Source organism: Asticcacaulis benevestitus DSM 16100 = ATCC BAA-896, assembly GCF_000376105.1.
Taxonomy (GTDB): domain Bacteria; phylum Pseudomonadota; class Alphaproteobacteria; order Caulobacterales; family Caulobacteraceae; genus Asticcacaulis; species Asticcacaulis benevestitus.
This window is the reverse complement of the sequence record NZ_AQWM01000028.1, coordinates 1-49,567: the sequence shown is the minus strand read 5'-3', so window position 1 is coordinate 49,567 and position 49,567 is coordinate 1. Positions and strand designations below refer to the sequence as shown.

36 protein-coding genes and 1 tRNA gene are annotated in these 49,567 nt (G+C 55.1%); 28 read left to right on the top strand and 9 right to left on the bottom strand.

The window, feature by feature from the left end; all coding sequences use genetic code 11:
* The first annotated feature begins 199 nt into the window (after positions 1–199).
* The 4 genes from B060_RS0118645 (at position 200) to B060_RS0118625 (ending at position 5,851) form a co-directional block, all read left to right on the top strand.
* A tRNA-Met gene (locus B060_RS0118645) sits at positions 200–276 on the top strand.
* 155 nt (positions 277–431) lie between these two features.
* Positions 432–1,718, top strand: a complete 1,287-nt coding sequence (locus B060_RS0118640) for a tyrosine-type recombinase/integrase (RefSeq protein ID WP_018083322.1) — start codon at positions 432–434, stop codon at positions 1,716–1,718.
* Positions 1,719–1,993: 275 nt separating this feature from the next.
* Positions 1,994–4,552: an ATP-binding protein gene (locus B060_RS0118630; RefSeq protein ID WP_018083320.1), complete on the top strand. Its 2,559-nt coding sequence runs from the start codon at positions 1,994–1,996 to the stop codon at positions 4,550–4,552.
* A 123-nt stretch (positions 4,553–4,675) separates the two neighbouring features.
* Complete coding sequence (locus B060_RS0118625; RefSeq protein WP_026172970.1) at positions 4,676–5,851, top strand: TRM11 family methyltransferase; 1,176 nt, start codon at positions 4,676–4,678, stop codon at positions 5,849–5,851.
* A gap of 1 nt (position 5,852) precedes the next feature.
* Here the strand turns inward: B060_RS0118625 and B060_RS25195 are convergent, their stop codons facing one another.
* Positions 5,853–6,302 (bottom strand): hypothetical protein, encoded by a 450-nt coding sequence (locus tag B060_RS25195; RefSeq protein ID WP_018083318.1) that lies wholly within the window; start codon positions 6,300–6,302, stop codon positions 5,853–5,855.
* Positions 6,292–8,142: a Z1 domain-containing protein gene (locus tag B060_RS0118620; RefSeq protein ID WP_018083317.1), complete on the bottom strand. Its 1,851-nt coding sequence runs from the start codon at positions 8,140–8,142 to the stop codon at positions 6,292–6,294. The genes B060_RS25195 and B060_RS0118620 overlap by 11 nt, the downstream gene beginning before the upstream one ends.
* Positions 8,143–8,627: 485 nt before the next feature.
* Here B060_RS0118620 and B060_RS25190 point away from each other — a divergent pair, with 485 nt between their 5' ends.
* The 4 genes from B060_RS25190 to B060_RS27345 all read left to right on the top strand — a co-directional run bounded on the left by B060_RS25190 (position 8,628) and on the right by B060_RS27345 (position 11,374).
* Entirely contained in the window at positions 8,628–8,933 is a 306-nt protein-coding gene (locus B060_RS25190; protein WP_018083315.1) for a helix-turn-helix domain-containing protein, read from the top strand.
* Entirely contained in the window at positions 8,930–9,970 is a 1,041-nt protein-coding gene (locus B060_RS0118605) for a hypothetical protein (protein ID WP_018083314.1), read from the top strand. Before B060_RS25190 ends, B060_RS0118605 begins: the two co-directional genes overlap by 4 nt.
* On the top strand, positions 9,954–10,943 hold the full coding sequence (locus B060_RS0118600) for a sigma factor-like helix-turn-helix DNA-binding protein (protein WP_018083313.1): 990 nt from the start codon (positions 9,954–9,956) through the stop codon (positions 10,941–10,943). Before B060_RS0118605 ends, B060_RS0118600 begins: the two co-directional genes overlap by 17 nt.
* A gap of 185 nt (positions 10,944–11,128) precedes the next feature.
* The gene (locus B060_RS27345) at positions 11,129–11,374 is read left to right on the top strand and encodes a sigma factor-like helix-turn-helix DNA-binding protein (RefSeq protein ID WP_155847765.1); all 246 of its coding nucleotides are present in this window, start codon (positions 11,129–11,131) and stop codon (positions 11,372–11,374) included.
* Between the two features lie 42 nt (positions 11,375–11,416).
* Here the strand turns inward: B060_RS27345 and B060_RS26265 are convergent, their stop codons facing one another.
* Genes B060_RS26265 through B060_RS0118575 form a run of 4 tightly spaced genes read right to left on the bottom strand, consistent with a single transcriptional unit; the run spans position 11,417 to position 14,200 of the window.
* Positions 11,417–11,968: a hypothetical protein gene (locus tag B060_RS26265; RefSeq protein WP_155847766.1), complete on the bottom strand. Its 552-nt coding sequence runs from the start codon at positions 11,966–11,968 to the stop codon at positions 11,417–11,419.
* A 59-nt stretch (positions 11,969–12,027) separates the two neighbouring features.
* Positions 12,028–13,704 carry a type IV secretory system conjugative DNA transfer family protein gene (locus B060_RS0118585; protein ID WP_018083310.1) on the bottom strand — a complete coding sequence of 559 codons (1,677 nt, stop codon included), beginning with the start codon at positions 13,702–13,704 and terminating at the stop codon, positions 12,028–12,030.
* Positions 13,701–13,931 carry a hypothetical protein gene (locus tag B060_RS0118580; RefSeq protein WP_018083309.1) on the bottom strand — a complete coding sequence of 77 codons (231 nt, stop codon included), beginning with the start codon at positions 13,929–13,931 and terminating at the stop codon, positions 13,701–13,703. Before B060_RS0118580 ends, B060_RS0118585 begins: the two co-directional genes overlap by 4 nt.
* On the bottom strand, positions 13,928–14,200 hold the full coding sequence (locus B060_RS0118575; RefSeq protein WP_018083308.1) for a hypothetical protein: 273 nt from the start codon (positions 14,198–14,200) through the stop codon (positions 13,928–13,930). The genes B060_RS0118580 and B060_RS0118575 overlap by 4 nt, the downstream gene beginning before the upstream one ends.
* 463 nt (positions 14,201–14,663) lie before the next feature.
* Here B060_RS0118575 and B060_RS0118570 point away from each other — a divergent pair, with 463 nt between their 5' ends.
* Positions 14,664–16,877: a TonB-dependent receptor gene (locus tag B060_RS0118570; protein ID WP_162149130.1), complete on the top strand. Its 2,214-nt coding sequence runs from the start codon at positions 14,664–14,666 to the stop codon at positions 16,875–16,877.
* 182 nt (positions 16,878–17,059) lie between these two features.
* Here B060_RS0118570 and B060_RS25180 read toward each other — a convergent pair whose 3' ends face one another.
* Positions 17,060–17,281 (bottom strand): hypothetical protein, encoded by a 222-nt coding sequence (locus B060_RS25180; RefSeq protein ID WP_018083306.1) that lies wholly within the window; start codon positions 17,279–17,281, stop codon positions 17,060–17,062.
* A gap of 228 nt (positions 17,282–17,509) precedes the next feature.
* Here B060_RS25180 and traA point away from each other — a divergent pair, with 228 nt between their 5' ends.
* From traA to B060_RS0118475, 17 genes are all read left to right on the top strand, one after another.
* Positions 17,510–20,653, top strand: coding sequence for a Ti-type conjugative transfer relaxase TraA (gene traA, locus B060_RS0118560; RefSeq protein ID WP_018083305.1), 3,144 nt, complete (start codon positions 17,510–17,512; stop codon positions 20,651–20,653).
* Positions 20,654–20,664: 11 nt separating this feature from the next.
* The gene (locus B060_RS0118555; protein ID WP_018083304.1) at positions 20,665–21,387 is read left to right on the top strand and encodes a DUF6118 family protein; all 723 of its coding nucleotides are present in this window, start codon (positions 20,665–20,667) and stop codon (positions 21,385–21,387) included.
* Positions 21,388–21,475: 88 nt separating this feature from the next.
* On the top strand, positions 21,476–22,882 hold the full coding sequence (locus B060_RS25175) for a recombinase family protein (RefSeq protein WP_018083303.1): 1,407 nt from the start codon (positions 21,476–21,478) through the stop codon (positions 22,880–22,882).
* A 14-nt stretch (positions 22,883–22,896) separates the two neighbouring features.
* The gene (locus tag B060_RS25170; RefSeq protein WP_162149131.1) at positions 22,897–24,297 is read left to right on the top strand and encodes a recombinase family protein; all 1,401 of its coding nucleotides are present in this window, start codon (positions 22,897–22,899) and stop codon (positions 24,295–24,297) included.
* Positions 24,298–24,503: 206 nt separating this feature from the next.
* Positions 24,504–25,259 (top strand): helix-turn-helix domain-containing protein, encoded by a 756-nt coding sequence (locus B060_RS0118540; RefSeq protein ID WP_018083301.1) that lies wholly within the window; start codon positions 24,504–24,506, stop codon positions 25,257–25,259.
* A 98-nt stretch (positions 25,260–25,357) separates the two neighbouring features.
* Entirely contained in the window at positions 25,358–26,869 is a 1,512-nt protein-coding gene (locus B060_RS0118535) for a S41 family peptidase (RefSeq protein WP_018083300.1), read from the top strand.
* 272 nt (positions 26,870–27,141) lie between these two features.
* Positions 27,142–28,647 carry a hypothetical protein gene (locus B060_RS0118530; protein WP_236621616.1) on the top strand — a complete coding sequence of 502 codons (1,506 nt, stop codon included), beginning with the start codon at positions 27,142–27,144 and terminating at the stop codon, positions 28,645–28,647.
* A 265-nt stretch (positions 28,648–28,912) separates the two neighbouring features.
* On the top strand, positions 28,913–29,104 hold the full coding sequence (locus B060_RS0118525; protein WP_018083298.1) for a hypothetical protein: 192 nt from the start codon (positions 28,913–28,915) through the stop codon (positions 29,102–29,104).
* A gap of 128 nt (positions 29,105–29,232) precedes the next feature.
* Positions 29,233–32,967, top strand: a complete 3,735-nt coding sequence (locus B060_RS0118520; RefSeq protein WP_157405673.1) for a hypothetical protein — start codon at positions 29,233–29,235, stop codon at positions 32,965–32,967.
* 249 nt (positions 32,968–33,216) lie between these two features.
* Positions 33,217–35,055 carry an ATP-dependent nuclease gene (locus B060_RS0118515; protein WP_018083296.1) on the top strand — a complete coding sequence of 613 codons (1,839 nt, stop codon included), beginning with the start codon at positions 33,217–33,219 and terminating at the stop codon, positions 35,053–35,055.
* Positions 35,056–36,480 carry a UvrD-helicase domain-containing protein gene (locus B060_RS0118510; RefSeq protein ID WP_018083295.1) on the top strand — a complete coding sequence of 475 codons (1,425 nt, stop codon included), beginning with the start codon at positions 35,056–35,058 and terminating at the stop codon, positions 36,478–36,480.
* A 103-nt stretch (positions 36,481–36,583) separates the two neighbouring features.
* Positions 36,584–37,249 (top strand): Shedu anti-phage system protein SduA domain-containing protein, encoded by a 666-nt coding sequence (locus B060_RS0118505; protein WP_018083294.1) that lies wholly within the window; start codon positions 36,584–36,586, stop codon positions 37,247–37,249.
* A gap of 171 nt (positions 37,250–37,420) precedes the next feature.
* Positions 37,421–38,263: a hypothetical protein gene (locus B060_RS26260; RefSeq protein ID WP_035423388.1), complete on the top strand. Its 843-nt coding sequence runs from the start codon at positions 37,421–37,423 to the stop codon at positions 38,261–38,263.
* 1,515 nt (positions 38,264–39,778) lie between these two features.
* Positions 39,779–41,092 (top strand): TROVE domain-containing protein, encoded by a 1,314-nt coding sequence (locus tag B060_RS0118490; RefSeq protein ID WP_018083291.1) that lies wholly within the window; start codon positions 39,779–39,781, stop codon positions 41,090–41,092.
* Between the two features lie 3 nt (positions 41,093–41,095).
* Positions 41,096–41,326, top strand: coding sequence for a hypothetical protein (locus B060_RS0118485; RefSeq protein WP_018083290.1), 231 nt, complete (start codon positions 41,096–41,098; stop codon positions 41,324–41,326).
* Between the two features lie 48 nt (positions 41,327–41,374).
* Complete coding sequence (locus tag B060_RS0118480; protein ID WP_081606928.1) at positions 41,375–43,594, top strand: RNA ligase; 2,220 nt, start codon at positions 41,375–41,377, stop codon at positions 43,592–43,594.
* A 383-nt stretch (positions 43,595–43,977) separates the two neighbouring features.
* Positions 43,978–46,002 carry an AAA family ATPase gene (locus B060_RS0118475; protein WP_018083288.1) on the top strand — a complete coding sequence of 675 codons (2,025 nt, stop codon included), beginning with the start codon at positions 43,978–43,980 and terminating at the stop codon, positions 46,000–46,002.
* A 73-nt stretch (positions 46,003–46,075) separates the two neighbouring features.
* Here B060_RS0118475 and B060_RS0118470 read toward each other — a convergent pair whose 3' ends face one another.
* Positions 46,076–46,975: a HEPN domain-containing protein gene (locus B060_RS0118470; RefSeq protein WP_018083287.1), complete on the bottom strand. Its 900-nt coding sequence runs from the start codon at positions 46,973–46,975 to the stop codon at positions 46,076–46,078.
* A gap of 269 nt (positions 46,976–47,244) precedes the next feature.
* On the opposite strand from B060_RS0118470, the gene B060_RS0118465 reads away from it, so the two are divergent.
* Complete coding sequence (locus tag B060_RS0118465; RefSeq protein ID WP_018083286.1) at positions 47,245–47,556, top strand: DUF736 domain-containing protein; 312 nt, start codon at positions 47,245–47,247, stop codon at positions 47,554–47,556.
* 378 nt (positions 47,557–47,934) lie between these two features.
* Here the strand turns inward: B060_RS0118465 and B060_RS0118460 are convergent, their stop codons facing one another.
* The gene (locus B060_RS0118460) at positions 47,935–48,207 is read right to left on the bottom strand and encodes a hypothetical protein (RefSeq protein WP_018083285.1); all 273 of its coding nucleotides are present in this window, start codon (positions 48,205–48,207) and stop codon (positions 47,935–47,937) included.
* A 227-nt stretch (positions 48,208–48,434) separates the two neighbouring features.
* Here B060_RS0118460 and mobQ point away from each other — a divergent pair.
* Positions 48,435–49,567 (top strand): MobQ family relaxase (mobQ, locus tag B060_RS0118455; protein WP_018083284.1); only part of this gene is annotated, 1,133 nt, incomplete at its 3' end.

The following is a 49,567-nucleotide window of genomic DNA, read 5'->3' as shown; positions in this document are numbered from 1 at the left end:
TAAGTCACGGGAGAGTAGGTCGTCGCCAGGTCTACAGATTACAGAGGTTTATAGTAGCGAAAGCTACAGCCCTTCATTACAAATACACACTCGACCGTCAGGCCATTCGCTTGGCGGTCGTTTGTGTTTCTTACACATGGATCCACTTCAAAGTTCCCGAAGGCTAAGCCTGAGGAAAACCTGCAAGTGATGTTGGTGACGCGGGGTGGAGCAGCCCGGTAGCTCGTCAGGCTCATAACCTGAAGGTCGTCAGTTCAAATCTGGCCCCCGCAACCAAAAAATACATTAAAACAGTCAGTTAGAAGCCCGCTTGCGCGGGCTTTTCTGCGTTTAGGGCTCTGAATCGCCTAACACCAACCTAGCACAAAATTTGTCATTTTACCGCTTAGGTGGTAACATCGTCTTTGACACGTTTTTCTAGGGGAATGACGATGGCAAACCACGAGATTTTAAGCGGCAAGGTGCAGCTCTACCGCCGCACAAATAAGACATGGCATTGTTCCGCCAGCATCGATGGCGTCCAGCATCGATCGAGCACCAAGGAAGAAGATCTGGCCCTGGCGCGCATCGCGGCCGAGGACTGGTATCTCAACCTGCGCGGCCTGTCGCGCGTCGGCCTGATCAAGAAGAAGGAGATCACCTTCGCCAAGGTCGCCGACCAGTTCGAGCTCGAATACGAGACCATCACCGAGGGCCAGAGGAGCCCGCGTTGGGTTGAGGGGCACAAGCATCGTCTTCGTTTGCACCTGAAGCCGTTCTTCGGCGCGCTTGGAATCTCCGAGGTCACCGCTGGCAAGGTGCAGGCCTATCGTGTTCACCGCGCCGGCCAGACAGGGCGCAAGCCTAGACCCCCGAAAGAAGGAGAAGAGGCGTTGGCGGCCAAGCCGCCCTCGCGTTCCACCATCCATGATGAGATCGTAACGCTGCGACAGGTGCTGAAGACCGCCCAGCGCCACGCCTGGCTGACCCACCTGCCGGACCTGTCGCCGCCTTACGGGACGCGCGGCAAGATCAGTCATCGGCCGTGGTTCAGTCCGGTCGAATACAAGGCGCTGTACACCGCCACGAGGGACTACGCGAAAACGGTACACGAGCGTCATCGCTGGAATGCCGAGCAGGTGCATGACTTTGTCCTGTTCATGGGCAATACCGGCTTGCGGCCGGACGAGGCGAAGAACCTCCAGCATCGTGACATTGCCATTGTGAAGGATGAAGACACCGGCCAGCGTATCCTGGAGATCGAAGTGCGCGGTAAGATCGGTGTTGGTTACTGCAAGTCGATGCCCGGCGCGGTTGTCGTCTATGAGCGCTTGTTAAAGCGGGCGAAGCCCACCGCTCGTAGCAAGCTGACGGCCAAGCAGAAGCGGGCAGGGGATATCATCATGCCGGCTAGCGCTTATCCCGAACCGAAAGACCCGGTCTTCCCTGGCAACCATATCAAGTTGTTCAACAACCTGCTGGAGCGCAATGGCCTGAAGGAGGATCGTGACGGCCAGTTGCGCACGGCCTATTCCTTACGTCACACCTATATCTGTCTGCGTCTGATGGAAGGCGCTGACATCTATCAGATCGCCAAGAACTGCCGCACCTCGGTCGAGATGATAGAGAAATACTACGCCGCCCACATCAAAAACACCCTCGACACCTCCGCCATCAACCGCCGCCGGCCACGGCGCAAAGGTGAGGTGCAGGCGCCAGACCTGCATACCGATGAGTGAAGCGCGCTCTTACAAGACGGAACCGGCTCCGCGCGAAACCCACCAGACCGGCACCGGTCTGGGTTTGCCCGGCGAACGCCGATCAGGCAAACAGGCCGAACGGCCTAAACTAGATAAGCATGTTAAACGTGAGTGGAATATGCCAAATCATTTGTAATCAACGAAGTGCGCTCACTGCGACTTGCAGGAAATCATCCGGAAAGCGCAAGCAGTGATTGAATGTTCTCGCGACCTAATGCTAATGAGGCATTGATTGCGCGGGAGAAGGGGCTATCATGATAGACAAGAAAATTAAGACTGCTGGTAGCGAAGTTGACTCTGTTAACGTGCAAATCGGTCCGCAGTTCTTAAATCTATTTAGCCAACAGCTATATTCCTCTCCGAATAAGGCATTTGAGGAGCTAATTAGTAACTCATGGGATGCGGACGCAGAAAATGTTTACGTGGGCATACCTGAAAAGCTAAACAGCCCCGATTCGCAAATTTGGATTCTTGACGACGGCATATCCATGGATATTGGAGGTTTCAAAGACCTCTGGTCAGTTGCAAAATCAAAAAAACGGAATCCCGACTATCAGGCAAAACGCAAGCCGATCGGGAAATTTGGCGTCGGAAAACTTGCTACATATTTGTTGGCGAACGAGTTGACGTACGTATGTAAAGCACCGGATGGAAAAATTCGCGCTATTACTATGGACTATCGCGACATCGACAGAGAAGAAAATCGCGAGAAACTTCATATCGAGGCTTTGCCACTTGCGGTTCGCGAGGTGACCTTGGCAGATGTTAAGGAAATGCTTTCTCCAGATGAAGGTCGTGACGCAGTTATCGAGCTATTATCAAAAGATGTACCTGCAATTGTTAAGGCCGATTACTTTGACGAGTTTGGGGGTGCAAAAAACGAGCCGTCCAAAAGAGAAAAGACCTGGACCCTGGCAATTTTGTCCGATCTCAAAGCCGCAGGACAGGATATCAAATCTGGTTGGATAAAGCGCCTTCTAAGAACATCGTTACCTTTAGGCGATTCTATTCGAATTTCCGTAAATGATGAGGTAATCGTTCCCAAAAAAGTGGACACCAGAGTCCTTGAGGAATGGATTATTGGCAAAGACTATGACTTTGAAAGCATTCAGGTAAATGGCGAGCCCGTTGCGGTCACGCATCATAAAACGCCATATCCGCATATAAAGATCGAGGGTATCGGTGAGCTTACAGGTACTGTGCGCCTTTTCGGGGACAAGATTTCAGGCGGTAAAAGCGATGATTTGGAGAGCTCTAATGGCTTTATCGTCAATGTGTTGGGAAGAAATATCCTTCCGGAAGACCCTTATTTCGGTCTGACCAATTTAAATCACTCAACATGGGCTTCGTTTCGTGCCGCCGTAAAAGCTAATTATCTGGACGGAAAAATCTCTGTCGATCGCGAAGGCGTGGCCACTAGCCGAGAACTGGCCGTAACACGCGAAATTTTGATGAGATTCTTTAATACCGCGCGTAACGCAGCAAAGAAGTCTGTTGAAGACAGTTGGCCATCCCAAGGCGACGCGATCGCGGGGAAGATGGGGGAACGTATGCCGTTTCAACCTCTAGAGCGGCTAGTTGATGACTATCTTGCCTCTAGTGATCAAATTCCGGATTTTATCGACACTGGAAACATTGGAGACGCGGCGACATTTCGAAAGATGTGGCGCGAACAGATTATAGGTTCACCCGAAAAGCTTGTCCGCAATACCGTTATGTCAGAAATGGGACCATCCGAGAAGCTGGTCCGTTACGATGTTGCTCGCCAAGAGATCGTTATCAATAAGAGTCATCCATTTAGCATTGAATACTCTGACAGCCCAGAGCAATTGCGTATGCTTCAAGACTCTGCTTTAGTTGAGTTCCTGACAGATACATACATGCTCGACAGCGGCCTCCCCGAAGACCGCTTAGCAGAAATAAGCGATTATCGTGACAGAATGCTTCGGCTTGTAGCGACGCTCCGCCGGCGGACTGCTCCTCAAATAGTGAAGTTGCTTAGCGAAGTAACTGACCACGTCAAAGGTTTTGAGGTGATAGTAGGCGATGCGCTCGACTATCTCGGTTTTGTAGTTGAGCGTCTGGGGCAAACCGGGAAGCCAGAAGGTGTGGCAAGTGCCATCGTGTCGCGGGAAAACGACCAAGAGAAGCAAGATTACAAGCTAACCTATGATGCAAAATCGTCAGTTCATGGAAAGGCGTCGGCAGGAAATGTAGGAGTGTCTGGTCTTGCAAGGCATAAGAAAGATTATGATGCAGACTTTGCGCTGGTAGTGGCTCCATCCTTTGCAACTGGCGCCTTAGAGAAAGAGTGTCTCACTAGCAAAGTGACGCCGATGACAGCGGAGACTTTGGGACGGCTGGTTTCATTGACGCTTCGTCAAGGGCCTTTGGATTTGCGAAAAATTAAGCCGCTTTTTGAGTTGTATTCCCCTCAGGAAACTTCGGATTGGGTGTCTACATTTGAACAGACTCTCAGCCAAGGCACCCTCCTAACAATTGGCGTCATACTTGAGGCGCTTGATAGAGTGGTGTCTACAAATCCAAAGCTCCCTGACATTATCCACGCTTCGCAAATTGCAGAACGTTGTCGAGAAATTTTGAAGAACGATGAGTTTCCTCATAAAAGGAACATTGTAGCTGCTATGCAGGGCTTACAGTTGATAGTCCCTAGCGTGATTTCTGCGAACACGAACGGTGACGTTTATCTCCTCACGACGCCGAAAAAAATTGCCGAGGCGCTCCAGATCCAACTAGATGCCATACCAGCAAAATATCAAAAGGGGCCTCTAACACTTGCGCTTGGCAAATAGTCATTTCGCAAGTGAAGAACGGCCGGGCCGTTATTTGACAACCCGGCCGACACGCCTCACCATACGTTCGAACTGCCCTCATTGGGCTAATTTTCCACCACAATTCCCCGGATTGCCAGTTAAGTGATCAAGCCTGTCCATCCTTTCCCTGCCCGAATGGCACCAGAACTCGCCTTAAAGGCATTAGGCGCTTTAAAAACTGGGGCAGTTGTATTGGACCCAATGACGGGGTCTGGCACAGTGCTCAGGCAAGCTGTGGAATTTGGACATACCGCATTTGGCTTCGACGTTGACCCGCTGGCGGTCCTGATGAGCAATGTCTGGAGTTCAAATGTCAATGCACGAGATGCACGCATTGAATTGTGGGATATCATTGAACGTGTGAAAGTCACGTCCGAGGAGCAAGTTGATCTGCCGTGGCAAGAAAACGACGATGAAACTATAAAATTTATCGAATTTTGGTTTGCATCTAGTCAACGAGCGGCATTGCGTAAGTTGGCCTATATCCTCCACAACACGATCGATATCCCACAGTCAATATTGAACGTTTTTAAGCTTGCCCTCAGCAGGATAATTGTTACCAAAGAACAAGCAGCCTCTTTGGCACGCGATACCTCACACAGTCGTCCCCACCGTGTCGCGTTGGAAAATCAGTTTGATGTACTCGCGGGGTTTGAGAGAAGCGCACTTCAAATTATTGGACGTCTTTCCGATAACAAGTTCTCCGGTAGCGCTTTTGCCGGACTTGGAGATGCACGCGTTCTGAAGGAAGTGGAAGATGGTTCAGTCGATGCCATTGTTACTTCACCGCCTTACCTCAATGCGATCGACTACATGCGCGGCCATAAACTTGCATTAGTATGGCTTGGCTATAATGTGAAGGACCTACGGGCGATACGTACCGAAAGTATTGGTGCTGAGAAAGGTTTGTCCGGTACTAAGGATGAAGATAAATACAAGATTATAATGAAATCAATGGGCGACCTTGATGTACTTCCCGCTCGTAGTCGTGCAATGATTGAGCGTTATACTCATGATATGTGCAGCGCCATGTCTGAATCCAAGAGAGTGCTAACACGGGGAGGTTTAGCTACATATGTTGTGGGTAATTCTTGCCTCAAGGGCGTTTATATCAAAAATTCAGAGGCGGTAAGAATAGCGGGTGAGACTGTCGGCTTAACGCTAACCGACGAATATGAACGCGAAATACCCAATTCGAGCCGATATTTGCCTGTGACGGGACACCAGCTGGCAAAACGCATGCGAACTGAGACGATCCTGTGTTTCAAGGCTGCTTGAATTAGGTCAAGGAATCGATAATTTGAACGATACCGCTTGGCCGTTTTATAGCATCTTCTCCAGAGCTACCGGTAACCTCAAACCATTTTCCTGGCCGGCGAGTTATGCGTATCCAAGCCTGATCGGACTGCCCAGAAGTCAGCAAGTTTAGGGTTGATTCAATATCAAGCGTGACTATACCAGCATCATTGCAAACAAAGCAGACGAAAACCCGCTTTCGAAATTTACGGCTTAATTGAACAAGCTCTTCCCAATTCGAAGAAGTGAAAGAAAAGCTCCATGGGGACAATCGTGCCGATGAGTGCTTAATCTGAAGGCCCACCTTGCCATTGAGCGTGTAGGATGTTAGCCGCCCGTCCTCTTTCAATTCGTCAATAGTTATAGGCGCCGTACTAATATCTATTAAATCACATAATACAGCGCCATGAAAGAATTTGTATTCAGGAACCATTTTTTAGATTCTTTATAAATTGAATTGATCCTTCATATTTGTAGAACAGTCGAGCTTTTTTACTAGAGTTCTTAAATATTTTAAAATGATGGATAGCATCCGGGTATTTTGATTTTTGAAGTTCAGACTTACCCATTAGCCCCTTGTCCCGCTCAATCAGTTCTTGGTTCGTATCTTCTTTACGATTCGAAATTGAAGAAGTCGGGTGTATCGCAATTGAGTGGCCACTTTTTGGGAGCACCTGTAATACATATTTTGCGAGATATTCTGGGAAAGCGCCTGGCCCCAGAATGTCTCCAAGCTTCGTCATTTTGTCAAAAATGCCGGCTTTCGATTCTATAAGATCATCGATAGCGTCATCGTAGTCGAATAACTGGAACGACATTTCCCCGCGCTGCATATCAACTGTTGAAGTGTTAATGCTCGATGTCGCTACGGCCGCGATCCTTGAATCGCTCAACCATACAAGTGAGCCCATTTTCTGTCGGATCGCTTCTAACGCCAGTCTATGGAATACAAAACACCGATGCCAATCGACATAAAGTGAATTCGGGATTGTAAGCTCAAAAAACTTCAAGTATCCGCTGCGACTACCAAACATACGAGCACGCTGGATATAGGTATCCTGCTGCATTTTGTGCTTAACATCGCGAGTAAAGAACATTGAAAGCAAGTTATCTAAAGTTACGCCACGTGAAACAATATTCCCGCCGATAATTATAGTGAATAGGCTGCTCGGATTTGTGGCAGAGGGGCCTTTTTGCGCAAAGTCTGTCTCGCTATTCAACACGATAAGCGAATTTCTAGAAATGTTTTGCACAATATATTGTGTCAATTTATCTGTGTCCGCATCGGTATAGCGGGTAGCTGCGAGTGACCATATTTGCCTTACATATGACTCAAAATTTTTGGACCCCGAAGTCATCAGCTCTTGGAGGGTAGCGTTGATAGTGCCCCAATCGCCCTTATGATCGACCTTCTTCCCACTCGTATGAATGAGGAGCGAATAGTTTTCTTCAATTGTGTTGACGTATAAATTTAAGTATGCCGCGTTAACGAGAAAACTAAAAAATGCATTTCTTGGGTATTTAGGGTTGTCGCCTGCGTCGGGGAGAAGCTGAAGAGAATATTCTATCTTTTTATCGATCGGAAAAAAGATGTCTTGGCCCGTGTAGGCATTGTGGGGAGGAAAATTGACCCACAAATGGCTGTCGTTTTGAAATGTGTTATTTAAATTTAGCCGCGCCGGTGTAGCAGTCACGCCAATATAAATGCCCGTTTTTCCCTTGAGCGTTTCTATCAGCTCGTTAATAACGGTCTTTTCGCCAATATTGATCTTTGCATTTGGCGAAGCGTAGTCTGCCTCGTCGTCTATTATGATTATATTCTTTACAGTGCCAATTTTATCGATCAGTTTTCTAAGATCGTTCCCATTTTTCTTGCAGAAAATAACATGTTTGCCCGTTTTTAGATTGAAGGCCGGATCGAGGACTTCGGAAAAATTCCTCGAAGCTGGCGCAAGGCCAGATTTTTTAAATCTGCCTAGATTTTGCCCTAGAAGGTCCACACTATCGTTCAGCAAATGCAAAATGAACGTATATCCCTCGTCTAGCAACTTCGCAGTCAGGCAGACCATCATTTCTGTCTTACCGCTTTGAGGCTCCCCATAGATTACAAAGGAATTGCAGTCTCCTTTTTGTAAGTTCTCTAAGGCGCCTCTGACGGCGCTTTCAATACAGTCTACTTGTTTTCCAGCATTCTTGAGGCGCGAAAGTTGACCTTCATATTGGTTAGCAACTTTCGCATTGACGAAATTGCTAATATCGAAACTCTTTTCCATGATCGCCCCTCATTCCTTAGGCTACTTTCAATCATTCATAGAGAATCGTCAATCTCGAAGACCTAGGGATGTGACGCATCGACGGTGCATCTGCCGCATAATTAACCCGCCAGCCAACGGCCCATGCGTCGTCTTCTTAATTTCATTCGCCGAAAAGGTCTGGACGCTATCTTCTAATAAGTATTGCTTCTAACACTCCCCGGAATTGATTTTTCTCCGGTTCTATGTCACCTTCACGTTGCAACCGCCACATGCGGTTGTGGGGCCGTAGTAAGCCTCCTCGATAAGTGGTTTGATGCCGGCCATCTCCGGTGCGATCTCCTTTGACCCTATATGGTCGGGGAGCCTATGGCGTATGCAATAGGCTCGTCCGAAGGCCATAGGGACCGTCTTATCGCGGTTTACTAACTCCCCGATCACCAGGACTCGAAGCTCACCAAGCGAATAACCCGCTTGGCGTCTTCGACTTGCAGAAGGGGTTAGACATGCGTGTGCGTAAAGTTGTGCATCGGACAGCCGGTGCTTGTGTAACGATTGCCGGGCGTAATCCGGTAGATATCCGCCTTGGCGAGCTGATGAGGCAACGCCGCAAGCATCTGGGTCTCACCAAGAGCGGGCTGGCCGCTCAACTGGCGCTGACCAAGGACGACATCCGCAAATACGAGCGCGGCGAAATCCCGTTCCGCGCGGATATGTTGGCGGTGCTTCCGATTGCGCTCAGGGTCCGCGTTCCGTTCTTTATCGACCCGATTTCCGGCATGGTCCGGAAGGGTGGGGTGGTGCGGCCATGAACGCCATTTCACATCCCCTGCCGGCCGGATACATGACTGGTCAATTTGACGTTGCTGGCCATATTCTGGCGTCGTCACCTTCACCGGAGCGACTGTTGGACCTGTTGCTGCTGGCGGACCAGCACGAGGCCGAGAAAGAAGGCCACGCCGCGCCGAGACCCGGACACTGGGACCAGCTTCGCGATGAGGCTGGCGCCGAACTGATGCAATTGCTGGACGGCAATGTCGAAGCCGACCATCTGGGCTGGCGAGACCCCGACACGGACTGGCAACCAAAGATGTTCCGCCACGCCCTCAACTCCATCCCCAAAATGGATAATGCCGGTCTTCTGACCCTATTCATCCAGGCATCGGAAACCGCCTATTTACGCGAAGCCGAACCGATGCAAGCTAGGTGGGATCGGGTTGCCGTCCAGTGCCGCGAAGAAATCCTGCGTCGGGTTGCAGCGCCCAAACCACCATTGTCCTTTAAGGGTGCACCGGAAGCCAGCGACGAGGACGACGAGGACGACGAAGCCGAGGATGCTTATACCGATGATTACGTCTCTCTGCGCGATGTTTTGCGCGTCGCCGAAGACGCCTTCGAATCTGAATTGTCGGATGCCAAACTGCTCGATCTCTACATCCTCGTAGACAATTGTGGTGCCGGCCCTGACGATGAGATTTTTGACGATATCCTCGATCCCATAACCGAGATGCTGCAAAAGCGGATAGAGCAGGGCAGCCCGGACCTGGCGCTCATTCCGCCTGTTGAAGGGTTCGACTATCCGGACCACCACGCCCACGCGCTTGCGGCTGTCCTTACGGGTAAGCTTTCCAACAAGAACCTCCTGACGATCTATCGCATGGCCTGGGATTGCGAGCCGGAATCGCCTTGGATGGCTATTGCAGATATGTGCCGGGCGCAGATTTTACGCCGCATGAAGCCACCACCTCTGCGAAGAGACGAGGGATACCGGGAAGATTGGAAGCGCGCGGAACTGGTGCGGCGTTTAACAGCGCATAGTCAAGGAGGTCGCGATGAAACGGAAGCCTGACAAGCGACTGGTGGACGAATTGCCAGATGTCGACGTTCCGCCAGGTGGATTTGGCCAGCGTGAACTGGCCGTCATCGAAAAGCTGTTCCGCCCCGATATGCCCGATGGGGAACTGATAAATCTATATTTCCTGATCCACGACTGGACAATGGATAGCAAGTGGGTGTTCGGGGCGCGGTTCAAGCAGATCGAGGATGTGCTTATCGCTCGAATGTGCGGGCGCGAGCCTGAGGCCGGGGAGGTTCGAGACCTTCCCGGCTTCGACCCGGAGGACTATCGCGAAGCCACCGAGTTCGTTTGTAGCGGCGAGTTCACAGACTGGCAGATACTGGAACTCTATGCGATCGCCCAAACCAACCTGACGGATGATGAGATCGGCCATAGGTGGCAAGCCATTCTCGATCTGTGCCGGGCGCAAATTCTTCGCCGCATCAAAGCTACCCGTGCGGCCGCGACCCGTCGAGCTGACGATGAAACGGCATCCCGTGCCGGTCGAACGCCTGCCGAAATCGAAGCCCGACATGCTGCCAATGAGAACTACGGCGAACGTATCAGGGCCTGGAGGGGAAAAATTGGCATGTACGAGCGGGGGCTGGGCGCGGCGCTGTGTCTGACAGAAAAGGACATCATGGAGGCCGAGGCGGGAAACCCGGTAATCGATCCTCGGATGATGCTCCTGCCTTTGATATTCGCGGACGATTATTGCCAGACGTATGAGGATGCGCATCGTTCTACTGCGGCGACGTATGTGACGCAGTTCTATGAAGCGACCAGGCGAATGACGCCAAAGGTGCGGGAGATATGGCTTCTGCACCATGTCGATGGTCTGACGGTTGCCGAGATTGCCGAGTGGCAGGGTATCAGCACATCCATGGTCACCCAGCGCCTGCGGGAGGCTGAGCGTGACGTGGCGCGGTATGGTCCCCAGCCGCCCAAGCCGACAGGACGAAAGCTTCGTGGGCCAAGGCTATGAAGCCGGCAAGCCCGGACTACGTTGGGTCAATCAGACGATACCGCCATCGGTTCCTTGAAGACGTGCTTTGCGGCTGGTGCGTCTTCAGGTTCACGCTCTTCAGGGAAGGCCGGCCTCGCTTTCATCCCTCCATTCCAAAGGCCTATGAGGTGAGGCGTCTTCACCGTGCGATCCAACAGGCCCAGATGGATGAGACAACACGCGCCGAAAAGCTACGCTGGATTTCCATCATCGCCAAGCTGCCGATTACGCTGCGCGCCGTCCTATTCTTCCGCAGATGGGACAATTTAAATTACGCGGAAATTGAGGCGAGAACGGGCATTCCGGACTTCCTCGCGCAACGCCTTATCGTGCGCGCGTATGTGCTATTGGTGTATTATGAAATGGCCTCCGAACAATATCGATGCGATGTTCATCTCCGGGTAGCTTGAAATTTGAAGTCGGTATTTTGACCATCCGGTCACAGGGCGTGGCTATTTGACGCCGCGTTTGGTCCAGGCGTTATCTTCCGGCTTGGCGAGCACAACATCCTTGCCGTCCATAACGGTCAGGAACGGCTTTTCATACACGCCCATGGTAACGGAGCCGGTTCCGTCCCATTGGCGGAAGAAGGCACCGCCCCCCGGCTCAGCCAACAGTAGCATGACCTGTTTGCCTTGTTCTTCCGGGCCTGAATCCAGCGAGAGCATGGCGTTAGCATAACCGTTCATGGTGCCGTAGCCGCCACGTTCCGTGCCCGACCCGTCGTAGATCAGCATCCCCCCCATCTCGCGGGGTTTGAAATTCCTCGGCTTGCCGTTGAGCGTCACCTGCGGCAGGTTGCCGGCCAGGACGACGCGGTCAACTCCCTTGTCGTCGTAAACCCTGATCTCCTTGACGCGGAGTGTTTTTGCCGTCTCCAGCCCATGCAGTCTGTAAGCCTGATAACTCGCCACGCCAATAAGCCCGACAACGACCAAAGATAGCAGGGCCGTCGTGACGCCATGGCGCTTCTCAAGCTTCGATATTCTCTCATCTACTGTCATGACGTTCCTCCAGCTATGTAACGAATTACGGGTATTGAATACCGGGTATGTCAAAGAACTTAGACCGGATCAAACCGGCCTGTGAACTCAGAATCGGCGTAGTACTTGAGTTTGTACGCGATGTGCGGCGCTTGCCCGGCCAGGAACAACAATTCCGATTCCGGTGGCAGGCGTCGCACCTCGTCCGGGGTCAATAACGGCCTGCCGGTATGCTGTTCACCATAGCTGATGCCGGAGTCTTGGGAATCGAGGTTGCGGCTCATGTTCTGGAACACGATCGTGCTTTGACCCAACAGATCAGAAATCAGTCGCGCGCTCTCATGATCATTGACGCCGAAGACCTGGAGGACGCCGGCATTGGACAGGAAGGTGCCCGCCCTCTGACCATAGGTGGCCTTTAGCTGGTGGATGTCCTGAAGGATTGGCCAGAGTTGCACGCCGTAACCGGCCAGCAGGCTCATGGCGCGCTCCACCGCCGCCAGGTGGCCCAGGCTGGCGAATTCATCCAAGAGGTACAGAACGGGGGAGGTGAGACGTTCCGGCGCGCGAACCATGTCCGTCAGGCTCTGTGTTGCCAATAGCCTGAGCCAGCGCGCATAGGTGTCCAGCCGATCGGGTGGCAGGACCAGAAAGACGGTCGTGACACCGCGCTTCAGATCACCAAAGCTGAAATCCGACCGGCGCAGGACGTCCGCCATCCGGGGGCTGTCGAGAAAATGGGTGTGGCGTTGCGCGGCCGACAGAACGCCGGCAGCCTCACGATCTGACTTCGACTTATGGCGATTGGCGGCTCTGCGGATCAGGCCGTGACAGGCAGGGGTTGCCTGCATTCTTGTCAGCAGATCGGCAAACTCGTGCGTATCCAATGTCAGGCAGTCACGGAGCACAGCCAGGTTGCGGTGAACCCCAATTTCCTCTGAAACGATGTAGAGTATGATGCCGGTGATGAGCGCCTTGGCCTCCTCGTTCCAGTGGGCTTCACCGGCGGCACCAGGCGGATCGACGACCAGGGCGTCAGCCAGAAGGGCGGCGTCCTCGGCAATATCGGGGCTATCAGGATCGAGGGCGGCGAGCGGATTATAGGCGGCAGAAGGTTGGTCTGTGACGCCGAACGGATCTAAGATATGGACCGGCCCGAATGCAGATCTCGCCCGTGCCGTAATGCGGGCATTCTCGCCCTTGGGATCGATACAGACGATCGAGCGGTTCTGCGTTAGCAGGTTTGGAATGATCGTACCCACACCCTTGCCGGAGCGCGTAGGGGCCATGGTCAGCAAATGCGCCGGCCCATCATAACGCATCAGCTTGCCGCCAGGACCTTCGCGACCGATCAGCAAGCCAACACGTAAACTCGTTATGCCGTCCATGTCTTTCCGGGTGGCGAACCGCGCCGAGCCATGCGTGTTCGCGCCGTCACCGTAGTCGAAGTGGAGAAGCAATGGCGCGGCAATCACACGCAGAAAGACCGCCGCCATGACGACGAGAAGGACAATCCCGAACGCGATATCGAGCACTTTATTCCGGGTCCCATGCGGCACAATCAGGGAATAAATCCAGAGCAGAAACAGGTCGAGTACGATGGCAGACAGAATGACAATGACGAGCGTGCCGAGGACATGTTTCCACATCCGAAATGGCGCCATCACAATGCACATGAACGCCCACAGTGGGTCACGCGCGGCGGCGGCCAGCATGTTGCCCAGGGCGCGGAAAACACGGAAGAACCAGTTGATCATTCTGAGTCATCTTTGGGATAGTTGCGGCGTATCTGTCGCAGTCTCGCCACCTGCACCGGAGCGAGCCGGGAGATCGCCGCGCTGAGTAAGCCCATCGCCACCACCACGCCGGCCGAATTCGCGAGTGCCGGACGCGACAGAGCGATGAATACGAGGGCGATCAGCCACGGAATGGCGCGCAATGCAGCGACGACGGAATCTTTTAAGTTCGAAGGGCCTTGCGTCATTTTGAATCTCCAGCCGGCTTCAAAATGTCATCGAACAAAGCCTTGTCGGCGTCGCGCGTGAGAAACCCCGGAAGTTCGCGTTTAATGAAGTCGCGCAGGTAGTCGGCGCTTGCCGCGTTGCCGTCTTCGATACGGTGAAGAACCAGCGCACCCAGCAGCACCTTGCGGCGTGTGTCCCTGGCCCGTTCGTCCCTGGTCAGCCTGGCCTGCAAGGTCTTGCGCTGGGCGTCCAGTTGCGCCAGCCGTTCTTCGATGGATTTACGCGCCATTGTGCCACCCCTGTAACAACCCCACGATGCTTTAGTTTGTCAAACGCGACTCATGATTGCAAGTGTTTTTATGGTACTCTGAGACCGTATGTGTTGTGTGTCTCGCGCTTGTCACATGTGCAGCACACCTGAGCAATCGTAGCGTAGCGGAGATTTTGAAGGGTGCACTTACCCGTTAGCGCTATGTGCTCAGAAAGCTCTTGCCGATTTCAAGATTTATGCATACCTTGCATCACAAGATAATTGGCGCTGAAAGGCTTTGAATTTATTCTCCTAGGCTTCTCAACAGATGCCAGTATTCAAGGATTTGAGATTATACCAGTCAAACATCGGCCTTCGGCGGATTAGCAACCTCTATGCCGTTTAGCAATATCGCAGAGGCTGTCAGATCACGATAGCAGCGGGCATTGAGATACCAAGTTGGTTGATGTGGAACACAACGTTTCATATGGAGTTGAATGACATGCGTAAATTTCTTTCGCGGGTCCTTTGTGTGGTTGCACTTGGAATTACACTGGCCGCACCTTCCGCAAATGCCGTTGACGCTGCTACCTCGCTCCGCGTGCTTTCACAAGGGGAAGGCACCCTACACCGCTCCGATCCTACCGAACAGTTCGTAGTCCATTCTGAGCGGGCCCTGCACGCGCAGGATGTGGCGCCAGCAGCACCAGAGCAGCCAGCGGCCGGAATCGACAAGGCTGAGGATGGCCCCGCCATCGTGGTCACTGTACGCAAACCATCGATAACTAACAAAATCGATCGGCGCGTTTACGATGTCTCCGCCCGCGACGATGCGTTTTCCAATGCTAACGACGTGCTGTCAAGGATACCTTCGGTGACTGTCGATCCCCGTGGTCGCATCGCGCTACGCGGCAATAGGCAGGTCAAGGTGCTGATTGATGGCGTAGAGGGCCGGCCCGAAGTTGTTAGCAACCTCAGAGCGTCGGAAATCGATCGTATCGAGGTTATGACGAATCCCTCCGGCCAGTTTGCTTCGGACGGTAGCGGTGGCATCATCAATATCATTTTGAAAAAGAAGCGGAAGCAAGGGATAAACGGCGACGTAAGTCTCGGCGCTGACGGTGACGAACGCTACAATTTTAGCGGCAATGTCAGCTATAAAACCGGACGTTGGACGGCCTCAGCGGGTGCAGGCTCGAACCACATCCGGGATCTGCGGACCTTAAATGGACTTCAACAGTGGTCGACCCCGTCGGGCATCGAAACCACTACAAGCGCCAATCTTACCAGCTTCTCACGCCGGTTTGGTTTTGAAACAGCGCGGCTGGTCTATGATGCCTCTATCAATGACAGGCTAGAACTCGGCTTCGGAAACTACCACTGGCGCGGCTCTGTGGATGATAGCGGGATCGTTCAGATTACCGGGCCATCAGGCGCAGTTGTCGAAGACCAAAAAGAAACCATCTTTACCGCCGACAACGGTTTCAGCGCTGTATGGACGTTCAGTTATGTGCACAAGGGCAAGGTTGATGGAGAACGTTTTAGTCTCAAACTTAACCGTGTCGATGGAAGAACTGCCGATATCGCGGATCATCACCTGAGCAGGACGGTACCGTCACCGGAGGACGAGAATTATTCCTATTCCAACCTATCTCCCACCAGCAGCACATCGTTAGGCGGTGACTACGAACGACCTTTTGGGACTTCGCGCCTGACCGCTGGTTTCTGGGTCGAGACGAGCGACAACGACGTCCGGAGCCGTTCGGAGAATATCGCTGCCATTGTCCCATCAGAAAGCGATTTTGATACAACTTTCCTTTATGACCGACGCACACTCGCAGGCTACGGCACTTGGCAGACACCGCTTGCCCGCTGGGTGGTAATGCCAGGGTTACGCATTGAGTCTGAACAGTGGAATGCTGGCGCGTCATCGCGCGACGAACTGCGGCTCCTGCCGTCGCTCAGCCTAAACCGTCCGCTGTCAGACACAATGCGCCTCGTGGCGAGCTACAGCAAACGTACGCAAAGGCCGGACATCATTCAGCTCAACCCACGCCGAGTCTATTACTCGCGATACTTGGTCTATGAGGGCAATTCGGATCTCCGCGCCCAGAACACAGACTCCTTCGAGGTCGGGTATGAGTTCACGGGCAAGAAATTCAGCTCGAACGGCAGTCTCTACTACCGGGTTAGCCATGACCCTCTAACCGATGCACGCCGCGTAGCAGCAGACCAGACCGTCATCGCTACAGTTATCAATGCCGACAAGTCACGCGCGGCAGGACTTGAATTAAGTGCGAAGGGTAAGATTACGAAAACAGCTGATTACTCGGTGAACCTGAATGTCTTCGATAGCGAAGTCAATGGCGTGTTCGGCGGTGAAACTCTGCGCCGGCAGTACGTCACCTGGTCCGGCAACGCGATTGTCGAATTCAAGCCGACGCATGAGGACTGGTTGCAATTGAACCTGAATGGCGCCGGGCGTAGTGTCATGCTACAAGGTTACCAGACAGGCTTTTATCGTTTAGACTTGGCCTATCGTCGCAAGCTAACGGCGAAATTGACGATTGCGGTGAATGCAATGGATTTGTTGAATTCTTCGAAGCAAACAACTCTATTTGTCACGCCGGAAGGCGAGTCGAGGACAATCGGTCGCGCGAAACGTCTGGCGGTTATGATCGGCCTTACGCGTAAGTTCGGGAACAGCGAGCAATAGAATCGATGCGAATGCCTTCTGTGGGCTAGGCGTGTTTGTTGCGTGGATTAGGTGTGCGGCGATCCAAGTCCCTGACGAGTACAAGTAGCGATGCCGGCAAAGGTCGCCAGTGCGATTAGAGAGCGTCTCCCCAACGTTATCATCGCGCTTCCCTATCTTTTTCAAAGCATTGGTAATTCAAGTCAAGCAGTGCTCCAAAGGAGGTGCCATGTGAGATGCGTGAAGTCGCGCAGATAGTCGGCACTGGCTGCGTTGCCGTCTTCGATACGATGAAGGACCAGTGCGCCCAGCAGCACTTTGCGCCGGGTGTCTCTGGCCCGTTCGTCTTTGGTCAGCCTGGCTTGCAAAGTCTTGCGTTGGGCATCCAGTTGGGCCAGCCGTTCTTCGATGGATTTACGCGCCATTGCGCCACCCCTGTAACAACTCCACGATGCTTTATTTTGCCAAACTCGACTCTTGATTGCAAGTGTTTTTGTGGTACTCTGAGACCGTATGTGGTGTGTGTCTCGCGCCTGACAAATGTGCGGCACACCTGAGCCATCGTAGCGTAGCGGAGATTTTGAAGGGCGCACTTACGAGTTGGCTAGCCAACTCAGATGCGCGCCGGCAGTAGCCGGCGAAGGGATAGGTCAATGGCGATTTATCATCTGAGCATGAAAACCGTCTCCCGTGCATCGGGCCGCTCAGCCGTGGGCGCGGCGGCCTATCGTTCCGGCACCCGCCTAACCAATGAGCGCGATGGTGTGATCCACGACTACACCCGCAAGGGCGGCATTGAGCATTCGGAGATCGTCTTGCCGCAGGGCAGCCATGCCCACTGGGCGCGCGACCGGGAGACGTTGTGGAATGCCGCCGAGTTTGCCGAAAAACGCAAGGATGCCCGCGTCGCCCGAGAAATCGAAGTCGCCTTGCCGCATGAACTGACGGGGGAACAAAGACTCGAACTGGTGCGTGACTTCTCGCAATCTCTTGCCGATCGTTATGGCGTGGCGGTGGACTTCGCATTGCATACGCCAGATCAGGATATGGATATCCGCAACCACCATGCGCACATCCTGTTCACGACCCGTCAGGTGACGGAGGATGGACTTGGCGACAAGTCGACGCTGGAACGTGAAAACAAATGGCTGAAGGCGCGAGAGCTGCCGACGACCGACGAGCAGTTGAAAGCGCTGCGTGTCGAGTGGGAAGAAACCGCCAATCTTCATCTTGCCCGCGCCGGTCATGATATCCGCATCGATCATCGCTCGCACCAGGATCGAGGGCTGGAGATTGAGCCGACCCAGCACGTCGGTGTGCACGCCACGCAGATGGACCGGCACGGCAAGGAAGTCGAGCGCGAGCGATTGGCCGAGGAGGCAAGGGTACGCAATGCCGAGCTGATCCGCCAAAACCCCGACCAGGTGCTGACTTTGATCACCGGTGAGAAGAGCGTCTTCGATCGTCGCGATGTCGCCCGCACCTTGCATCGCTACATCAATGACGACCCGACGGAATATCAGGCGCTCTATTCAAAAGTCATGGCGTCTGACGAACTGGTGCGGATCTCTGAAGGACCTGACGGTGTGCGCTATTCAACGCGGGAAATGGTCGAACTGGAAACCGGCATGGCGCGAGATGTGTCAGCCATGTCCGGACGCTCAAAACACGGCGTCAGGGACAGCCATGTCGATCGTGCCATTAACGGCCAGGACGATGCGATACGGCGCGGCGTCGCTGCCGGATTGCCTGATGATCTGGCCGCCGATCAGCGCGCGCGCCGCTTGCAAGCCGCCGGTATGAGCGACGAGCAGCGTGATGCCGTCAGGCATATCACTGGCGATGCTCAGGTGTCCGTCGTTGTTGGTTTTGCCGGCGCCGGCAAGAGCACGATGCTGGCGGCCGCGAAGGAGGCATGGGAAGCCGAGGGCTACACCGTGCACGGCGCGGCGCTTGCGGGCAAGGCCGTCGCCGGACTGGAGGAGAGCGCCGGCATCGAGGGACGAACGCTCGCGTCATGGGAGATGCGCTGGAAGATGGGGACGGCGCAGCTTGGCCCGCGTGATGTCATGGTCATCGACGAGGCTGGCATGGTCGGGTCGCGACAGCTCGCGAAATTTGTCTCTGAGGCCGAACGGACGGGCGCCAAGCTGGTGCTGGTTGGCGACCATGAACAGCTTCAGGCGATCGGCGCCGGCGCGCCCTTCCGGGCCATTGCGGAAGAGGTTGGCTACGCCTCTGTCGAAGATATCCGCCGGCAGCGTACCGACTGGCAAAAGGAGGCCTCTCGCGCCTTTGCCACCGAGCGGACGGAGGAGGGGCTGTCGGCCTATCAGCAGCGCGGCCACGTCCATCTAAGGGCCGACCAGGAGGCCACCCGTGCCGCGTTGGTGCGTGACTATGTCGATGACGTCGAAGCCCGGCCGGGTGGCAGCAGAGCTGCCATGGCGCATCGCCGCGTTGATGTTCACGCCCTCAATGAACACATCCGCGATGAACTGAAGGGCAGGGAGCATCTTCAGGGTGATGAGATGACCTACAAGACCGAGAATGGCGAGCGCAATTTCACAGTCGGCGACCGCATCGTCTTCCTGCAAAACAACCGCGACATGGATGTGAAGAATGGCACGCTGGGCACGGTCGAAGCCGTCGAGCAGGGGCGCATCCTAACGCGGCTGGATGGCAGTGATCGGGCGGTGGCGATTGATGCGAGCGAGTACAAGACGTTCGATCATGGCTACGCCACGACGATCCATAAGACGCAAGGGGCAACGGTAGACCGATCCTATGTGCTCGCCTCAGAGACGATGGACCGGCATATGACCTATGTCGCCATGACCCGTCATAAGGACATGGCAACACTGTACGCTGGTGAAGACCAGTTCGCCGACATGGCGTCTCTTAAGTCCCGTCTCGGCCGCTCAGGCGCCAAGGAGACGGTTCTGGACTATGTCGATCGCGATGGCCGCCGTCGTGACACTGGTCAGCCGGTGAGGGACACCGAGGCCTTTGCCCGGCGGCGCGGGATCGACAGCGATATTGTCTATCCGGTTGAGCGGCAGTCATCTGGCCTGGCGCGCGGGACGGACGCGGAGCCCGATAGATCGAACGAGCCGGCCCAGCCGGCGAAGAAGCGCAGCATATTCACAGGCCTGAAGCTGAAGGCGAATGCCCCGGAGCGTGACAACAACCACAACTGGGATGCTGCCATTGACGATCGACCCGGTAGGCGCGGCACGTCTCCGCTGGAGAAGGCGACGGACCGATATGCCCGCGCCTACAGCGACGCCGCCCGCATGCAGCGGGAAGGCCTCCCGATCCTTGAAGGACAGAAGCTGGCGCTGAACGAGGCATCGCGGTCTCTTGACCAGGCGCAGCCCGGTACGGCCGGGGTTATGGAGTCGGCCTTGCGGCACAACCCGGCCATACGACAGGCCATGATGGATTTGTCGGGGGAGGCTCGAACCCAGACCCTGATCACCGGCATGTCGCAGGAGCGTCAGGCCTTGGCCGACCCGCATGTGCGGGCTGATCGCTTAGTGGATCGGTGGCAGTCGCTGAGTGCCCGGCAGCAGAGCTTGCAGGGCTGGCAGCACGACGAGGCCCGCGCGCCCGTGGAAAAGGCCATGCGCGACATGGCCAAAGAGATAGCCCGCGATCCGCAGGTGGAGTCGTTGCTGCGCAATCGGCGTCAGGAACTTGGGCTCGCCAAGGCTGGCGGTCAGGACAGCATCAGTCGTGAGCTGGAACGATCAATCCAACGCGACCGCGACCGTGATCGCGGTTTAGGACTGTAGGAGGGGAGAGAATGGTAGACGAGATGGCGTCAGCGGGTGGCGAGGATGATAGTGACGAGGCAGCCAAGGCGTTTGACGCGCTACGCAAGTCCATCGACAGGCGCAATAGCGCGACGACGGCTGAACTGAAGACCATCCGTAAAGGCGTCGAAGCCTTGTTCGACCAGATCGAGGCTTTGCAAGCCAAGCCTGACTTCGCGGCAGACCTGGCTCAGTTGAAACAGATCGGTGTTGTCGTCGCCAAACGGTTGGAGGCATTGGAGGCCTCGCCGGCTCTGAAGCAGGGCATCAATGCCTTCGAGCGCGCAGGCACGGACCTTGTGAAAACGTCGGCGCAGGCGTTTGATCAAAAAGCGCAAAGGTTCGACTATGCGGCTGCCTCGTTCGAACGCATTACCAGGAACATCAATGATCGGCACAATTACAGGCGGTACGTGGCGATCGCCGGTGGGTTGGGCCTAATAGTGGGCGCGTTGCTGTTGTTATTCCTGCCAAGGTTGTTGCCATTCGATGCGGACACCTATGTGGCGGCCGCCATCATGGGTAAATCACGTTGGGAAACTGGCACAGCCATAATGCATGCCACCAATCCGGATGTTTGGAAGGCCGTCACCGTCAATGCACAACTTGGCGCTGACAACGCGGCATCACTTATACGGTGCAGGCAGTTGGCAGCGAAAGCGGGGCAGGTGCAGAAATGCACTGTGAAGGTATTGCCTCAGAGTGGCCAGTGAAAGGGAATTGCTATGATGCAATTTGCCGCGCTTTGTGATAAATGAATTTCGGGCAGGCTGCCGGGGCATTCATTTGTCGCGGTGCTGCATGAAACAATTGACCCTCACAGGCCGTCCGCGCGCGGTGCAATACGTCCGAATGTCGACGGACCATCAGCGCTATTCCATAGATAATCAGGTTGCCGCAATTGGCGAATATGCGGAACTGATGGGATATGACATTGTCGCCACCTATGCCGATGAGGGTAAGAGTGGATTGACCCTACGAGAGCGAAAGGGGCTTTCGCAACTGCTTCATGATGTTCGTCAACCCGATCATGATTTCTCGATAGTTCTAGTCCTTGACGTCACGCGCTGGGGGAGGTTTCAAGACCCTGATCAATCTGCCGCCTATGAGTTTTTCTGTAGAGAGGCAGGTGTGCGGATTGAATACGCAGTAGAAGCATTCGCGAATGACGACAGCGTTGGCGCGGCAATTCTGAAGCACCTGAAAAGAGTTATGGCGGCAGAGTATAGCCGGGAACTATCTCGTAAGGTCACTCAAGCCGTTAAGAGGTCCGCTAGCCTAGGCTTCAAACAAGGAGGAGGGCCAGCTTATTGTGTTCGCCGATTGGTCCTTGACGCGGATGGGAATGAACGCGGCATTTTAAAACCTGGGGATCATAAATTTTTAAGAAGCGACAAGATCGTTTTAATACCTGGCCCATCTCACGAAATAGAGGTGGTGCGTAAAATTTTCCGTCTGTTTGTAAAGCGAGGCCTGAGCATGCGAGAAGTGGCAAGGCTTCTGAATGATCAAAAAGTCCCAGCCTTGCTTAACCAGGAATGGGATGGCCATTTAGTCAAGCGCGTATTGGTCAATCATCTGATGATCGGTGAATACGTCTTCAACCGCACAACAAAGCGATTGAAGAGCCCGACACGCCCAAATCCAGAATCTGAGTGGGTGCGCATTCAACTTTTCAAGCCTTTAGTTGACCCAGAGTTATTCCGTCTCGCAAATGAACGACTCAAGGCGCCTATAGATCACCGTATCCCCGACGAGGAAATGATCGCAGGTCTCAAGCGTCTGCTGCGAGAAAACGGTAAGCTCAATTGGCAAGTCATTAACGGGTGTTCTTACGTACCTTGCGCCGGCACATATCTCGTTCGGTTCGGTAGTCTGAAGAATGCATATGAGCTTGCTGGATTTGACACTGATAAAAGAAACTGTCGCACCCCTCGGCGTAAGAAATACTCGGACGAATTTCTATTTGCGGGTCTGCGGCGTTTGCACGCGATTCATGGCTGGTTATCGGCGGCAATCATACACGCAGATGACGAATTGCCTGCGCCCCAACATTATAAGAAGCGGTTTGGAAGTTTAGGGGCTGCCTATCGACTTGCCGGATTAGAGTATGACAAAGGCGATTTGATGCGACGAGGTATGCAGCGTCACTGGCGTTTGGTTCGCTCAAAACTGCCGTGGTCGTCTGCATCGTTAAAATCTACCTAAATATGGAGGAGGACATGGATTGCCCAAGTTCCGGTCTAACGCGAAAAGCGGCTCAGTATTTGCGAACGTCTACAAACAGCCAGCAAAATTCGATGGCGGCGCAGGCAGCGATCATCGCGGAATTTGCTGCTGCAAATAATATCGACATCGTCCGAACCTACGCTGACGAAGGCAAAAGCGGTCTAACCTTGCAAGAAAGGCCCGCATTCTCTGAACTGCTTCAGGATGTATGGGCGCCAATTCCCGCGTTTTCAATTGTGCTGGTTTCTGACGTGACCCGTTGGGGCAGGTTTCTGGACGCGGATCAAGGTGCAGCTTACGAATTTTTCTGTCGAGAGGCCGGCGTACACGTCGAATATGTTAATGAAGCGTTCGAAAACGATCAGACGTTCACAACGGCGGCCGTGAAACACGTCAAACGGGTAATGGCCGGCGAATATTGCAGAGAATTATCGCGAAAAGTTTCACGTGCGCATGTCCAGCAAGCAAAACTTGGATACTTTCAAGGTGCCCCGCCACGATATGGTTACAGGCGCCTCTTGATTGACACTGATTTCCAAGTGCGCGGTGTGATGCAGGCGGGGGAAGTGAAAGCCCATCCAAGCGATAAGGTCCTGATAACCCTCGGACCTGAGGAAGAAGTCAAAACAATTCAATTGATATTCAAACTTTTTGTGGACAGGGAAATGAATCTTCGCGAGATCGCGGCGGTTTTAAATCGGAAAAATATCCTATCCACTAACGGCCATCGCTGGAATTTTTCCATCGTTAAAAGCGTTCTGAAAAACGAACTAGTGATCGGAAATTACGTCTATAACAAGACTACCAAAAAACTGAAGTCACCGCACATGCTGAATCCCGAATCTGAGTGGGTACGTGTGAGCGCTGTGACACCGATTGTGCGGAGGTCGGTATTTATAAAGGCGAGTGAAAAACTTAAATTTCTTCGGCACCACACTGTTTCTGACGGTGAATTGATCGCTACTCTTCGCAAGTTACTCAAAGCCAAAAAGACGCTGTCCTGGTCCTTGGTCGATGCATGTCCTTACACTCAGTCGGCTTCAACTTATCACGCTCGTCTGGGAGGCTTCTGGGCGGCATGCGAACTTGTAGGCTTCAGCCCTATTCCGGTTATTAAATCGAAGCGAGCCGTTTTCAAATCTGTAACAAATGAAAAATTGCTGCGCCGCATGCGCAAGCTATTTGCAACTCACGGCAAAATAACTGCGTCTCTGATCAATAACGAGCCAACCTTGCCGGGCTATAAACACATCGCGGCGCGGTTTGGCTCACTTGCGACAGCTTATGCTTTGGCCGGTTTCGAAGTCCCTGCGGCATCGCATGTAAGACTAGCGCCGTCACCGACGCGACCTGCAACACCTTGGTCATATGCTGAGCAACTTCGCCAAGCTTAGGATCGCCAACGCAACAGTCAAAGCTCGACGATGGCGTGGGGTTGACAGACTTGTATTCAGGACCAGGGCAAGCTTCTGTAAAATCCTCGCACACGTTCATAGGCATGCTCGAATTCTGGTAGCGTGCAAGACAACATAGAAAGCTAACTTGTGCAGAGGCTGCGGCGTTGCTTGACGGGCGTAAAAGCCGGCATATAGTCGAGGTCATGAACGGCCTGTTTTCCTCCATTCGCCCGTCGCGTTACAAGCCGGATGTGGTCATGGCTGCTCATGCCCATGATGACACTAGCTTTTCGCTAGTGCTGTCCGGCAGCTATGAGGAAACCATCCGTGGACGTAGTGAAACCCACAGCGCAGGCGCCTTGCTGGTCTGTCCGCCGGACGAGCTGCATGCCCAGAGATTTGGGCTGGGCGGGGTGTACAAGCTGGTTTTTTCGCCCACGGCGGATGCTCTGGGTCGTCTGGGTGAGGTGTCGCGTTTAGCTGAAGCACCGATCGTGCGTTCTGCCGCCGTGGCGGATGTCGGGCGTCGCATATTGACTGAATTGCGCCGGGCGGATGATTTTTCGTCTCTGGTTATCGAGGGGTTGTCGCACGAACTGCTGGGTTTATTCGCCCGTGGCCAGGCGGCAGGCATGCGTTTGCCCCGGTTTCTAAAAGTGGCAATTGATTACCTGAATGATGCCAAAGGCGCTCAGATGACGCTGGATCATTTGGCGGCTGTTGTGAGCTGTGATGCCGGTCGTTTATCGGAGGCCTTTCGTCGTTATCTAGGTTGTACAGTTGGCGATTATCAGCGCCGGTTACGGGTTGAACAGGCAGCGGCGCTGCTGATCTGCGGGCATCTGCCCATTGCTGAGATCGCCGTCTTGTGCGGCTTTGCGGATCAGCCGCACCTTAACCGTGCGTTCAAGGCGCAAATCGGTACGACGCCGGCCGCCTATCGCAGGGATCGGCACTAAAAAACGCCCCTTAACGTTCAAAACCCGTCTGGCGTTCAAGACGATACGATATGGACCGGTTAAGCCCATCTGATTATCGCGCAAAAGAGGGGCATATCATGAGCAAACCGCACCAAATTAATCCTTGGATTTCGGGCTTGGCCGCTGTGGTTATGACTGGCAGTGCGGCTTTTGGCGCCCTCGCTGATCCGGCGTACGATCCGACGGCCTGGCGTGAGGACTATGCCCAGCTTAAACAGACGTTGGAAAAAGAATACGTCAATTTGGCTTGGTTTGGCTCGGCGCAGGGGGGTATCAATCTGCCGCGTCTCGATCAACGAACGCAGGCTTCACTGGCGGCGGCACGAACCGATGCCGAAGCCCGGCAAGCGCTGGAGCAGTTCATCGGCGCCTTTCACGATGGCCATTTCTCCGTCCTGACCACGCAGGCTGCCCCGGCGGCCACGCCAGAACCCAAGGTGGAGCGCGCGCCGTTCGACGCCAACGATCCGATCAGCACCTGCGCGGCGCTGGGTTTCCTGCCGACCAGTTCGGTCGCCTTCTCGCTACCGTTTGAAACCTTGCCGGGCTTCACGCTCAAGTTTGATGGCCAAAGCTCAGTCTATCGCGCCGGTATCATTACGACTGCGGGGGGAGGGCGGGTGGGAATTATCCGAATCCAGGCTTTTCGTATGCGGGCTTTCCCGGCCGCTTGCACCTTAGGCTGGGAAAATCTGGTCAAGGCGGGCAAGCCACTGACGAACGGGGCTGTGCGGGATGCAGCCTATGATCAGTGGCTATCAGCGTTCAAGGATGAAATCGCGGCGCTCAAGGCGGCGGGGGTCACAGTTCTGCTGGTTGATGTTGGCAACAATACAGGCGGTGACGACAGCGGCGATTTATTTCCGCGCCTTTTGACGGACAAGCCGGTTAACTCAGCGCCGCTTATGATGGTCGCTTCGCCCACGGGCGCGCAGTATTTTGATGAGCAGCTGTCGGGTATCGACGAGGCCTTGAAGGCAAGCCCATCGTCCGAAGCGACGAGCGCCCTACAGGCCGGACGAAACTATTTCGCCCAGGGCAAACCCACCACAGCCACACCTTGCGATCTGTCCTGGGTCTGGCGAGCACAGAAATCTTGGACGGGGCCACAATGCAAACGCCTGGCAGCTGCCGGTTATGCCGGAGGGGCGGCGGCGGTATTGCCGAGGGGCGCCTATGGCAACCAGACGGTGGCCTACCAGCTGTCTATGCCATCGGGTGCGGATGATATGTGGGCCATGTGGACCGGTCCGGTCTATGTGCTGACCGACGCCAAGACCTATTCCTCGGCCGAGATGTTTACCGCCGTCATGCAGGACAACCGCATAGGCAAGACGGTGGGCGTAAAGACCGGGGGCGATGGTTGCGGCTTCATGGTCGAGAAGGAACCCTTGGTTCTGGCCCATTCACGGATACGCGTGCGTATGTCGAACTGTATTCGCCTGCGCCGCGATGGCGGCAACGAGGTTGCCGGTATCACACCGGACATCCCGGTTCTGCCGACCGAAGGCGAGGATGATCGGCAACGGGCGGTGCGGGCGCTTGGCGCGATTGAAGCGGATACGACGAAGAACGGACCTTCTAAGTAACCTTTTTTAAAAGTCGCAATAGGGTAATACTTGGTGGGCCCCGCAAGTAGCCGTCGTAATTATCCAAACCAGCGTTTGCCGCGCTTGAAAACGCACTTGCAGGCGGAAATAGCCCATCATTTTCTAACACACCATTTAGCACAAGTATTTTTCAGCGGCCAAAATTACGTTTATAATCAGGAAGATATGCGAATTTCGTTCAGGCTCATAACCTGAAGGTCGTCAGTTCAAATCTGGCCCCCGCAACCAAAAACTAGAACAAAAGCAAGTACTTGCAAAAAACGGCTTTCCTCACGGGAGGCCGTTTTTGCGTGGCACACTGCTGGCACACTTTTGACTGGCGTGACGCACCTGTGTTATTGTTTCCACCCTGGGTCGAACAAGGTGGGGATGCAATGCCTACGCATGAAGTTCTTGGTGGAAAAGTCCAACTCTACAGGAAGCCAAAAAGCCGATTTTGGTGGGTGGCGTCGACCGTAGGAGGAGATCGCCGCCGCGAAAGCACCAAAGAGGAAAACCTGGTCCTGGCGAAAGAGTTCGCTGAAGACTGGTTTCTGGAGCTTCGGGGAAAGTCCCGCGCCGGTGTCCTGACCAGGCGAGAGCCAAGTTTCGATGACATGGCCGACCTGTTCGAGGCGGAGTACGAACTGATCACCGAGGGCGAGCGGAGCCCCAAATGGGTACAGGGTCACAAAGACCGCTTGCGGCTACATTTACGTCCGTTCTTCAAAGGCATGGCCATTACGGAAATCGACTCCGGCAAGGCGCAGAGTTACCGCCTGCACCGTGCCAAACAATATGGCCGTCTTCCCGCCAAGGGGCAGGATGGCGAATATGTGCGGCCGCCGAAGCCGCCGTCGCGCAGTACCATCCACGATGAGATAGGCACACTGTCTCTCGTTCTGCAAACGGCCTATCGGCACCGCAAGATCCACGGCGTGCCGGATTTATCGCCGCCCTATAGGCAACAAAAGAAAATCATCCATCGACCCTGGTTCACGCTGGCTGAATACAAGCAGCTCTATAAAGCCGTTGCTAAGGCGGCGCGCGAAGCGCCGGAGCGCTACAGATACGCCTATGAGCAGCTTTACGACCAGATACTAATCCTGGGAAACACCGGCCTACGGCCTGATGAAGCGGCCAGGTTGCAGCACCGGGATGTGACGATCGCGCACGACCGCGACACCGGCCAGAAGATTTTAGAAATCGAGGTCAGAGGCAAGACCGGCTATGGCCCGTGCAAATCAATGCCGGCCGCTGTAAAGCATTACGAACGCCTGCTGGCCCGACCGAAGCAGGGGCCAAGTGGCCGCGCCAAGGACCGCAAGCAGTACGAGAAGCTGGCCGCGATAAAAATGGAAGCCGGCAAGCTCTCACCAGCGAGGCAAGAGCAATACGACGCGTTGGCGCCGCTCTTCGGTGAGAATGGGGCACTCAATATCCTCGAATATGCCAAACCCGCTGATCTTTTGTTCCCCTCAAACCATACTGACATCTTCAATGACATCCTGGTCAAGGAAGGGCTCAAATATGACCGCGAAGGCCATCCCAGGGTGCTTTACAGCCTGCGTCATACCTATATCTGCCTGCGCCTGCTTGACGGCGCCGACATCTATCAGCTTGCCAAAAACTGCCGGACCTCAGTTGAGATGATCGAGAAGCATTACGCTATCCATTTGAAAAATGTCATCGACGCCGGCGCCATCAATGTTCGTAAAACCAGGCGGCGCAGCCGCCCGGATACAAGCACCTTTACCGAATTGTCGGACGGGGAATAAGTCAGTTCACCTGGCGCTCGTCCGACCAATGGCGGCCCTTACCGCCATCACCCAGCAGCCGCCCCGCGTGGCTGCATTTGCGCGTCGCTCGCCGACGGACGCAAATGGGTTTAACACCAACATCTTGTAACTCTCGTGAGAATGTCGCATCCTGACGGCTTACATTTCTGTTCCTTCCTTCCGCCCGCACCAAGACAGCTGTCAGGCAGTTGGAGTTGTCCAGAGACAAGGATCGTCTGTCTATTTTCGCCGAGGATCGGAAAAAATGACGACGTCTCAAATCGATCTAAACCGCGTCCTACTGTACGTCGCCATCATCATTGCATTGTTGATTTGCAGTGGTTTTGGCTATCAACTGTCCATCAAGCCCACAGGACTGGAATTCAAACCGGTAGCGGGCCAGGCAGTCGAGGCCCGAGACGCCGATAACAAGAAAATACTGGCTCCGGCGAGTTGATGCTAGAAGCCGGGGAATCGTGACTTAGGGGTTGGATGCACACTTATCTAGATATCAGTAGTGACGACATCGCTTCATTGGATGACGTGCAGCTCCGAATACTAGTCGCGCGCTTATGTCAGGCTGAGATGCGTAAGAATCGTCTGTCGCCCGCCTACGTGACTTGGGACGGAGACCAACGCGCTTCAGACGGCGGAATCGACGTGCGCATATCTATTCCGGAGGACGTTGAGATAACCGGCTGGGTACCCGATCGCAATACTGTCTTTCAGATTAAGGCTGAGGATCTACCTCCAGCAAAAATCCGTGTGGAGATGTTTCCAGGGGATGTCGTTCGGCCAGCTTTAGCGGAACTGGATCAAGCGCGTGGGATTTATATCATTGCTAGTTCCCGGGCATCAGTTGCTGACCGACGTCTGCGAGAGCGAAAAATCGTAATGCGTGACTGCGCAGATCAGCATGAGCTCAGGACCCTTGGCGTCGACTACTACGGGCGCCGTGCGCTCGCGGACTGGGCATCGGAGCATAAATCGCTCGGGCCCTGGGTCAGGGCTTTGGCTGGGCGTTCTAGTGAGGGATGGAAGTCATACGGGCCGTGGGCCTATATGGAAACAACCTCTGACGCCCAATTCCTCGATGACCCAGAGGTGAAAGCGTTTATCCCGGGCGAGGAGGAGTCAGTTTCGGCGCTTACGGCGATTGGAAATATGCGCCAGCGGCTAGGCCAACCAGGCCAATGCTTGAGACTGATCGGGTTGTCAGGTGTGGGAAAGACAAGACTAGTTCAGGCGCTTTTCGACGACAGGGTGGAAACCGACCATCCGGCCCTTAATCCGGATACGGTTCTATATACCGATCTGGGGGATGAACCGTCACCAGCTCCGAACCATATGGCGGATCAGCTTATTGCGGAAAATCGGCGGATGGTTCTGGTCGTCGACAATTGCGGCGCCGATTTGCATGAGCGGTTGGTCAAGATTGTCGCGGCGGACAACAGCCATCTGAGCCTGCTAACCATTGAATACGACATCCGCGACGACCTATCGTTGGAGACGCAGGCTTACCGCCTTGAACCGGCTTCAAACGAGTTGGTCTCAGCGCTTGTACGACGGCGCTACAACTACCTCAGCGACAATGACGTGGAACACATCATAGACTTTTCGGGAGGGAACGCGCGGGTGGCCATTGTTCTGGCGGGAACGGCGGAGCAGGGCGGAGAACTTGCGCAACTTAGAAACAATGAACTGTTCGACCGCCTCTTCTCTCAACGTCAGGGTTCCAGTTCTGAGCTCCTGGCGAGCGCGACGGCGGCTTCGCTAGTTTACTCTTTCGATGGTGAAACCTCCGACGTCCCAGACAGTGAGTTGGCAACCCTGTCCGAGCTGGCGGGCCTAACTATGTTGAAGATGCGCAACTGCCTGAATGACCTTGGCCGGCGGGGGCTCCTTCAGAAACGGGCTAATTGGCGCGCCTTGCTGCCTCACGCAATATCGAACCGGCTGGCTCTGCGGGCACTTGATGATGTACCTCAAGACATGCTCTGGGCGAAGCTGGCATGTGGCTCGCTAAGGCTTGCCCGGTCATTTTCGCGACGGCTCAGTTATTTGCATGAATCCCCGATTGCAATGGCTCTTGCTGTTAGGTGGTTGTCTGACGGCAACGGTCTTACGAAAGTCGCGGCGCTCGAGGGGCTAAGTCTTGATATTTTCTGCAACCTCGCTCCCCTCCAACCCGAACGCGCGCTTACTTTACTTGAGGTGGCGATAGGCGACGAGGCTTTTCTTTCGACCCGAAATTTTGATCGGAGCCGCATAGCGCACCTAGTGCGCAATATCGCCTACGAACCGCAGTATTTCGAACGATGCGTGTACATCCTAGCTGCGTTTGTTCTGAAGGAGGACGGCAACAGCAGCCATGTCGCGGTACGAAGTCTGCTTGAACGCCTGTATCAAATTCAGTTTTCTGGGACGGATGCTTTGCCAGCGGAAAGGGCCAGGATCCTCGAGCGCCTACTGAGGACAGGTGATGCTAAGCTCGAGGCAATTGGATTTTCGCTGCTCGACACAGCCCTTGGTACCCGCATCAGCCGGGGAGTGTCGGCGGACTTTGGCGCCAGGCGGATGGGCTTTGGTTTTTTTCCGGAGACGGGAAGCGAAATCGCCGAATGGTATCGACTGTTTTTGAACTTCTCCGCGAGGCTCGGACAGGAGGCCGGACCTCTGGGAGGGGAGGTTCGTAAGCGCGTCGCTGACAAGATTTCAGACCTTTGGGAGTTTAGGGACTTATGGGACGACCTGGACCGCATCGCCAACCTGTTCTCTGCGATCGATGGGTGGCCTGAAGGATGGCTCGGCGCCAAATCGACCGCCTACTACCATTCGCGGACGCTTAGCCCCGAGGCGCGTGCCCGGCTGGAGAGTCTTCAGGAGAGATTGAAGCCATCGACCCTTGTGACCCGTATCAAGGCGCAGGTTTTTGGGCTCAAGAACCTTAGTCTTCAGGATATCGAGGAGGATGCGCCTGGGGAAGATTTCGATTATTCAGCCCGATATTTAGTCTGGCACAATCGTGCGAGGGAGCTTGGGCGGCAGGCGGCATTTGACGATGCTGCCCTAGATGAGGTTCTGCACCTTATTTTCCAGCAGACCAATTATAACACAGGCGCGGCTTTCGGTGAGGGCGTTGGTGCGGCTTATCCTGACATTCCCCGGCTGTTCGATAAATTGAAGTTTGCTTATAGTGGGCTCCCCCAGCCCGAGCAGCTGTATGCTCTGAGCTGTCTTTTGAGAGCGGCGAAGGCACGGAGCGCGGAACAGTTCGAGCGGTTCCTCGACAGTGCGCTTTCAGATTCGATCTGGGGGCCTGTTTTCGTCCATTTGCAGGGACACTTTGAGCTGGACGGCCGCAGTCTGGAGCGCGTTCTCGATCCGGTGGTCCTTGAACGAACGCCCATCAGGAATTACAAGTCGCTGGCCCATAGTCTTCGCATTTTATCGATTGACGAAGTGCGTAGGCTTGTCGACACCGTCCAAGGTAAGACCGACGGATTTCCATCGGCATTGGAGATGATGTTCTGGGCAGCCTACGATCAGGACAAAACGACACGCGATCGTCAGGGCATGCAGGCGCTGACCAGGGAATTTCTCGGTTCTGTGCCATGGAAAGATCTCGAGCGTCTTGATCACAGTGATGCGCATCATTTGGCAGATTTGGTGACCTTCGCATTTCCCAACGACACGGAGATTGAGGCCGCTGGAGCGGTCGCGAAGGGATATATACACTGGCGCCTTCGGACTTATATCCACGTCTGGAAAGACAAGAATGTACTCGGCGAGCTCTTCAAAATTTTCGGAACCGCTATTCTGGATAAACTGCTCCAGTCGGGGATGTTCGCCGAAGATGAGCAACTTATGGCGGCCCTAGGCCGCTCAAGCCGTTACGATACGGCAGCCCTAAGTTCGCTCAGCCCTGCCCAAGTCCTCGCCTGGTGCGAAGTTGACCCCGATCATCGGTTCCTACTGATCGCGAAATCTTTGGAATTCTTCGATCGTCGGCGAGAGGCGGGCGAGGGCAGTAAATCAGAGCAGTGGTCCGAGTTGGGATCTGCTATACTGGAACACGCACCCGACAGGCTGGCCATTATTCGCATAGCTATCGATACGGCTCATCCTCGAGGTGGGGATGGCGGCGTGGCGGATGTCCTTCGTGAGCGAGCGGAGCTCGTACGCGCGCTGGCGGATGGTACCGGTGGTCCAGTCGATCTCGCCACGCAGCAGGGATATGAAGCGTTGATGGCGAGTGGTGACGCCTGGGAACGGATGTTTAACAGGAGCGAGTCGAACCGAAACGTAACTTTCGAATAGCGCTTTCAGCCCGGTTTGAGATTTCAGCCTACCCTGTCTCATGCGTGGCTACCTTCTGCTTTCCTCATATAATATATTGGATAGCGGTCCATGATCTTGCCGTTTCTTAGAGCTACCAACGAAATCGCCTGTTTCTTATCAGAACATTTGAGACGGATTCGCTTACTTGTCGACCCGAAACGTCCCCGGGGCTTGGGGACGCTGTTCGCTATATTAGCTGCCTAGCTTTATTGTTCGCCTTAAGATTGAATGCTTCGTCGTTATAAGTATGATGATACTGACAAAAAAGGTGGGGCCAAAATGACGGTGATTCGTGAGATTGAAATTCGACATTTCAGAGTAATTTCGCATCTCAAATGGTGGCCAAACTCAGGTATCAATTGCCTTATCGGACCCGGAGACGGGGGAAAGTCCACTATCCTCGACGCCATCGAATTAAATCTCGGTGCTCGTCAGAGCTATAGCTTTACTGACGCAGATTTCCATCGCTGCGATACCTCGTCATCCATCATTATCGATGTGACGCTTGGATCTCTCGATGATGAATTGTTGAATCTTGAGGTATATGGACATTTTTTCCGCGGATGGAATCCACGCACCGGCGAGATGCAAAGTGAAACGGCCGCGCATTTGGAGACGGTCCTGACCTTACGCCTCCTCGTGAGCGCGGATCTCGAGCCCTTTTGGTCGCTATATTCGGACGGTCCGGCGGCGGAGGGGCGGGAGCGCAACATCCTGTTCAAACACCGTCAGAATGTGGCACCTGTTAGACTAGGTGCGACTGCAGCCCACCATATGGCTTTAGGGCCCAGATCGGTATTGGGTAAACTGTCTTCTGACATGTCCCAGGCGTCGGCGGCATTGGCGGCGGCGTCGAGGCAGGCGAGACAGGCCTTTGCCGATCAGGGATGCGAGGGCGTGGAAGACATCCTGTCCGCATCCAGGACGATCGCGCATAATATGGGCATCCGCGTGGATGATATTAAGGCCTTGCTCGACGTCCGAGGGGTGACCTTTACGGGCGGGGCCATCGCCCTTCATGACAACGACCATGTGCCTATGCGAAGTCTGGGCAGTGGTTCCATGCGTCTTCTTGTCGCCGGATTGCAAAAATCGGTCGGCAACTCAACCATCTTTATTGTTGATGAAGTCGAGTTTGGACTGGAGCCATACCGGATCGTCAGGCTGTTAGACTCTCTGGGGGCCAAGACGAATGATTCCACGCAACAAGTGTTTTTGACCACGCATTCTCCGATTGTATTAAAAGAGTTATCGTCTGTTCAATTGCACGCGATGAGAACGACAAAAGCGGTTATTCCTCCAATGCCGGGTGTGGAGGGAGGCGTTCCCATCCGTGTGACCCAAAATTGGATTAGGCCGTTAGGAGACAGGGAAGAGGCGCAGAAGACACTGCGCGCCTGCTCCGAGGCATTTCTGGCGCCTAATGTCATCGTTTGTGAAGGCAAGACTGAGATCGGATTGCTGCGTGGCTTCGATTTGCACGCCCAGGCTCAGGGGCAACACAGCATGCTGGCCCATGGATGTCACTGGGCCGATGGCAATGGATCGACCATGTTTGAGCGGGCTAAAATCTTTGCTGACATGGGCTATCGTACAGCTCTGTTCATGGATTCCGACGTCGTCTACGACCCTCAGATATATGCCGAGCTCGCGCAAAGGAATATCACCGTCTTCCGCTGGCCGGATCCATTATCGACGGAAGAGGCCCTGTTTGCGTCAGTGCCTCCAACCCATATCGAATTACTGCTGAACATCGCGGTACAATGGAAGTCCCAGGACTCTGTCGATACGCTCATCAAACGCTTTAGCAATAATACATATAGCCTTGGTGCATGCTTGCTTCATTTCGAGGAGGCCATGCGCCCTGTGCTGGGCACAGCCGCCAAGGATAAATCTGGCAGTTGGTTTAAGGACATTGAGCCTGCGGAACGCCTTATGAGAGAAGTGGTTGGACCGGGATTTGGGCAGGTGGCCGCACCATTCGCTGCGCCTTTTGGGGCGCTCTGGGACTGGATACAGCAATCGCCGACAGCGCGGCCGCTTCCGCGACCAGGTGGTATTCAGTAGATGGTCGACGTCGCTGATGTGCTGGGTACGGCGAGGGGGTGTGTAGTTGCGCCGGCGGGATGCGGGAAGACTGAACTCATTGTCGCCTCTGTCGCGCAACAGGCGACAAAACCATCGCTTCTCCTCACACACACAACGGCCGGGGTTGCCGTTCTGCGGGCACGGTTGAAGAGACTTGGCGTCCCGTCAAGTGCCTACAGGCTGAACACGATCGCGGGCTGGGCATTGGCATTAATCTCAATGTTTCCGGAGCGAGCCGGTTACGCACATGATGTGACCCAAAATCCCGACTATGTCGCTATTCAGAACGCGATCGGCACCCTTTGTAAGTCCGGTCATATTAATTCCGAAATCAGAGCGACCTACGGGCGGTTGTTTGTTGATGAATATCAGGACTGCACGTCCAACCAGCACGGCATTGTCAGTGGCCTAGCCCGTGTCTTGCCCACGGTTGTCTTCGGAGATCCAATGCAGTGCATCTTCAACTTCCGACGGGAGCCGTTTCCCGACTGGACGAATGATGTCATGGGCACATTTCCACTTCTTGGAACGCTACAAACACCCTGGCGGTGGAATCGGGTTGGTGCGAACAATCTAGGTGTCTGGCTACTTGGCGCTCGGCAGGCTTTACAGAACAGTCATCAGATTGACCTTCGAACCTGCCCGGGGCACGTGACCTGGTACCCTTTGACAAACGACTTCAATCAAAACATCACCACTCAGGTTCGCGTTCAGTATGAGCTATCTCGCCAATATCCTAGCCAATCCATTTTGATTATTGGGGATTCGATCCAGGCCACTTCGCGGCACAATTATGCTAGCCGGGCGCATGGCGTCAGCGTGGTGGAACCGGTCGATTTTGGCGATGTGGTGGCGAGCGCCAGGTCGATGAATAGCCAAGTTGGCGCGCCGCTTTTACAGGCTTCACTGGATTTTCTCTCTTCGGTGATGACGAACGTAGGTGGCACGCAAATCCAAACCCGAATTCAGTCGATTTTGAATCGCCGAAATCGTACCGAGCCTACGCCTGCTGAGATGGCGGCCCTGGCCGTCAATCAAAGTGGTGGGTACGCGGAAGTTATCGCTTTTTTCAAGGTTATGTCAGCAGACACCTCGCGGCGCATTTATAGAGACAGTGCCTACTACATGATGCTGGAGGCATTGAAGTCGGTGGTGCAAGGCGCGCCTCAAGATCTGGCGACATACACCGTCGGTCTCAGGGAGCAAAGACGGCATTCCGGCCGCGACATCGCACCGAAGTCGATTGGGTCCACCCTGTTGCTGAAAGGGCTGGAAGCTGACCACGTGATCATTCTTGACGCCGATAATCCTAAGAACCGAATGAGCCGAGAACATCTGTACGTCGCTTTGTCGAGGGGGGCTCGGACGATCAGTGCTTTCGCAAGGCGTCCGGTTATTCCATAAATTGCAACTGACTTGTCGATAGCAAAACCTTCAGTAATGATCTGAAAACAATCCGACCGCGATTCAGATCGCGCTGACGATCGACTTAACAATCGGAGATGATGTGGCGAGATTTGAAATAAAGCCGGCCCGGTGGACCGAGGAAGATGAACGCAGGGCCGCCGCTGAGTTTCCAGGCTCATGTTATGGTAACATCAACAATCTGAACAAGGACCATTTCCGTGACTTCCAAATGGCGCTTGAAGACGGAAATGAGGAAAGTATCCATCGAGCAATAGAAGCGAACCCCTATCTGCTCCAGTATGTGATTCCCGAGTCCGGTCACCACGGTACATGGGCCTATCCCAAGCGGACGATCCGCACCTCTTCTGTGGACGGTCGGCCGGGCCTCATACCTGACTTCCTGGTGGCGAACCGCAATTCCTTAGGTTTGTATTGGTGGATCGTCGAGCTGAAGCGGCCTGACGTGCAGTTTTCAAACGCCCGGGGCGACGGATATTCGACTGACGGACATAAAGCCATTGCACAATGCGCCGGTTACTACGCGCATTTCCTGAACTATATCGAGACGGTGCGATCAAATACTGGGCTGACCCATTTAGCGTCACCAAAGGGCATCATTCTCGTCATCGGCAATTCCCAGACGGAGACCGAGGCGCAACAGAGATGCCGCGCCGAATTTGAGGGCTTGGGAGACAAGGTTCGAGTGGCAACCTACGATCGAATACTTCAGGGGGCGACTCGTGATCGCAAAGATTGGTTCGTTTGATATTGTCAATCCGGCGCAGAGACTGGCTCGGGCGCTAAGACCTTAAGCGCCTGCGTGACATTTGAAAACGTTATACCACTTAGCTCGGTGGATATCTCATCTGACTGTTCGATGTATCTGATGACACAGCCGTAGGATGTGTTGCTAGCCCAGAATGCGAAGGAGGGCACGGTGTATAATCTAGTGGTAATGGGCGGTGGCTGGCAGCCGCATCGGAGCAGCTTCACGCGTTCCAGGATATTCGAATACACGGAAGATCATATAGCAGCAGACCATACAGCTGCGCATGGTCCCAATTTTAATAAATTGATGCAGTATCCCGCCTTGTTCATGTCTGAGGAGGGATCAGGGGACAATCTCGCGAGGGTTGGCCAGATCACACGGGTATCGGCCTCGAGTGGTGGCGACATCATACTCGAATATAGTTTTGACACGAATATTCCGCCGGTTCCCGTCCCTTGGATCGGCACGATTGCCGGTGAACTTCAGATGGCGGACTTTGAATTCAACCGCACCCATTGGGCCCTAAAGGATGTCGATATTTATCGAGTCTTTCTAAGGGCGCTGACACCTCTGCGCAATAGGCCCACGGTGTTTACGGTTAGCGAGGCGACAGCGATCGACGCAAGTCAAATGTCTGCAATGATGCCTTTTGACGCTGGGTTCACCCCGGTCTATGAGGCGATACAACGCGCAGGAGCCAGCGTGGGTATGACTGTGAACCGCGCAGACGATATTTGGATCCATCATCAGATCATGCAGGACATCGTGAGTTTGATTGATCGGTCTCGCATCATCGTTGCCGACTGCACAGGTAAGAACCCAAATGTCTTCTACGAGGTGGGGATTGCGCACGCGCTTGGCCGTGAAGTGATCCTCATCACGCAGCACATAGATTATGTGCCCTTCGATTTACGCCACCTGCGAGTCATCACTTATTACCCTAACGCAGAAGGGTTACAGGCCTTGGAAATGGCGATCCGTGATCGTTCGCGGACGCTACTGAGTATTTAAGTCGAGGGGCGAGCATCCATGTTGGTCGCCGACGTTGCCCCGTTCTTTGATCCGTTCAGTTAGAGAAAAAAGTGAGTCGCCAATAACCCCTTACAGGCCGTTTGGTTATTACCTCGACAGATGGCCGCGTTGGGCGCCAAGCCGACAAGGGAGGAGGCGAGCTATTTACTCGCCATCTTTCGAAGCTTCAGAATCGTCGCGCTCGCTTTCAACAGCCTCGATGCCATGGCGCGCTGGTGAGTCCATAACTACGCCCACGCCAAGCAGAACCGACGCAAATGCTATACCACCCTTAACGGAACGGCCAATAGAGCGGCCAAACGTGGCAGCAAGAACGGCTATTAAAATGAAAAGTAATATATAGATGAGTGTCCGCATCAGCGAAACATAAGTGCTGAGACGGCGCCCACAAGCTTCGACGCCATGTTAGCGCCCCCTTGTGGCATTAAAACCGCACCAAAAGAAGTTTACATGCCCACCGGATATGGGCGCAGTCGATGGAGTTTTTCACACCTGCAGCTAGCTGATGTCTGCTTATGGTCGCGAGATCTACCTCCACGAACAATCTATTTCCTGATTGGGCGCGCAGGAGCCACCACTATGATATTGTTGCATTTGAAACACTATTCGCTGTGCACGAACTCAAAGGGCACTTTACCTGTTGCGGTATGCAACATTTGCCCGTAATGGCTGCTTTGTCAGAGTGGTGTAGAAAGCGATTCCTTCGTTAATCTGTAGGTTGCCGGTTCGAAGCCGGCCCCGGGCAACCGGGTAGCTCAATTGGATAGAGCAACAGAATAGGCGCTTTCGTCTGTTCCCTCTGACAACTGCGGCCAGTGGCGCAGACAACAGCTTCATCGCTCATAACGAGGTTGTCGCCGGTTCGAATCCGGTCGTGAAGGTTCCTTCGCGTAGCTCAGGGGTAGAGCACCTGCTGTTGTCGTTTTTTCCCTGGCCGTCTCAGAGTTGGTTTTCCGTGGTGTAGAGTTCGGTTTCTTCGCTGCCACCTCGGGAAATGGTGAGCCCTGGATGACGGTTTTTCCGTCAAGCCAGCGTGGCCCGGATACGGCAATATCCGGCGGAAGCACCTCCCACCGGATTCGCTTGTTCCCGGAAAGCCGATTCTGAATCATTTTTGTTGCATTACGCAACAAGTTGCGTTAGTAACTGCCTCGTCGCTTAAACAGGCCTGCAATAGGAACCATTTGAGCGGCACACCGGGTGGCGTAGGGATACGTTTTCATCGATCTGGAGAAGCCGCAAGGCCGGGGTTCGACTCCCCAACCCAAACCCGGTTCGCTGGGGGAGGGGCTGACGATCCCGTCCGTACCCCCGGAACGTAATCAGTAGCAGCAAGGTGCGTTCTAGCCTTGCTACGCACTAAACACCCATCTCGCAGCGTCCGCCAATTGTATGGCCTGCCGCCGCCTCAGCCCATTACACGCGCAAATGCCATCGGACACGGTGTCCGGTGAAGGCCGCTTTGCGCCTCGATGTCCGGAAAAGGAGAGCCCAATGCGGTTCAATATTTTCAAAAAGGTCCCCGGCATCACGCACGAGGGCGCCCCAGCGCGGGAACTGACTGTCGAACAAAAGCTTCGGCGTTCGGTTCTGTCCTGCCTGTTGTGGGAAAACGAATTCTATGAAGACGGTCAGACGATCGCCGATCGCATCCTTGCGCTCGCGGTTGAAGTGCCGTCAGAAATCCTGGCTGCGTTAGCGGTCGAAGCGCGCGAGCTGATGAAGCTGCGGCACGCTCCGCTGATGCTGCTGTGCGCGCTGATCGCCAAGGGCGGCCCCATGGTCGCACCGACGATTGAGCGTGTGATCCAGCGGGCCGACGAAATGACCGAGCTTGTGACGCTGTACTGGCGTAACGGCAAACGTCCGTTGTCGAAGCAGATGAAGCTGGGCCTTGCGCGCGCCTTCGTCAAATTCGACGCTTACCAACTGGCCAAGTACGACCGCGACGGAGACGTCAAACTGCGCGACGTCTTGTTCCTGTGTCACGCCAAACCCAGGGATACGGCCCAGGCCGAGATCTGGAAGCAACTGGTCGATAAGACGCTTGCCTCTCCCGACACGTGGGAGGTGGCGCTGTCGGGCGGGGCGGACAAGGCCGCGACCTTTACGCGCCTGCTGGGCGAGCGAAAGCTCGGCTATCTGGCACTGTTGCGTAACCTGCGGAACATGGATCAGGCCGGCGTTGACGAAGCGCTGGTCAAGGATGCAATCCTTGCGCGTCGTGGTGCCGAGCGTGTGTTGCCGTTCCGGTATGTGGCGGCAGCGCGGGCGGCCCCCCGGTTCGAACCGTGGCTCGATCAGGCCCTGGCCGAGACCATCTTGGAACAACCCGTTCTTAAGGGGCGGACTCTGATCCTGGTCGACGTATCACCGTCGATGAATGTGCGTCTATCGGCGAAATCCGACCTGACGCGCATGGATGCGGCGGCGACGCTGGCGTCCATCATCCCTGGCGACGTGCGGGTCTTCAGCTTCTCCAACGAAGTGATTGAAGTGCCGCCGCGTCGGGGGATGGCCGGGATCGATGCGATCATAAGGTCGCAACCGTCCAACGGCACCTTGCTCGGTAAGGCGGTGACGCATGTGAACGCGATCAAACATGATCGCCTCATCGTGATCACCGACGAACAAAGCCAGGACGTCGTGCCTGATCCTGTGGCCGCCAAGGCCTACATGATCAACGTCGCTTCCGCCCGCCATGGCGTCGGCTACGGGACATGGACGCACATCGACGGTTTTTCCGAAAATGTGCTGACCTTCCTACGTGAGCAGGAAACCTTCCAGCTTAACGTCAGCGAGGCCTGAACCATGACGGCGGAGGAACTGAGGCAGGCGGCTATCTTTCTTTTCGGTGAACGCGGCTGGATGTCGCGTTTGTCGGAAGCCTTGGGGGTAGATCGCTCCTCAGTTTCTCGCTGGTTCGCGGGGCTGCCGGTTCCAGGACCGGCGGCCGCCGCCGTCAGAGCCTGGCTAAAATTGTATGAAATTACCGGCGAAATGCCATATGAGATTAAAGGCCTGATCGATCCTAAGGAATAGGGGCGGCAGTCGAATCTCTTAGCGCCGCCGCTTCCTAAAGTTGTTCAAATGAGACATCTGGTCATTATGCGTGGCGCGCAAGGCGCCGGAAAATCCACCTTTATCGCGGAAGCGGGGCTTGAGCCTTACGCCTTATCGCCCGACGCCCTGCGGGTGCAGATGGGGGGCGTCATCATGCTGCCCGACGGGCGTATCAGCATTAATCCCAACAATGACCGAAAGGTATGGGAGGAGGTCGAGCGCCTGCTGGAACAGAAGATGTCGCGGGGCGAATTCATCCTGTTCGACGCCACCTTCCAGTCGCAGCGCGATTTCAAGATGCCTATGGCACTGGCGTCGAAATACGCCTACCGCGTGACGTGCCTCGACTTTTCAGGGGTGTCGCCTGAGACAGCCAAAGCACGTAACCTGATGCGTCCTCAATGGAAGCAGGTGCCGGAGTCGGTGATCGATCGGGCTTATGAGCGGTTCGCGTCGAGTCCCTTGCCAAAAGGCCTGAAGGTTTTGCGTCCGGAAGACTTGGGCGACGGTGGGCTTCTGTCTGCGCTCACCGACCCCGTACGTGATCTTAATGCCTATGCACGCGTCCATCACATTGGCGATCTGCAAGGCTGTTACGCGCCGGTGGCTGAGTATTTTCAGGGCGGGTTCAAGGACGATGAGTTCTACATCTTCGTCGGTGACTTCCTCGATCGCGGTATCGAAAACGACAAGGTCATCCGCTTTGTCGTCGACGAACTGCTGCCACGTGAGAACGTTGCACTGATTTACGGCAACCATGAGTGCCATATTCATCGCTTCGGTAACGGGCAGCCACCGGTGTCGAAGGAGTTCGAACACAACACGCTTCCGCAATTGTTGGCCGCCAACTTCACCGTGGGTGAGGCCAAGCGTCTAGTAGCGCGGCTGAAGGACGTTTTCGTTTACGAATATGGGCCGCATCGCGTTCTGGTCACCCATGCGGGCTTGTCTCGTGTGGCCGAAGACCTGTTGCTGATCCCATCGCTCCAGATGTGGAAAGGTACGGGACGCTATGAAGATCCGGTCGATGCCACCTTTGCAGGTACGATGGCCGGAACGAACTGGCTGCAAGTGCACGGCCACCGCAACAGCGCGAAGCTGCCGATCCAGGCGTCCGCCAACAGCTTCAACCTCGAATCCGAGGTCGAGTTCGGCGGCTGCCTGAGCGTAATGGTGCTGGATGGTGCGGGCGGGTTCGAAACCATACGCGTGGTCAACGCGATCCACCGTAAGGAGAAGCCATCGGCCTTTGCGCCTGATCCTCGCAGCCTGATCTCCGAAGGAGCGCTGGCTGCTTTGAAAGGCCACAAGCATGTTGCGGAAAAGCGTTTCGCACGTTTCCCCGGCCTCGCATCGTACAACTTCACGCGCGGTGCGTTTGAGAAGGGTGCGTGGGACGCCACGACCTTGTCCGCGCGCGGGCTGTTTGTGGCTGACGACCGCCGGATCGTGGCGCGCGCCTATGACAAGTTCTTCAACCTTGAAGAACGGGCGGAAACCCAGATGCGCAATCTTGAGCGCAGCCTGAGCTTTCCATTGCGCCTTTTCGTCAAGGAGAACGGCTTTCTCGGTATTCTCGGCTTCGATGCCGGTGCGGACGAGCTGTTCTTCGCGTCGAAATCGACACCGGAGTCCGAGTTCGCGGGCTGGTTCCGTGACATCGTCACCATGCAGGTTGGTGAGGGCGGACTGGCAGGGTTGAAGGCGCGTCTGCGCGACGAAAATTTGGGCCTTGTGTTTGAGGTCAATGACCCAGTCAACGACCCGCACATGATCGAATATACGGAGCGCCATGTCGTACTACTCGATGCGATTCACCGGACTGAGACATTCGCTCGTCTTGGCTATGCGGATTTGCAGGCCTTGGCGGCGGAATTCAGTCTTGGTGTAAAGCAGGATGGACTCCGCTTTGACGACTTCGGTGCGTTTAAAGTGTGGTTCGCCAGCGTTAATGCAGCGGGCCGGGATTACACCTTCAACGGACGGCATATCGAAGGTTTTGTAATCGAAGATGCGGCGGGCTTCATGTTCAAGATCAAGCTACCCTATTATGCGTTCTGGAAATCCATGCGTGGCCAGAAGGAGCGCATTCTGGCTGCGCATCAGTCGGGACGACCTTACGACCGTTCTAAGGCTGGCCAATGGGGAAGTGATGCCCTGGCTTTTGTCGAATGGGCAGAACGCCTCAACGATGAAGATCTGACGCGGGACATCATTACCTTGCGTAGCCGTTTTATGATGAGGTGATAAAGTAGTTCGGCGGGGCAACCTGCCGGGCTACTAACCTATCAAACGCTCAGATCTTTGACTTCTGGCTCAAAGGAACCGAGCGGCCGAAATAAGGCTGAGCATACAGAACGCGACCTGGAAGCCTATTCTGCACAGCGCCTGTGGCGCGGTTGTCACGGTTGGCAAGTATACAGCTCGGCTGTCTTGCGCATCGTTTCAATTTTAACTATAGCGCTCACTCTGCCGCGTCATATGCGGCCAAATGGAGAGTATGGATTGTTGGGATCGAAGAACAGCCGGGGCCTTAAGCCCGCCGCGATCCTGCCTTTCGTCTAAGCGCCTTTGGGCGCTGCGGCGGGGCGGGAACGCTCCGGACCGCGCACTGGTTCCTGAATAATAAAATGGAACATCGCGAGATGCGCTCTTGGAAGCGCGTCCGCCAAATAGACGAAGACAAAACAATGAACGAACAATTTATTGTCCGCAGCTTAGCGCTCCGGATTGCGCGCGATATCGTGCCAAACTCAGCGACTGCTGAGCGATTGATAGCTTGGGGCACTGAGAATGCTGCCTGGCTTTTCGCAGGGGCATGGCCTACGAACGAAAAACCTGACTGGGCACATTTTCTGGCTTATTTGCAAAGTCCCTTAGAGGCAGAAGATCAACGCCCGCAAGTCCTCGACTTGGCGGATGAACTGGGACGCTTGCTGCAATTAGTGGCATTTGATGCGCGTCTGCTCACCCTGATGATTGCGTGTGATCGTCTTCCAAGAGTTGCCGATCTGCTCAATATCGTCGCCGAGCAAATTCGAGACTTACCCGCCGTTCTAGGCGAAATCGCCGGTGCAGATCCTGTGGAGGCCGGGCCGCGCGTTCGTCGCAGCGACGTTTTGAAGCTTGGCCTGATGACTTTTGGCATTAGGTCACGTCACGATAATCCCGTGGAAATTCGCTGGCCGTTATCGCGTATTCTTGATCGTGAACCCGCTCCCGATCGTTTGGCGGAAGCCTTGGCGGGTCGTCGTCAGGTCGCAAACCTGGAACTCGCGGATTTTGCCCACGTTCAAGATGCAAGCTTCCTTGTCCGTCTCCTGGAGGGGGCGGTGCGCGAGCAAGCACATGGCGTCAACATCCTCATCCATGGACCCGCCGGAACAGGCAAGACAGAATTGGCACGGTCTCTGGCCGCCGCCGCTGGCTGCGCGTTGCATGGGATCGGAGAGGCAGATGAAGACGGCGAGGAGCCAACGCGGAATGACCGCGTCCTGGCGCTTCTGCTCGCGCAGCGCGTGATGGGGGATCGCAGCGGCGCCATTCTCCTGTTCGACGAGATGGAGGATTTGATCGGCGGGGCACAACGCTCCGACGGTGATTGGTTCTCGAAGCGTGAAGGCAGCAAGGTATTCGTCAATCGTCTTCTGGAAACCAATGCGGCGCCAGTCATCTGGGTGACGAATGCCATTGGCAATGTTGACGATGCCATCCTGCGGCGGATGAGCTTCGTCCTTAAGCTCGACCTACCGCCACGGCGCGTCGCCCATCGCATTCTTAAGCGCATCATAAATGATGAAACGGGTGAGCCAGGTGACGCCATCGGCAAGCTTATCGATCAGGCGCCGGAAACGGCAAGCGTGCTGCGTGTCGCGACGCGGGCAGCGCGGCTGGCGGGAGAGGCTGACTGCGGCGCGCGCGCTGCAACATCTCTGGTGCGAGCATTGCGTGGCGGAGAGTTGCCGCTGGAGGGGTTTGGCGCGCTAGACCTTCAGCTCTATGAGACCGATCGGCCCCTTGATGCCCTTTTCGGATCTATCCGTGACCTGGGCATGGCCGATGTGTCCTTGCTCCTGACCGGACCGCCTGGAACAGGGAAGACTGCCCTGGCGCACCATTTAGCGCGTATTCTCGACCGGCCGCTGCTCGTCCGTCGGGCATCTGACCTTTTATCAAAATGGGTTGGCGAAACCGAACAAAATATTGCCGGTGCTTTCGAGGACGCGCGCCGGCAGGAGGGCGTTTTGCTGTTCGATGAGGCAGATTCCTTGCTATTTGACCGGACAAATTCCCGCACGTCCTGGGAAGTTGGCCAGGTCAACGAGATGTTGACCTGGCTAGACCGCCACCCATTTCCCGTGATTGCCGCAACCAACTATCGGCATCGACTTGATCCGGCCAGCTTGCGACGGTTCGTCTTCAAGCTGGATCTTGCGCCATTGGGGCCAGAACGTCTGGTGCGCGCCTTTGAGGAGTTTTTCGGTATGACGGCGCCGAAAGAACTTGAAGGCTTACGGAACCTGACTCCGGGTGATTTTGCCGTGGTGGCGCGCCAACTGCGTTATTTGCCACCGCAAAATGCGCTGGCGATACTTGAGTACCTTCGCCAAGAAAGCCTGCTCAAACCGGATGTGGGTGTGAAGATTGGCTTCTGACTTGCCCAATCGAGCCATTTTGATTTCGGAGGCACCACAGGTGCGTCTCAGGCGATATGAATGGACGACAGAATTATTTCGCGACGTGCGCTTCGCAAATTTGCTTTGTCTTCTCCGTCAGCAGGCCAACCCGCTCTTGCAGCCATTCCAGTTCTTCAGCCGTAATTTCATATTCCGCTGAATAACGCGCTTCTACATAGGCCCGTTGCAACTTCGAGAAACAGCGCCGCGCGAACTTACTGTCGTCTGGCCAGACGTCCCGTAGCCCTGCGTTGAGGCCCTCAGCTTGCGATCGCAGAAAGCTGAGTCGGTGCGATTTCGGGCTATAAAGCGTCAAAGTGAGAAGTAGAGAGTGGTACAGGGCCTCGGCCGCCTGATGTAGATGGAATGCAGTCATTTTGAGATTTCCGCGTTCTAAATAGAACACTGTCCCGGCGAGAAACTCTAGCGCACGGGGCATCCATTGATCGTAATAGCCCTTCGCCTCAACCTTGACCTCATCCGCCAATAGCGGTTTTGCCTTCGCCAGCGGATGCCCCTCGGCCTCAAACAGCATGATACCGTCGCGTGCGATGTCGCTAAAGAAGGGCCGCCCACGCGCCAGTTGGTCGTTCACATCCTGGAGGCTGTGCACGATAAAACTGACCGGCGTCTTTAGCTCATGGGTGAGGGTGTATTCGCGCACGAAGGTGTCGTCCGCCACCGACCAGTATTCCTGCAAATCGGTGAGCTCATGGCCACTGACCACGATCAGGATGTCGTAGTCTGAGCGATAGCCCGATAGGCGGTCTTCAATCCAGTCGCCGCGTGCGTAGGACCCGAACAGGATTACCTTGAGGATGCGGCCGGCCTTGCGCTTATCAGACATCTTCGTCTTTGTGGCATCTCCAAAGGCGTCGAACAACACCTTCACCACGTGCTCAAGCTCGCGGCGTTTGATGTCCGGAAGATGGTCAAGAGCGTCTGGCGACATGAAGATTCCCGCAGTGTCCTACCGGTATAGTTCGCCCGGACTCGGTCCGCAATACCTGCAAGGTTCCCTCTGAAGCAGAAGCCGCCTGAAGCGACCTCATTCATGCAGCTTTGGACATAAGCCGGACCATCCGGCAACGCCGGGCTCGCGCCCGACGTCCTCCACTGCGTTTCAGCCCCTGCGGGGTGCAGGAGGTCCGGCCTCACGTCCATGGGCGCGGCATCGAGGTCGCGATTGGCGCGATCCGATTTTCAGAAAGGCACCTTCTCATGGCTATCATCGGCACCTTTACGGCTTCGGGCCAAAACTTCACGGGTAAGATCAACACGCTCAAACTGGATGTCGACATCCATATCGTGGCCACCGAGACCCCGTCAGAAAACAGCCCCGACTTTCGGCTGTTGGTAGGGGATGTTGAGGTCGGCGCCGGCTGGAAGCGAACAGGACGCGACAGCGGCCGTGAATACCTTTCCGTAAAGTTCGACGATCCGACGTTCCCCCATCCGGTCTATGCCAGCCTGGTTGCCAGTGATGCGCCCGAGGTCTTTCATCTGCTCTGGAGCCGCCCCTCGGGGAACTGAGTTTTGCGTCAGGTCTCGTCGGTCATCGGCGAGGCCTTTTTTCATCCATCACGCCGACCATCTTATGCCGGATCAAACATCCCTTTGAACTCCGCGCAATCGCAAAAACGAAGCTTCCTGGCGCCCCTCGGCCTTTGAGCAATCAGGGAACAGAAATTGGAAATCCTGGCGCGGATTGTGCGTCTCGTCTGGTATCAAAAGCGGTCGGCCGATATGCTGCGTTGAATATGACAATCTGCTGTCCTCGCTGCCGTGGGCGGGGGAGATGTTCTGCCAAACGACGGGGGCTGAACCAGGCGATTTTTGCGTATTTCTATCAACCAAAAACTCGAGTCTTGAGGCCGATATAGCCTAACGTTGTCGGCGCTCGTAGCCACTCTATTTGGCTGCCTTATCTGAGCCGATTAGATCATCGAATAGCGCCTTGTCGGTCTCGCGTGTGAGAAACCCCGGTAGTTCGCGTTTGATGAAGTCTCGCAGATAGTCGGCACTGGCCGCGTTGCCGTCCTCAATACGGTGTAAAACCAGTGCGCCCAGCAGTACCTTACGGCGGGTGTCCCTGGCCCGTTCGTCTTTGGTAAGCCTGGCCTGCAAAGTCTTACGCTGGGCATCCAGTTGCGCCAGCCGTTCTTCGATGGATTTACGCGCCATTGTGCCACCCCTGTAACAACTCCACGATGCTCTATTTTGCCAGACTCGACTCTTGATTGCAAGTGCTTTTATGGTACTCTGAGACCGTGTTTGTGGTGTGCATGGTGCCTGACAAACGTGCAGCACACCTGAGCAATCGTAGCGTAGCGGAGATTTTGAAGGGCGCACTTACGAGTTGCTGTGCAACTCAGATGCGCGCCGGCACGGGCCGGCGAAGGGATAGGTCAATGGCGATTTATCATCTGAGTATGAAAACCGTCTCCCGTGCATCGGGTCGCTCGGCCGTGGGCGCGGCCGCCTATCGTTCCGGCACCCGCCTGACCAATGAGCGCGATGGTGTGATCCACGACTACACCCGTAAGGGCGGCATTGAGAATTCTGAGATCGTCTTGCCGGAAGGCAGCACCGCCGAATGGGCGCGCGACCGGGAGACGTTATGGAATGCCGCTGAGTTTGCCGAGAAACGCAAAGACGCCCGCGTCGCCCGAGAAATCGAAGTCGCCTTGCCGCATGAACTGACGGGGGAACAGAGACTCGAGCTGGTGCGTGAGTTCTCTCAAGGCCTGGCCGATCGCTATGGCGTGGCGGTGGACTTCGCCCTGCACACACCCGATCAGGATATGGATATCCGCAACCACCATGCGCACATCCTGTTCACGACCCGTCAGGTGACCGAGGACGGGCTTGGCGACAAGGCCGACCTTGAACGCGAAAACAAATGGCTGAAGGCGCGTGAACTGCCGACGACCGACGAGCAGCTAAAGGCCCTGCGTGTCGAGTGGGAAGAAACGGCTAATCTTCACCTGGCCCGCGCCGGTCATGACATCCGCATTGATCACCGCTCGCACCAGGACCGGGGGCTGGAGATCGAGCCGACCCAGCACGTCGGGGTTCATGCCACACAGATGGACCGACACGGCAAGGAGGTGGAACGCGAACGGTTGGCCGAGGATGCGAGGGTTAGAAACGCCGAACTGATCCGCGAAAACCCCGACCAGGTGCTGACGCTGATCACCGGTGAGAAGAGCGTGTTCGATCGTCGCGATGTCGCCCGCACGCTGCACAGGTACATCAATGACGACCCGTCTGAGTACCAGGCTCTCTATTCAAAAGTCATGGCGTCAGACGAACTGGTGCGGATCTCTGACGGACCTGACGGCATTCGCTATTCGACGAAGGAAATGATCGACCTGGAAACTGGCATGGCACGCGACGTCTCGGCCATGTCCGGACGTTCCAGTCATGGTGTCAAGGATAGGCATGTCGATCGCGCCATTGACCGGCAGGGCGATGCGATACGGCGTGGCGTCGCTGCCGGCTTGCCGGATGACCTGGCCGCCGATCAGCGCGCGCGCCTGAT

Coding starts and splice junctions, on each gene's coding strand:
- B060_RS0118640 (WP_018083322.1), top strand. CDS start 432: ATGGCAAACCACGAGATTTTAAGCGGCAAGGTGCAGCTCTACCGCCGC.
- B060_RS0118630 (WP_018083320.1), top strand. CDS start 1,994: ATGATAGACAAGAAAATTAAGACTGCTGGTAGCGAAGTTGACTCTGTT.
- B060_RS25195 (WP_018083318.1), bottom strand. CDS start 6,302: ATGGTTCCTGAATACAAATTCTTTCATGGCGCTGTATTATGTGATTTA.
- B060_RS0118620 (WP_018083317.1), bottom strand. CDS start 8,142: ATGGAAAAGAGTTTCGATATTAGCAATTTCGTCAATGCGAAAGTTGCT.
- B060_RS25190 (WP_018083315.1), top strand. CDS start 8,628: ATGCGTGTGCGTAAAGTTGTGCATCGGACAGCCGGTGCTTGTGTAACG.
- B060_RS0118605 (WP_018083314.1), top strand. CDS start 8,930: ATGAACGCCATTTCACATCCCCTGCCGGCCGGATACATGACTGGTCAA.
- B060_RS0118600 (WP_018083313.1), top strand. CDS start 9,954: ATGAAACGGAAGCCTGACAAGCGACTGGTGGACGAATTGCCAGATGTC.
- B060_RS27345 (WP_155847765.1), top strand. CDS start 11,129: ATGGATGAGACAACACGCGCCGAAAAGCTACGCTGGATTTCCATCATC.
- B060_RS26265 (WP_155847766.1), bottom strand. CDS start 11,968: ATGACAGTAGATGAGAGAATATCGAAGCTTGAGAAGCGCCATGGCGTC.
- B060_RS0118585 (WP_018083310.1), bottom strand. CDS start 13,704: ATGATCAACTGGTTCTTCCGTGTTTTCCGCGCCCTGGGCAACATGCTG.
- B060_RS0118580 (WP_018083309.1), bottom strand. CDS start 13,931: ATGACGCAAGGCCCTTCGAACTTAAAAGATTCCGTCGTCGCTGCATTG.
- B060_RS0118575 (WP_018083308.1), bottom strand. CDS start 14,200: ATGGCGCGTAAATCCATCGAAGAACGGCTGGCGCAACTGGACGCCCAG.
- B060_RS0118570 (WP_162149130.1), top strand. CDS start 14,664: ATGCGTAAATTTCTTTCGCGGGTCCTTTGTGTGGTTGCACTTGGAATT.
- B060_RS25180 (WP_018083306.1), bottom strand. CDS start 17,281: ATGGCGCGTAAATCCATCGAAGAACGGCTGGCCCAACTGGATGCCCAA.
- traA (WP_018083305.1), top strand. CDS start 17,510: ATGGCGATTTATCATCTGAGCATGAAAACCGTCTCCCGTGCATCGGGC.
- B060_RS0118555 (WP_018083304.1), top strand. CDS start 20,665: ATGGTAGACGAGATGGCGTCAGCGGGTGGCGAGGATGATAGTGACGAG.
- B060_RS25175 (WP_018083303.1), top strand. CDS start 21,476: ATGAAACAATTGACCCTCACAGGCCGTCCGCGCGCGGTGCAATACGTC.
- B060_RS25170 (WP_162149131.1), top strand. CDS start 22,897: ATGGATTGCCCAAGTTCCGGTCTAACGCGAAAAGCGGCTCAGTATTTG.
- B060_RS0118540 (WP_018083301.1), top strand. CDS start 24,504: ATGAACGGCCTGTTTTCCTCCATTCGCCCGTCGCGTTACAAGCCGGAT.
- B060_RS0118535 (WP_018083300.1), top strand. CDS start 25,358: ATGAGCAAACCGCACCAAATTAATCCTTGGATTTCGGGCTTGGCCGCT.
- B060_RS0118525 (WP_018083298.1), top strand. CDS start 28,913: ATGACGACGTCTCAAATCGATCTAAACCGCGTCCTACTGTACGTCGCC.
- B060_RS0118520 (WP_157405673.1), top strand. CDS start 29,233: ATGCGTAAGAATCGTCTGTCGCCCGCCTACGTGACTTGGGACGGAGAC.
- B060_RS0118515 (WP_018083296.1), top strand. CDS start 33,217: ATGCTTCGTCGTTATAAGTATGATGATACTGACAAAAAAGGTGGGGCC.
- B060_RS0118510 (WP_018083295.1), top strand. CDS start 35,056: ATGGTCGACGTCGCTGATGTGCTGGGTACGGCGAGGGGGTGTGTAGTT.
- B060_RS0118490 (WP_018083291.1), top strand. CDS start 39,779: ATGCGGTTCAATATTTTCAAAAAGGTCCCCGGCATCACGCACGAGGGC.
- B060_RS0118485 (WP_018083290.1), top strand. CDS start 41,096: ATGACGGCGGAGGAACTGAGGCAGGCGGCTATCTTTCTTTTCGGTGAA.
- B060_RS0118480 (WP_081606928.1), top strand. CDS start 41,375: ATGAGACATCTGGTCATTATGCGTGGCGCGCAAGGCGCCGGAAAATCC.
- B060_RS0118475 (WP_018083288.1), top strand. CDS start 43,978: ATGGAACATCGCGAGATGCGCTCTTGGAAGCGCGTCCGCCAAATAGAC.
- B060_RS0118470 (WP_018083287.1), bottom strand. CDS start 46,975: ATGTCGCCAGACGCTCTTGACCATCTTCCGGACATCAAACGCCGCGAG.
- B060_RS0118465 (WP_018083286.1), top strand. CDS start 47,245: ATGGCTATCATCGGCACCTTTACGGCTTCGGGCCAAAACTTCACGGGT.
- B060_RS0118460 (WP_018083285.1), bottom strand. CDS start 48,207: ATGGCGCGTAAATCCATCGAAGAACGGCTGGCGCAACTGGATGCCCAG.